We start from the raw sequence: 56,169 nt of genomic DNA on the forward strand, positions 1-56,169 counted from the left end.
GCCAGCACAGCCGCGTCGTCCCCGTCTCCACCCGCCAGGTGCTCGAGGCGCTCGCGGACGCCGTCGTCGTGCTCGACCCGGCCGGGCGGCTGCTCGACGTCAACGCCGCGGCGCGCGTGCTGCTGCGCGGCCCCGACGGTGCGCCGCTCGACGACCGCGTGATCGGTGCGCCGTGGGACGAGCACCTCGGGTCGGAGCTCGGCGACGTGCTCGCCGACGGCGGGAGCCGCGTGCTCACGACCTCCTCGGGCGCCGTGCTCGACGTGCGCGTGACGCGGATGACGGACCACGGTGGCCACCCGGTCGGCACGGTCGTCGTGCTGCGCGACGTGACCGAGCTCGAGCGGCTGCGCGCCGAGCTCGCGCACCAGGCGACGCGCGACGGGCTCACCGGGCTGCACAACCGGCGGGCGTTCGAGCAGCGACTCCGCGACGCCGTCGAGCACGCGCGGTCGACGGGCACCCCGCTGAGCGTCGTGCTGCTCGACCTCGACCACTTCAAGACCGTCAACGACACGCACGGCCACGCCGTCGGTGACCGCGTGCTGGTCGCCGTCGCGGACGCGCTCGCCGAGGCGGCGGCCGAGGGCGAGACGGTCGCGCGCCTCGGGGGCGAGGAGTTCGTCCTGCTGCTGCCCGGCCGGACCGCTCCGGAGGCCGCCCAGCGGGCCGACGAGGCGCGGGCCCGCTGTGCCGGCGCGGCCGTGGCGGTGCCGGGGGGCGACGTGCGCGTCACGATCAGCGCCGGGGCGGCGGAGCTGTCGCCGGACGGCACGTCGGAGGGGATCCTGCGGGCCGCCGACGTCGCGATGTACGCCGCCAAGGCCGCCGGGCGGGACCGGGTCGTCACCGCGCCCGAGCGCGGGGTGCGGCGTCGCGCCGTCCGGCGGTAGCGCACCCCGAGGCCCGTGCGGCGGCTGCGGACCTCACGCACCGTGCGCCGGTCGGGCCCGTGACGGGGCGCGGGACCCGGACGTCAGGAGGGCGACGAGCAGCGCTCGTCGGAGCTCCGCCGCGTCCCCGCGTCGTGCAGGGCGCGCGCGCCCGGGCCCGCCGGGGCGTCGGTGGTGGCGTCCGCGTGGCCGTCCCGGTCGCCGTCCGTCGCGACCGCGTCGATCACGTCCCCGCCCGACGCGAGCTCGCCCAGCACGACCGGGTCGCGCCGGCCCTGGGCCCGCGCGGCGACCCGCTCCGCGAGCGTCCGGTGCGCGTGCACGTACGCCGGGACGAGGAGCGCGAGGGCCGCGAGCCACGCGAGCGGGTTGCCCCACACGACGCCCTCGTAGCCCCACGACGCGCCCAGCACGACGGCCGCACCGACCCGGCAGACCAGCTCGAGCACGCCGGTGAGGGTCGGGACCCAGGTGTGCCCGAGCCCCTGCAGCGCGCCGCGGAGCACGAACAGCGCGCCGAGGACCGCGTAGAGCGCGCCGTTGACGTGCAGGAAGTACGCGGCCATCGACACCACGGCCTCCTCGCCCGGGCCCACGAAGACCCGCACGAGCGTCGCCCCGCCCAGCGCGATCCCCGCGCCGAGGACCGCGGAGCCGCCGACCGTGAGCCACAGCGCCTGCACGACGCCGGTCCGGATCCGGTCCGCGCGCCCGGCGCCGAGGTTCTGCGCCGCGAACATCGACACCGCGAGCCCCGCGGAGCCGAGCAGCGCCATCGCGAACTGGTCGACGCGCGACGCCGTCGTGTACGCGGCGACGGCGTCGGCCCCGAGGTCGTTGAGCCGGACCTGCACCGCGAGGATGCCGATCGCGATGATCGACGCCTGGAACCCCATGGGCAGCCCGAGCCGCAGCTGGTGGCGCAGCTCGTCGCGCGTGACCCGCCAGTCCTCGCGGCGCACGTGCAGCGCGGGCACCCGGCGGCGCACGTGCGCGAGGCACAGCGCGACCGACGCGCCCTGCGACACCACGGTCGCGAGCGCCGCACCGCCGACGCCCAGCCCGAGGCCCGGCACGGCCCCGAGGACGAGCACGATGTTGAGCACGCAGCTCGCGACGAGGTAGAGCAGCGGGGTCCGGGAGTCGCCGATCGCGCGCAGGACCGCCGAGAGGTAGTTGAAGAACATGATCGCCGCGGCGCCGAGGAACGTGACGACGGCGAACGTCGTGGCCTGCGGCAGCAGCTCGGGCGGCGTGCGCAGCAGGCGCAGCGCGGGCTCGGCGAGGAACGGGGCACCGGCGGTGACGAGCAGGCTCACCGCCGCGCTGAGGATCGTGCCGGCGGCCACCGACCGGCGCACGGCCCGCGCGTCGCCCGCGCCGAAGGCCTGCGCCGTGGGGATCGCGAAGCCGGTCGTCATGCCCCACGCGAAGCCCAGCAGCAGGAACAGGAAGCTGCCCGTGGCACCGACGGCGGCGAGGGCCTCGACCCCGAGCACGCGCCCGACGACGATCGCGTCGGTCACCTGGTAGAGCTGCTGGACGACGTTGCCGAGGAACAGCGGCACGGTGAACAGGGAGATGACGCGCCAGGGGCTTCCGGACGTCAGGGATCGGGGCACGGCAGGTCCTCCGCGAGACGGGGTGGGTGTGTTCGCGGTGGTCGGTCGTGCCGGTCGCTCGCCTCTATCGGATCGTTTCGACCCGGGGTTCGTCAAGCCGGGTCGCGGGTGGTTCCTCGTGCGCGACGGAGCTCGCGGCGGGTGCCGGGCCCGGGTGCGGCCGCCTGCTCGACCCGCGCCGGAGGTGCGGCGTCCACCTCGGGACGCGCACGGCGTGCGGCGACGCGGGCCACCGCCGCCTCGACGGTGTCCGGCGGCCGGGCGTCGCGGGCCGTCCGCGCGTCGGTCCAGCGCGCCAGGAAGTAGCTGCCCGCACCGAGGCCGAGCACGAGCGCGAGGTCCCACCAGGGCGAGCGGTCCTGGGCCCGGTCGAGGACGACGACGCCGACCGCGAGCAGCCCGAAGGTGATCGCCGCCCCGGTGTCCCAGCGGTCCCAGCCGCGTGTGCGCTCCGCCACGGTGCCCTCCCGGCTCGTCGGACCCGACCCGAGCGTGCACCGCCCGGGGCTGCATCGTCCCACCGGCTCCCCGTCCGCGCACCGCCCTCAGGCCGAGGTGCTCCGCCTCCCGGCGCGGGCCAGCGCCAGGCCGCCGAGCGCGGTCGCGACCACCCCGAGCACCACGCCGACGATCGCGCCGCCCAGACCGTTGCCGGTGCCGAGCCCGCCCTCGGCGGTCGCCGCGTAGAACGCGCCGAGCCCCGCACCGACGACCCCGAGAGCCAGCGCCGCGAGGGCCGGCGTCCGGCCGGACCCCGGCCCGCCGGTCCGCCCTCCCGCGCCGCGGCGCAGCGCGAGCCCGCCGGCGACCACCCCGGCGAGCGCGACGACGGCGACCACCGTCGGTCCCAGGCGCCCCGGGGTCATGCCGGTGACGGGCGTCGAGGCGGCGACGGTCAGCGCGGCGGCGGGCGCGGCGGCCGCCCACCCGGCGAGGACCGCGGCGGACGTGGCGGCGGTCGTGGTGCGGACGCGTCGGACCGGCGTCCCCGGTGTGCGTGCGCTCATGTCGGTCTCCTTCGTCGGCGTCGGGCGCCCGGGGCGTCCGGCGGCTTCGGCTGGGGCCTCCGGTGGTCGGCCCTCGCGGCCAGCGTCCGCCCGGCGGGCGGGTGCCGTCGTCGTGCAGGCGCAGGCTCTCCGGCCTGCGCCCGGCGCCGTACCGGGCTGCTGCGCGCGCGGCAGCACCCGCCCGGCTACCGCGTGCGCAGCAGCCGGCGGTCCACCCGGGGAGGGTCCCGCCCACCAGGGGCGCGGGACTACGGTGCCCGCATGAGCGCAGGACGGTTCGGCGTCCCCCCGCGCGTCCGCGACGGGGTCGTCGCGGTCAGCGTGGCCGCGGCGCTCGTCGTCACAGGGCTGTCCGGGGAGCGCCCGTCCGGAGCCGCCGGAGCGCTCGGCGCCGTGCTGCTCGCCGCCGCCGGGCTGGCGCTCGCGGTCGGCCGCCGCGCCCCGGTCGTCGTGCTCCTCGTCACCGGTGCGTGCGCCGTCGGGTACCAGGCGGCGGGGTACGACGTGCCCGCGGTCGCCTTCCTGTTCGCGGTCTACGCCGCGGTGCGCGCCGGCCACCGCGCCGTCACGGTCGCCGCGAGCGTCGCGATGCTCGCCGCGCTGCCGCTCGTCGGGCTCCTGGCCGGACGCGACCTGGGTGCGGCGCTCGCGCAGGGGCGTGACGCGCTCGAGCTCGCCTGGCTCGTCGCAGCCGCCGCCGCGGGGGAGGCGCTGCGGCAGGCCGAGCACCGTGCGGACGAGGCCGAGCGCACCCGCGAGGAGGTCGCGCGGCGCCGGGCCGACGAGGAGCGCGTGCGCATCGCCCGCGAGCTGCACGACTCGCTCACGCACCAGATCGCGATCGTCACCGTGCAGGCGGACGTCGCGGTGCACGTCGCCCGGCGGCGCGGGGAGGAGGTGCCGGACGCGCTGCTCGCGATCCAGCAGGCCGGCCGGGAGGCGTCCCGCGAGCTGCGCGCGACGCTGTCCGCGCTGCGCGACGACGACACCGCCCCGCCGCGCGGGCTCGACCACGTCCCCGAGCTCGTCGACCGGGCTCGCGGCTTTGGGCTCGACGCGACCCTCACCATCGACGGCGACGGCCGCGGCGTCCCCGCAGCGGTCGGCCGGACCGCCTACCGGGTCGTGCAGGAGTCGCTCACGAACGTCGCCCGGCACTCCGGCTCCGCGACCGCGACGGTCCGGATCGAGTGCCGCCCCGACCGGCTCGCGATCACGGTGGACGACGACGGCCGCGCCCGGCCCGGTGCGGCCCCGGTGCTCGGAGTCGGGCTGCTCGGGATGCAGGAGCGGGTCGGCGCGCTCGGCGGCCGGCTGCGCGCGCTGCCCCGCAGCGAGGGTGGCTTCCGGGTGCGGGCCGAGCTGCCCGTGGACACCGCGCCGTGATCCGGGTCCTGCTCGTCGACGACCAGCCGCTCCTGCGCAGCGCCTTCCGCGCGCTGCTCGACCTGGAGGACGACCTCGAGGTCGTCGCCGAGGCGGGCGACGGCGCGCAGGCCGTCGCGCTCGCCCGCGAGCACCTGCCGGACGTCGCGCTCGTCGACATCCAGATGCCGGGGGTCGACGGGATCGAGGCGACCCGCCGCATCGCGGCCGACCCCGCGCTCGCCGGCGTGCACGTCGTGATCCTCACGAGCTACGGCTTCGACGAGTACGTGCTCGACGCGCTGCGCGCCGGTGCGGCCGGATTCCTGGTCAAGGACGTCGTCCCCGAGGACCTGCTGCACGCGGTGCGCGTCGCGGCCCGCGGCGACGCGCTGCTGGCACCGGCCATCACGCGCCGGCTCATCGACCGGTACGTTCGCGGGCCGGCACCCGGGCGGGCCTCCGCCGGGGCGGCGGCGCTGACCTCGCTCACCGAGCGGGAGCGGGAGGCCGTCGCGCTCGTCGCGCACGGGCTCTCGAACGACGAGGTCGCGGCGCACATGGTCATCAGCCCGCTGACCGCGAAGACGCACGTCAACCGCGCTATGACGAAGCTGCACGCGCGCGACCGGGGGCAGCTCGTGGTGCTCGCCTACGAGTCGGGGCTCGTGGTGCCGGGCGGCTCACCCTGACCGGAGCACGGACGAGCCTGCTGCTGCTTCTTCCGGTTCTTCCGGGTGATGCTCAGGACGAGCACCACCACGACCACAGCGCTGACGGCGGCCCAGAGCCAGCCCTCGGATCCGAGCGAACCTCTTGACGTCATGGCGGACTCCCTCGCGTCGTCGGTGAGAAGGCGCGGGACGGCCCGTCCCGACCATGGTCGGAACGATGACGGTCCGCTGGGCGGGCACAGCTCGACGCATCGCGCGGTCAGCCCCGCCGCGCGGGCAGCGTGAACGTCCACCCCCGGGCCAGCAGACGCGGGACCAGCCGGTCCACCGCCTCGACGGTCGCGCTGCGGTCCCCGCCGCCGTCGTGCAGCAGGACCACCCCGCCGGGTGTCAGGCCCTGCTCGAGCCGGCGCAGGAGCTCGTCGGCAGGTGGCGGCGGGTCCCAGTCGCCGACCGCGAGGCTCCACCCGAGCGGCTGCATCCCGAGCCCGGCAGCCACGCCCGGCGTCGCGCCCCACGCGCCGAACGGCGCCCGGAAGTACGGGACGGGCACCCCGGGCGCGGCTGCCTCGATCGCGGCGGCGGTCTCGCGCAGGTCGGCGCGCACACGCTCCGGGTCCCAGGTGCTCAGGTCGTCGTGGTGCGTCGAGTGGTTGCCGAGCACGTGCCCCTCGGCGACGACCCGGCGGACCAGCTCGGGGTGCTCGCGGACGTGGTCGCCCCACAGGCAGAACACCGCGCGGACGCCGTGCCGGGCGAGCGCGTCGAGCAGCGCCGGGGTGCTCACGGGGTGGGGGCCGTCGTCGAACGTCAGGGCGACGGTCGGGCCGGGGACGCCGGTGCTCTCGACGAGGCGCCGCGTCGGGCCGTCCGGGGTGCTCGGGTCAGGACGCATGCGTCGATCGCACCACGTCCCGGGCCGCGACGTGCCCGCTGGCGCGCCGCCGCGTCAGCCGACAACGCAGGCTCGCGATCGGGCCCTTGTCGATGTGGGCGGTCGGCGGTAGACCGGAGCTCCCCGAGCGAGGAGGCGCCGTGGAGGACGCGACCCGGTCCGGTGACCTGAGCGGCACGCGGTTCGTCGGCGCGGACCTGCGCGGCGCGCGGTTCGTCGAGTCCGACCTGACCGGTGTCGTCATGCGCGGCGTGGAGGTGCGAGGGCTCGAGATCGACGCCCCGTGGCTCGCCGACGGCGACGCCGGGCTGCTCGTCAACGGGGTCGACGTGACGCCGTTCGTCGAGGCGGAGCTCGACCGCCGGTTCCCGGGGCGCAGCCAGCGGTACGCGCGGGACCCCGACGGGCTCCGGGCGGCCTGGGCGGCGCTCGAGCGCACGTGGGCCGCGACGCTCGCCCGCGTCGACGCGATGCCGGACGGCACCACGGACGTGCAGGTCGACGGCGAGTGGTCGTTCGCGCAGACGCTGCGGCACCTGGTCCTGGCGACCGACGTGTGGCTGCGCCGGGCGGTCCTCGGCATCGAGCAGCCGTTCCACCCGCTGGGCCAGGCGGACTCGGGCGCCGCCTCGTCGGGCATCGACGTGACGGTGCTCACGACCGCCACGCCGACGTACGCGGAGGTGCTCGAGGCCCGCGCGGACCGCGTCGCGATGGTGCGTGACCACCTCGCGACCGTCACCGTCGACGACCTCACGGTCCCGCGCGCGAACCCGTGGTCGCCCGAGCACCCCGAGACGACCCTCTCGTGCCTGCACACGATCCTCGAGGAGGAGTGGGAGCACCACCGCTTCGCCGTGCGGGACCTCGACAGCATCGAGGTCGCGTCGCGCGGGTGACGGCACTCAGCCGGCAGCCGCTGCCGCAACCGCGCCCACGGCCGCACCCTCCGGCGCCCGGTCGAGCGTCGACCGCGGCGCGACGACGATCTCGACCGCCGCGTCCGGCCCGAGCAGCTCGCGTGAGCCCTCGGGCACCGGCACCCGCACGCGCCAGCTCCCCGGCCGCTCGTCGAGGTCGGTGAGAGGGTCCGACGCCGTGGGGTCCCAGTCGCGCAGCGCGCCCGGGATCTGCGAGCTCCACGTCGCCCACGTCCCGTACCGCCCGCCGGCGTCCGGGCCGATGTCGACCACGAGCGTGTCCGACCAGTCGGCGGTCTGCTCGAGGTGGTCGAGGAACGACAGCAGCCCGTCGCGCTCGCGCAGCGACACCAGCCGGAGGCGCAGCACGTGCCGCATCGACGCCACCGTGTCCCCGGTGCGCTCGTCGGTCGGCCGGGTCGCTGTGCTCGACAGGAACGTGGTGACGAGCGGGACGGGGGTGTCGACGCCGTCACGCGCCGTGCGCCGCTCGATCTGGACCGGGCACAGGTGCGCGGCGCTCTGCTGGTGCAGCACCACCGGCAGCCCGCGGATCGACAGCGCCGTCTCGAGCTGCCAGGACGTGTCGTCGGTGTCGTTGCCGGGCAGGCGGAGCCCGACGAGGCGCGCGGTCACGGCCAGGTCGCCGAACAGGAAGCGGCGCAGGTTCTGGTAGCCCTCCTCGGAGTTCACGATCCCGTACCGGCCGCTGTGGCTGCGGTGCACGAGCGAGCGCGGAGCTCCCTCGACGTAGGCGTTGTCGACCTGCACGAGCCCGTCGCTGCGCGGCCCGACGGCGCGCGTCGAGAGCCCCAGCGCCGTGGTGTAGTCCGCCGAGTTCGTGCCGACCAGGCAGAACATCCGGTCGACGGGGAACCCGCCCTGCGGCACCGCGGCGGGCCGGAACGCCTCGCGGTCGGCGGTGCCGGGCACGCGCTCCGGCGTCAGGTACTCGAACATCCGGTCGGGCCCGAAGATGTCGGCGCCGAGCACGCCCGTGAGGTCGCGGACCTTCTCGAGCAGCCCGAAGCCGACGAACTCGATGCCGCCGTGCGGGCTCGCGTAGGTGAACACGCGGTCGACGAGCGCCGTGGCCGCGTCGAGCGTGCCGCCGAACCGCTCGTCGTCGGGCACCACACGCTGCAGGAGCGAGCGCACGATCAGCCCGCCCATGGAGTGCGCGACGAGGAACACCCGCGGCGCACCCGTGGTGCGGCGCACGAGCAGCACGAGGTCGAGCAGGCTCTGCGCGGCGCGCTCGAGCGAGAACCCCGCAGGGTCGTGTGTCAGCGTCGAGGCGAACTCGTCGTAGAAGCGGTGCACCCACACCGTCGCGGACGGCACCGCGCCGGGCGGCTGCTGCCGCAGGTACGCCTCCTGGTTGCCGTGCACGAGCAGCCGGTACCCGTGGTCGGTCATGAGCCGCAGCAGCGGGCTCTCGAACTGGTGGAACGCGGGGCGGTCGGCGCCGTCGACCCGGACCTGCACCGACCCCTCGTTGAAGCCGTAGAACGGGTCGTCGACCGCGGTGTCGATGCCGGCACCGCCCCCGGCGAAACCTCGGACGTAGATGATCGGCAGACGGCCGTCGCCCTCGTACGGCATGGGCTCTCCTCCTCGCTCGGGACGCGACGACCGGCAGCGCTGCCGGTCCGTCGGGCTCTCGTCCGCTCGGAGGACAGCGCCGGACGCGCCCTGATACGTCCGTCGCGCGCTCCGTCGCGGTGGCAGGGTGGGCGGGTGCTGATCGCCATGGCAGGACTCCCGGGCACGGGCAAGAGCGTCGTCGTCGAGGCGGTCGCGCGGCACCAGCTCGCGCTGGGCCGCACCGTGGTCGTGGACGCCGTCAACGCCGTCGACGAGGCGCGCGGGCAGTGGCGGGACCTCGCCCGGGCCGCGGGCGTGCCGCTGCACTTCGTCGAGGTGGTCTGCTCGGACGCCGCGCTGCACCGGCAGCGGCTCGAGGGGCGCCGCCGCGACATCGAGGGCTTCGCCGAACCGACCTGGGGGTCGGTGCAGCGGGTCCGCGCCGAGTTCGCGCCGTGGGCCGACGCGGCGCTGCAGGTCGACTCGGTGCGGCCGCTCGACGAGGTCGTGGCGACCGTCCTCGCGCACGTGCGGCCGGGGGAGCGGAGCCCCGTGAGGGCCTGAGCCCCGCGGTGCGTCGCGCGCTCACCGGCGCGTGGTCGGACCAGGAGCCCGCCGCCGTCCGGTCAGGCGGTGAACCCCGTCTCGCGGATCACGCGGGCCGGCACCCCGGCGACGACCGTGTCCGCCGGCACGTCCTTGGTCACGACCGCCCCGGCGCCGACGATCGCCTCGTCCCCGATCGTCACGCCCGGGACGACCGTCACGCCCGCGCCGAGCCACACCTTCCGGCCGAGGACGACGGGCGCCGGCTCCATGTCGGCGCGGCGGTCCGGGTCGGCCGCGTGGTTCAGCGTCACGATGGTGCTGCCGTGCCCGATGAGCGTGCCGTCCCCGATGGTGATGCCGCCGGCGTCCTGGAAGCGGCAGCCCATGTTGATGAAGACACCCGTGCCCAGCACGAGGTTCTTGCCGAACTCGCACGAGAACGGCGGGAAGAGCGCGACCGACTCGTCGACCGGCCTGCCGGTGAGCCGCGCGAGCAGCGCCCGCACCTCCTCGGGCGTCCGGTAGCCGCCGTTGAGCTCCGCGGTGACCCGCAGCGCGTCCTGCGCCGCGCTGTGCAGGAACCGGTGCGCCTCCGACCCGCCCTCGATGGTCGCCCTGCGCCCGACGTGGTCGAGAAACTCCGCCAGCTCCATGCGTCGATCGTGCCACCGCGCGCCCGCAGGGACCGGGTGGCGCCGGGTCACGCCGTGCCGGCGGCGGCCCGCGCCGCGGCCTCGACCTGCGCCCGGTAGCGCGCCCGGGCCTCCCGGGTGGCGTCGTCCACCGGGCTGCCCGCCGCAGACCCGGTGCCGACGACGCCGTCGAGCCCTTCGCGGAGGATGTCGGCGTGGCCCGTGTGGCGGCTCGTCTCGACCAGCACGTGCACGACCACGTCGACGAGCCGCACGTGGGGCCGCGGCCACCACGGCACGTGCCCGGGGGCGTCGAGCGGCAGCGCGTCGATCGTCGCGTCCGCGTGCCGGCAGGCCCGGGCGTAGCGGTCCAGGACCTCCGCGCGGGTCTCGTGCTCGGTGACCCAGAAGTGGGCGCGGTTCGCCGCGGAGTCGTCCCACCGGGGGAGCGGCTCGGGGAAGGGGCGGCCGACGACCTCCCCGAGGTACCGGGCCTCCGTGAGCGTCAGGTGCTTCACGAGGCCCAGCAGGTTGGTGCCGGTCTCGGTCAGAGGACGGCGCACGTCGTGCTCCGACAATCCCTCGAGCGTGCCGAGCAGGGACGCCCGGATCCAGCGGAGCTCGTCGTGCAGGGACGTGGTCACGCGGTCCAGGGTCATGGGACCACCCTCCCAGCCGCGGTCGTCGGCTCAGTGCCGCCCGCGGCGCGCCGCCAGCACCTGCGGGAGGCCGACGAGCGTGACGACCGCCCCGGCCAGGAGCAGCACCACACCGAGCAGGACGTTGCCCGGCCTCGGCGGCGGCGGCGCGCTGCACGCGGAGAACCCGGTGTCCTCCGCGAGGAACTGCTCGTAGGGCACCGCCTCGCCGTACGCGAGGACCTGCCCCGCGCCGGCCGTCCCGGCGGGGAGGGTCGCGGGGCTCCGGGCGCACGCGCTCTCCACGACGACCTCGGCGGCTGCCGGCAGCGGCCCGGTCAGCGGCGTGGTCTCGCGGAACCCGGCCGGGGTGCGGCCGAGCTGCACGGACCCGTCCCAGTCCTCGGGGACGGCACCGGCCCGGTCGACGCGCCACAGCACGGTGCCGTCGTCCGTCCCGTCGTCCGAGCCCGCGCGCACCTCGACGGTCTCGATCTGCTGCGCCGACCGGGGGCCGGTGTGCACCACGGGTGCACCGCCGTCCGCCACCGTGAAGCCGACCGACGGGACCTCGGGGCGGCACGGGGCCATCGCGCACACGCCGGCCTCGCCGACGACCGCCGCGACCCGCGGGCCGGCGAGCGCGGCGCCGAGGAGCACGAGCGCGAGGCCGACGACCAGCGTCGTGACCGCACCGCGCAGGCCGGGCGCCGGTCCCGGGCGCACGGGCGGTGCCACCGGAGGTCCGCTCATGGGACGGATCGTCCCAGGGGTGGGGGGCCTCGGCGGGGCCCGGCCGGTCACGATCCGGCGACGATCGCCGGCTCAGCGCAGCGCGAACAGCCTCGGGTCGTCGAGGTCGAGGACCAGGTTCTCGTCGTCCCCGACCCACAGGCCGCCGAGGCGGTGGATCTCCAGGTACCAGGGGGACGGCGCCCGCCGGCCCACGCCGTTCGGGTCCATGAACGTGCCGCCGAGGTGGTTGTGCGAGAACCGCTCGTCGACCTCCGGCTCGTCGTCCTCGGGGTCCCACAAGGAGTCGTCGGGTGCCGTGCCCGCGTGCGGGTCGCCCACTCGCTCGACCGCCCAGAGCTCGCCCATGAGCCCGAGCCGCGTCCGCTCGTCGGCCTGCATGCCCGGCTCGTCCTCGTCGAGCTGGGCGCCCTGGCGCGGACGGGGGGTGCGCGGGCCGGTGAGCTCGTCCTGCGTGAGCCAGACGGCGGCGTAGAAGGCGCCGGTGTCCCGGTCGCACGCGAGGACCGCCTGGGGGTGCGGCCGGGCGGCGTCGACGTCGGCCCAGAAGGGGTCGTCGGGGTGCTCGACCCCGGACCGGTCACCGCGCAGCGCCGCCGCGAGGTGCGCCGGCGCGGGCAGGAAGCCGCCCTCGTCGGCCCAGTCGAAGATCGCGACGGCGACGAGGTCGGGACGCGCGCGACGGTAGCTCTCCGGCAGGGCGACGGTGGCGTCGTGCACGAGCGGCTGCCCGGTGCGCGGCGACCGCGGCCACGTCGCCGGGTCGATCGCCGGCCCCGCCGGACCGGCCCAGCCCGCCCAGAGGGCTGCCGGGGTGGGCGGGCGCACGTCGTCCGCGGTCCCGAGGACCAGGTCGTAGGCCGGCAGGTTCGGCATCGGTCCACTCCTCGTACGCGTCGACGGTCTCGGTCGGCGACGGTAGCGGACGCCCGGAGCGGCCCCCTGGACCGGGGCGACGCGCCGACGGACGGCTGGTGCACGATGGGCAGGCGCGGGCACGGGCCGACGCGCCGACGCCAGCCGCGCACAGCGGTCGTGATCCGGGAGGACCTCCATGAGCGAGCAGCCCGTCACCCGCACGCCGGTCACCTACCACTCCTGCGACCACGTCACAGGACCGTTCTTCCACGGCACCCGGTCCGTGCTCGCGCCCGGTGCCGAGCTCGTCCCGGGCCACGGCTCGAACTACCAGCAGGGGCGGGTGTCCCGGCACCTCTACTTCAGCGCGCTCGTCGAGACCGCGGTGTGGGGTGCGGAGCTCGCGACGGCGCTCGCTGCGGACGCCGGTCCAGGCACGGACGGTCGGGAGGATGGTCGGGGCGGCGCCGAGCCCGGCGGCGGCTCTCGCGCGAGCGGCGAGCGGGCGGGCGGCGGACGCGGCCACGTCTACGTCGTCGAGCCCCTCGGCCCGTTCGAGGACGACCCGAACGTCACGGACAAGCGGTTCCCCGGCAACCCCACGCAGTCCTACCGGACCCGCGACCCGCTCCGTGTCGTCGCCGAGCTCGAGGAGTGGGAGGGGCACGCGCCCGAGGTCCTGCAGTCCATGCTCGACGGCCTCGCGCGGCTGCGCCAGGAAGGGCTCGACGTCATCGAGGACTGAGTCCCGGGTCGGACGGCGCCGGTGGCCCCACGCGGCCGCGGGTCACCCGCCGATCCCCGTGAGCGCACCCCCGTGCGGGTCGGCGAGCGCGCGCGGCTCCCCGTCGACCGCGACGACGAAGTGCCGGCCGCCCGCTGCGGGGCTGAGCCCCGCGGTCGCCGGGAGGACCTGCGCGCCCTCGTTGCTGATCCAGTGCCCGGGCAGCGAGGCGACCGCCGCGACGAACGCGGACCGTGCCGCGGCGTCGAGGTAGGCCAGCACGGCGCTGTGCAGGACGACGAGCGTCGCCCCGCCGGGCGCCTCGGCCGCGAGCGCCGGCAGCACGTCGAGCAGGTCGCCCGGCACGACGCGCGGCGGGTCGCGGCGGGCGATCCCCAGCGCCGCGCGCAGCCGGGTGCGCCGCTCGGCGTGCTCGGGCCAGACGAGCGTCTCGAGCCAGGCGCACGCGTCGTCGTCGGACACGTCCACCGGGGCGAGGTCGATGCCGGCGCGCCACGCGACGTCGGGCAGGCGGCCGGGTGCGCGGACCCCGGGGCGGAGGGAGCAGGGCAGGACCACGTCGGCCGGGCCGTCGGCGGGGTCGAGCCGTGTCCCGTCGTCGTAGCGGTAGGAGTAGCGGTCCGGCAGCAGGCACAGGCCCGTGGACGCCCCGACCTCGAGCAGGGCCAGCGGCTGCGGCAGCGCGGCGAGGAACGGCAGCAGGACGGCGCACCGTCCGGCCTCGTTGGTCTGCGTCGCCCGCGCGAGGACCGTCGAGCGGACCTGCGGCCACCGGCCCAGCAGGGTCGAGCGCAGCTCGTCGTACGAGCCGTCGGCGCCGTGCCACCGCGCCGCGGCGAAGACGAGGTTCGGCTGCCGCTTGCCGGGCGGGAGCGTCGCGAGGAGGTCGGCGACGACGGCGTCCTCACTGACGCCCGCCGCCCAGGTCGCGTAGGTCCGGGAGACGCCTCGTGCCTCCCGTTCGCCGAACGCCCGGTAGGCCTCGCTGACGGCGGCGGTCCCCCGGTGGATGCTCGGGTCCATCGGCACAGGATGCCCGCCCCGGCGTGCGGGCGCCCAGTCGCCTGCGGCCGGGCGGGCCGTCCAGCGGGTGATGTGGTGCGAGGTGCTTGCGGCGGGTCGTCCCCGACCTCCACCATCATGGGCGCGGCCGGCACGATGCCGGCAGCCCGACCTCCGGAGCGCCCCATGTCGCAGCACCCCGTCCCCGCCCGACCGACCGCCGCGTTCGTGGGGGCGTCCTGGGTGGCGCTGGCCATCGCCCTCACCGCGTTCGGGGTCGGCCTGTGGAACGCGACGATGGAGCTCTCGGAGAAGGGGTTCTACGGGACGCTGCTCCTGCTCGGCCTGTTCTCGGCGATCGCGCTCCAGAAGTCCGTCCGTGACCGCGCCGAGGGTGTGCCGGTCACGTCGATCTTCCTCGGGCTGTCGTGGAGCATGGTCGTCGTCTCCCTCGTGCTCATGGCGACGGGGCTGAGCAACGCCGCGCTGGAGCTGTCCGAGAAGGGCTTCTACGGCCTCGCCTACACGATGGCCATGTTCTCCGTGGTCGCCGTGCAGAAGAACGTGCGCGACCTCGCCGCCGCCGGGCCCGCCGTCCCGCAGCAGCCCGCCGACCCGGAGGTCCAGCCGACCGCCTGGCAGTGAGCGCGCCGACGGACCCGCCCGCAGGAGGCGTGACGCACGCGACCACCGGTGGTGGGCCCGGGGCAGCAGGTCTCAGCGACGCAGCCGGATCGGCATGACCAGGCCGAGGTCGTGCGGCCGGTCGGCCGGGGAGACGCGGAGCGCGGACCGCTCGTCGATCGCCAGGGCGACGTGCTCGGCGCGCGCCGCCCGGACGGCGTCGAGCAGGAAGTTCCGGGAGAAGCCGAGCATGTCCCGCGCGCCGGGCGGCGCGAGCGCGACCCGGCCGCCGTCGAGCCGCACGACGACGACGTCGTCCGCCCGCGCGGCCGTCTCGACGAGCTCGCCGGACGCGACCGTCACGCCGGGTGACCCGCTCGGCAGCACGAGCCGCTCCTCGTCGGGGTACGGCGCGTCGAGCGGCTCGCCCGCGACCCCGAGGACCTCGAGAGCGCCGGCCCCGAGGACCACCGGACCCGCGTCGGGAGCGGTGGTCGGCGGGATCGCGTCGAGCAGGGCGAGCGGCGCGACGACGCGCACGGGCGGGCCCGAGGGCTGCCGCACGGGCACCGTCGCGACAGCCAGGCGGGAGCCGTCGCAGCCGACGAGGCGGAGCCTGGCACCCGCGAGGTGGAGCAGGACGCCGGCGAGCCCCGGCCACGCGGGGTGCGCCCCGACCGCGTGGCGGACGGCGCCGACCGCGGCGAGGAGGTCCGCGGTGACGACCGTGCTGCGCGCAGGCTCGGGGAGCAGGCTCCCGGCCGCGTCGAGGTGGGCCCGGGCCGCGACCAGGTCCTCCTCGAGCCGGCGGCGGTGCCGCGCCAGCACGGCGTGGGCCCGGCCGGGCGCGGCGAGGACCTCCGCCAGGTCCGCCACCGGCATCCCGGCCTGGCGCAGGCTCGCCACCAGCCGGGCCGTGCGGACCTGCGCCGGCGTGTACCAGCGGTAGCCGGTCACGGGGTCCACGTGGGCCGGGCGGAGCACGCCGGCCGTGTCGTAGAAGCGCAGCGCGGTCACGGGCAGGCCGGCGGCCCGCGCGAGGGCGCCGATGCTGAGCAGGTCGTCGGGCACGCGCTCACTGTGGGCCCTCGACCCACGCGAGGGTCAAGCCCGGCCGGGAGCCCGCGGCGTGCGCGGCCTGACGCCGGGCTCCCGCAGCGCACGCCGCGAGACCGGCGGCCGTGGACGTCAGGGCCCAGCCGGTCGAGGTGTGCTCGGCGAGCGCACCGAGCGCCGTCGTCGTCACCAGCACGGGCGCGAGCTGGACGAGGCCCGCGAGCGCCTGCACCCGGGCGAGGTGCGTCCGCGGGGCGCTGCCGAGCACGACGGGCGCCAGCAGCGCGACGAACGTGCCGTTGCCGCACCCGAGCACCAGCGCGCCGACGGCGGCGACCACGACCGCCGCGGGGCCGCCGAGCACCGGGCCGACGGCGAGGACCAGCGCCCCGCCGGCGCTCACGACGAGTGCGGACGCGGGGGACCCGACGCGTCGGGGTGCGCGACGGCGGGCCGGGAGCAGCGCCGCACCGATCACCCCGAGCCCCAGTGCGCCCGTGACGGCGCCGGTGGCGCCCGGCCCCCAGCCGGACGCCCGGCCCAGCAGCGGCACGAGCACCGAAGGGACGGGCAGCAGCAGCGCCGCCCCGGCGCCGAGGAGCAGGAGCGCGCCGCGCAGACCGGGTGTCCGGCCGACCACCCGCAGGCCGCCGGCGACGTCGAGCCCCCGGGCGCGCGGCCGGCCCGCGCACGGTCCGCCGGCCGCAGGTCCGGGCCGCTCCCGGACGGCGACGAGGACGCCCACCGAGACGCCGAGCGTCACCGCCGCACCCCAGGCGACGGCGGGGAGGCCGACCGTGCCGACGAGGACGCCGCCGAGCGGCGCAGCGGTCATCAGCACGACCTGGCCGACGCCCTGCCGCACCGCGAGCGCTCGGGCGAGCTGGTCGTCCGGCACGAGGCGCCGCGGCATCGAGCCGGACGCGGGGAGGCAGAGCGCGGTGACCGTGCCGAGCCCGAGCGACGCGGCCACCAGCAGCCACGTGGGCGTCCCGAACCGTGCGAGGGCCGGTGCCAGCGCGACGGTCAGCGCGAGCAGCGTCGCCTCGCCGGCGACGAGGAGTCGTCGCGCCCCGGACCGGTCCGCGACCGCTCCGCCGACCACGAGCAGGACGAGGCGGGGTGCGGCGCCGAGGGTCACGACGAGGGCGGCCGTCGTCCCGCCGAGCTCGGCCGCTGCCCAGCCGAGCGCGAACGCGAGCACCGCGTCGCCGAGCCGCGCGAGCGCGAACCCGGAGAGCCACACGACGTAGGAGCGGGGGAGCGCCCGCACGGGCGCGTCGACGGTCATGGCGGCACGCTCGCGCCTCGTCCTGGTCGAGGGTCAACCGCGGCCCCGAGAAAACCGCCGCGGCCCCGCCCCGCTCGCCGCTACGGTTCCCGCCATGTCCTCGAACCTGGCGTGCATCGGCCTCGACCTGACCGACGAGAGCGAGTTCCACCGGGTCGTCGGCCTCGCCGCCGGGCGCGCGACGGTGCTCGGCGAGCGTGACGGGAACCGAATCCTGCGCTGGCAGGACGACGACGGCGCACGCCTCGTGCTCGTCCTCGACGGTTCCCGGAGCCTCGTTGCTGTGACGCCGTCGTTCGCGTCGGAGCCGGGCGCGGTGCTCGGGTCCCTGACGCACGCGAACGAGGAGTGCTGGACGGCGGCCGTGACGGAGGACGGCGAGCAGGTCACCGCGCTCGCGGCGGACCTCGAGCAGTCGGCGCTCGTGGGCCCCGGCCCGGCCGCGGGCGGGCGCGCCGGTGTCGTCGCGCTCGGCACCGACGTCCACGTGCTCCCGGACGTCGCGGCGTTCGAGGCGTCGCCGGCGTCCCTGCTCGACCCCGACCGGGCCGAGCACGGCGAGCCGCCGGCGCACTACGCCGAGAACGGGTGGCCCTGGCCGCCGCGGATGTCCGCCGAGTCCTTCGTCTCCTACGGCGTGTTCGGGGACGCGGCGCAGGCGGAGCCGTTCGCGCGGCTGAACGGCACGGTGCTGCGCTCGCGGACGTGCCGCAACTCGCTGACGGGTGGGGTGTTCCACGTGGCGCGCGTGCGGACCGTGGGCTTCGAGGCCGACGTGTGCCTCGCCGCGGCCGAGCACCCGGACGCCCCGCCGCCCGGCTCGGTCGTGGCCGGGCGCGTGTACCTCGTCGCGGCGCTGGAGACGCTGCCGGCGACGCAGCCGTCGTCGCGGCGCGGCTCCCGCCTGCCCTGGCGGCGTTGAGCGCGCGGCGCCGCGTCGCCTCCTCGCGTCGGGGATCTCTCACGTGTGCGTCGAACGGCGGCCGCCGGATCGACACGTCGCCGGAGCGGGATCCGCCACGCGTCACGCCAGGGCAGGGCCTCTCGGGTCAGTCGACGCCACGACCGGGAGCACTCATGTCCCCGGTCCCGGGGACGCCCTCCCCACGCCCGTAGCGCAGGAGGACGGTGCCCCGCGGGCCGGCGGCGGGCGGCTCGAGCAGGTCCAGGTTCGTGGGCACGGCGCCGCCCGCGAACACCGTCTTCCCGGTCCCGAGGAGGATCGGGTGCACCCAGAGGTCGAGGCGGTCGAACAGCTGCTCGCGCAGGAGCGACTGCACCAGGTTGAGGCTCCCGACGACCTTGACGTGCTCGTGCCGGTCGCGGACCTCCCGCACCGCCCGGGCCAGGTCGGGGCCGAGCTGGCTGGACCCGGCCCACGACAGGTCCGGCCTGCCGCGCGACGCCACGTACTTGGGGACGCGGTTGAACAGCGTCGCGATGGAGTCGTCGGACCCGCCGGCCTGGTGCGGCCAGTAGGCGGCGAAGATCTCGTACGTCCGCCGGCCGAGGAGGAGCGCGTCCGTGCCCTCGTAGGCCTCGGCGACCTGCGCGCCGGACACGTCGTCCAGCAGGGGAGCCTGCCAGCCACCGAACGGGAACCCGATCGGGTCCTCGTCGGGAGTTCCCGGCGCCTGCGCGACGAGGTCCAGCGTGGCGAACAGCTCGACGTGGATCAGTCCCATGGTGCGCTCCTCGGTCAGTGCGTCGGGCCGTCGGGCACCGTGAGCGTGGTGCCGCGCTCGCGGTCCGGTGCGGGGATGTCGTCGGGGCCCTCCTCCGGCGACGGCGCCGCCTCGAGGTACGTCCGGGAGATCGCGCGGTACACCGGCGTGCGGAACGCGAGGAGCGCCGCCCCGACGATGAGCAGGCCGCTGACCAGGAAGATCAGCGCGATGCCGCGTGCGTCGCCCGTGCCGAGCAGGGGCTCCAGGGCCTCGGCTCCCTCGTCGGACCGCGACCACGGGATGATCCAGAACTGCGCGAGCGGCGAGATCACGAAGGCCGTGATCGGCGCCGCCGCGCTCTCGAACGCCATCGCGAAGCCGAACACCCGCCCCTGCCGCTCGAGCGGGACGACGCGCTGGATGACCGTCTGCTCGGCCGCCTCGACCGCGGGGATGAGGCACAGGTACAGGAAGATCCCGACGATGTAGAGCCACGCCCACTCGCGGATCGTGAACATCGCCCCGAGCACGCCCATGGCGACGACGAGGAGCAGCATCGTGCGCATCGGGTTGCGGCCGAGCCCGAACCTGGCGACCGCGAGCCCGCCGACGATGAAGCCGGTCGAGCCGATGCCGAAGAAGATGCCCCACATCTGCACCGAGAACAGCTCGAGCCCGTAGGGGTCCATGAGCGACATGTAGACGCCGCCGACGAGGTTGTTGAACGTCGAGAAGATGATGAGCGCGAACAGGCCCTGGGCGGCGCGGATCACCGCGATCGACCCGCGCAGGTCGATCGCGGCGGCGGCGCTCTCCGCCGGGGCGGCCGCGACCCGGTCCTCCGGGAAGCTGATCGTCAGGAGGTGCACGAGCGTCACGGCGGTCAGCCCGAGCGCGACGACGATCGTCCAGCCCATGCCGAGAAACCCGACGGACAGACCGGAGACGACGGCGGTGACGATGAACGCGGCGCCCTGCACGGTGCCGACGAGGCCGTTGGCGTTCGCGCGGCGCTCGTCGGGCACGAGGATCGTCACGACCGTGGACAAGGCGATGCTGCGCATGTGCTCGACGACGGCGCCCGCGAGGATGATCACCGCGAACACCCAGAACCACGGGGCGCTCAGGTCCGCGACGGTCTCCTCGCCGAGCGCCAGGAACAGCCCCCCGGCGAGGCCGAACGCGACGAGGGTCGCCAGGGTGGACATGCGCATGACGGTGAGCTTGCGGCGGTGGTCGACGACGGCGCCGAAGAAGATGCTGCTGAACGAGATGAACAGCATGTACGCGCCGCCGATGAGGCCCGTGGCGAGGACGGAGCGCGTCGCGAGGTAGGACCAGAACGTCAGTGCCCACCACAGGTAGCTCGTCGTGATGTTCGCGACCGCGGTGTTGACGAGCACGTGGCCGAAGGTGCGCATCGCGGCCGACGGGTCGGCGGCGGCGGCGGTCGGTGTGGCGGGGTGGTCGGAGCTCACGGGCGGTCCTTCCGGCGCGTACGGGGTCTCAGCAGTAGACCGCTGCGCCGCCGTGAAGTCATCGGAAAACCGGCGGCGGCGGCGAGGCGGTCGTCCGGAGAGGGTGCCCACGACCGCCGAGGTGCACCTGCAGCAGCGGCTCACCCGACCGCCGAGGTGCACCTGCAGCAGCGCCTGACCGGACCGCCTGCCGCGCGCCGCGCGGCAGGGATGAACGACCGCCGGGACGCCGTTGACCTCGACGTGAGCCACCCCCGCACCGAGGAGACGCCATGACCACCGACACGTCCCTGACCGCCGCCGACCTCGAGCTGCTGCGCCGCCCGCTGCACGGGTTCCTCACCGTGGCCGACGGCCCCGTGCCGCCCCAGCCGCGACCCGTCTGGTACGAGGTGACGGACGACGGCGACGTCCAGCTCTTCACCGGGCCGGACACCGTGAAGGTGCGCCGGCTGCGTCGCGACCCGCGCGCGTCGATCGTCGTCGCCGCCCCGGTGGGGGAGCGCGAGCACTGGGTCTCGGTGACGGGACGGGTCACCGTCGAGGCGGACGGTGCGCACGACCTGGCGTCCCGCCTCGCCGCGCGCTACTGGGACATGACGGACCCGGTGCGTGCGCGGGACCTCGCCGCGATCCTCGCGGAGGACCAGGTGCGGCTCGTCCTCCACCCCGAGGCCGTCGGTCGCTACGTGTACTGACGCCCCGTCGCCCGGGCGTCAGGCGGCCCGACGGGCGACCGCGGGGTGCGCAGCCGCCCGTCACGAGCCGCAGGTCAGGAGCTCGTGCAGGTCAGCGCCGGCGTCGGCGCCGCACCGCTCCCGAGGAGGCCGAACGCGGTGCTGCCCCCCGCGGGCAGCCGCCCGTTCCAGTCGGCGCTGCGCACGACGACCTGGCCGCCCTGCGTCGTCAGCGTGCCGTTCCACACCTGGTCCACGCGCTCGCCGGACGGGCGCCACGTCACGCTCCACGAGGTCGACGGCGAGCCGGCCCTCACGGTCACCTCGCCCTGGAAGCCGCCGGACCAGGTGGTGACGGTGCGGTACGTCGCGGTGCAGGTGCCGGCCGGGACCGGGGTCGTCGGCTCGGGCGTCGGCGTGGGGGACGTCGTCGGTGTCGGGGGCGTCGTGGCGGTGGGCGTGGCCGACGGGGTGGGCGTCGGGGTCGTCGTCGTCGACGGCAGGGACGTGAAGAACCGCCAGATCTCCCCGGGGACCCACGACTGCTGCTGCCCGCGGTCGCGCGCGTCCCACTGGTGGCCGCTGTCGGACGCGAGCCAGACCACGGGATAGCCGTCGCGGCACGTGTAGGCGGTGCGCATGTGCGTCCCGCTGCCGGCGGCGGGCTCGGGTGCCTGCTGCGCCCGGCAGCCGTTGTTCCGCAGCGCGCGGTCCCGCAGCGCGCGGCCCTGCGCGATCGCGAGGACGTCGTCGACCACGCCGTGGGACCCGAGGTACGCGACGGGCTGCGTGCCGCCGGCGCACCCGGAGAGCTGTGCGCCGTTGAGGACGGCGACCGCGCGGAACACGTCGGCGCGCGCGCACGCCAGGGCGTTGCTCATGCCGCCGCCGTAGCTGAAGCCGGTCGCGAACCGCTGGGTCGTGTCGATGCACAGCGCGCCCTCGACGCGGCGCAGCACCTCGTCGACGAACGCGACGTCCTGCCCGCCCGTGTTGGGCCAGGCGTTGTCGATGCCCTGCGGCGCGACGAACACCGTGCTGCTGCCCGCGAGCGCCTCGAGCCCGTAGAAGCCCTGGTTCACGACGTCGGCGGCCGTCCCGTGCCACCAGTGCAGCGCGAGGACGAGGCGGTGCGGACGGTCCGGGTCGTACCCGGGGGGCACGTCGAGCCGGAAGGTGCGGGACTGCCCGCCGCTCGTGACGGTGTGGGTGCCGGTCGCCAGGGCGGCGGGCCGGCCGCACCCGCCGGTGACGGCCGCGGGCACGGTGCCGCCGGGCAGGCCTGCGGCGGGCGCGGTCAGCCCGGCGACGGCGAGCGCGGCGGCCGCGGCGGCGAGGAGGACTCTCAGGCCCCGGGACGAGGTGGTGTTCCGCACGTGTCGCTCCCTCCGGCAGGGGTCCGGGCGGCGTCGCGCCGGACCGTCTCCGCGGGATCGGGGCCCGCAGGCTCCGGCGAACCTACACCGGTGGAGAAGCGTCTGAGCAGGGGGTTGAAACGGTTCGGTCGGCAGGTCGTCCGCCGCTCGCCGACGTGCCGGGCCCCGTGGACGAGGCCTCCCGGGCCGCGGGCCAGGAGCTCCCGCAGGTGCGGTCACCGCGCTCGACGACCCGTCCCGAGCACTACCGTTCGGGCATGAGCAACCTCACCGCCGTCGGCGACCGTGACTCCTGGCGCTGCTGGCTGTGCGACGAGCCCGTCGACCCCGACGCCTCGGTGAACTCGGACCTCGGCCCCAGCGTCGACCTCGGCGTCGCGAAGTCGAAGAAGGCCGCGGCCGGCACCGAGCGGCTCGCGCACCGGGCGTGCAACACCCGTAAGGGCGCGGTCACGCCGGTCGTGCCGTGGTCGCCCGAGCTCTTCGTGGTCGACCCCGCGCCGATCGTCGCGACGGTCGAGCGCCTCGGTCGCAAGGGCGGCCGCGAGGTCGTGGCGCGCTGCCCGAGCCGTGCGGACGCCGACGAGGCCGCCGCCTGGCTCGTCGACCGGCTGTCGAGGTTCGCCCCCGACCTGGCGGTCACGACGCAGGTCGAGCCCGGCGGCGGGCAGTTCCTGCTGGTGCTGCGCGCCGCCTGAGCGTTATCCCGTTCCCCGCGCCGCGGCCGGCTGGCTAGGGTCCGCGGGTGCCTTCCGGACGTGCGCTGCTGCCCCGATCGACACCTGCCGCCGCGCGGGTCTCGTCCCGGGCGCTGACCGCCCTGCTCGATCGGCTGGAGGCGGCGCCCGTCGAGTGCCACTCGCTCGTGGTCGTGCGCCGCGGCCACGTCGTCGCCGAGGGCTGGTGGGCGCCGTACTCCGCGGAGCGCCCGCACCTCCTGTACTCGCTGACCAAGACGTTCACCGCGGTCGCCGTCGGGCTCGCGGTCGCGGACGGTCTGCTGACGCTCGACGACCGGGTCGTGGACGTGCTGCCCGACCACGTCCCGGCCGACGTCTCGGACCAGGCGCGTCGCCTCACGGTGCACCACCTGCTCACGATGACGACGGGGCGCCGTGCCGACAGCCTCGACGAGGCGTGGCAGCTCGAGCCCCGCGACCTGGTGAAGGGCTTCCTCCGGGTCCCGTTCGTCGACGCCGAGGGCACGCGGCACACCTACGACAACGCGACGACGTTCGTCCTCGCCCGGATGGTCGAGCGGGTGACCGGGCGGGGTCTGCCCGAGCTGCTCGACGAGCGCCTGTTCGTGCCCATGGGCGTCGAGCACGCCGAGTGGGACCGCGTCGCGGACGGCGCCGTGTACGGGTTCCACGGGCTGCACCTCACGACGGAGGCGGTCGCCGCGTTCGGTGACCTGCTGCGGCGCGGCGGGCGCTGGGGCGACCGGCAGCTCGTGCCGCGCGACTGGGTCGAGCTCGCGACCCGCCACCACGTCGACACCGTGCCGTACAAGGACGACGCGTCGCACGACACCGACTTCGCCCGCGGGTACGGCTACCAGGTGTGGAGGTCACGGCACGGGTTCCACGGCCACGGCGCCTACGGCCAGCAGTGCGTCGTGGTGCCGTCGCACGACCTCGTCGTCGCGGTGACCGCCGAGGGCGAGGCGCAGGAGGTGCTCGACGCCCTCTGGGAGTGCCTGCTGCCCGGCCTGGACGCCGCGACGAGCCCGGAGGACGACGAGGCCCTCGCGGAGCGGATGCGCCGCCTGTCGCTCGCGCCGGTCGACGGCTCGGCCGACCCGGGACGCCGGGCCGAAGGGACGCTCGACGGCGGTGCGGCGGACTCGGCGGTGCCTGACGGGACGTCCGTGGGCGTGGACCCCGTGGCCGGTGGCTGGGTCCTGCGGCTCGCGCCGTCGCTCCCGGTCGACGTCGGCCACGGCGAGTGGCGCGAGAGCGCACCGCTCGGCAGGCCCGTCGTCGCGTCCGGCGCCTGGCACGGCGACACCTTCGTCGCCGACCTGCGCGTCGTCACGACCCCGCACCGGGTGCGCGTCGTGGTGGACCCCGGCGCCGGGACGGCCACCGCGACGTGGAGCACCGTCCCCCTGCCCAGCCCGCTCCTGGAGCGGCACCTGCGGGCGCCGCTGAGCACCCGGCCGGAGCACGGGTAGCCGAGCGGGGCGGGCGCCATACTGCTCCGGGTGGCGTCCCCCCGTGCCGTGCAGCAGGCCTACTCGCTCCTCGCCCAGCGGTACATCGACGCCGTGGGCTCGCTCGAGCACGTGCACGCGGACGACCTCGCGCTCATCGACCGGCACCTGCGCCCGGTCTCCGGGCCGGTGCTCGACCTCGGGTGCGGCCCCGGCCACCTCACGGGCTTCCTCCGGACGATGCACCCCGACGTCACCGGGCTGGACCTGGTGCCGGAGTTCCTCGAGCACGCACGCGCCCACCAGCCCGAGGCACGGTTCGAGTCCGGCTCGATCCTGGAGCTGGGGCTCGTGCGCGCGCCGGGCTCCGTCGCGGGCGCGCTCGCCTGGTACTCGCTCATCCACCTCGAGCCGGAGCAGCTGGACGACGCGCTCACGGCCGTCCGCCGGGTCATGGCACCGGGCGGCGCGCTCGTCGTGGGGTTCTTCGACGGTCCCGAGGTCGAGCCGTTCGCGCACAAGGTGACCACGGCGTACCGGTGGCCGGTCGAGGAGATGTCGCGCCGGCTCGCGCGCGCCGGGCTGGTCGAGCGCGAACGGGTGCAGCGGGCCCCCGCGGGGGAGGGACGGCCGCACGCGGCGATCGCCGCTCAGGCCGGCTGACCGCCGCCGGACGCGCTCACAACGGGCCGGCAGCGACGGCGAGCTGCCCGTCGCCGAGCGGGATCGGCGGCGTCCCGGCGACGACCAGGCAGGCGCGCTGCCACGGTCGCTGCTGCTCCAGGAAGGGCAGCTCCTCGGCCATCCACTCGTGCCAGAACGCCACGGCCTCCTGGGCGTCGCCGTTGACGCCGAGCGCGACGTCGCGGGCGATGCCGCGCTCCTGGGCCGCGGCGAGGTCGGACTGCACCCACACCGTCGCGTCGACGAGGTCGGCCCACTCCCGACGGCTGGCGCCGACCCCCTCGACCACGACGAGCGCGAGGCCGGCGGGGACGTCGATCGCCCCCTCCCGCCCGTGGCGCTCCCACGCCGGGGGACGGAACGACACCGCGTCGCCGCGGCGCAGCGGCCGCAGGACGTGCTCGGCGAGCAGGTCACCCCAGCCGAAGAACGACTCGTGCCAGGCGACGTCGTCGGTGCGGACGACCGCGGAGCGACCCACCCGTCGCGACAGGCGCTCGGCCAGCGTGGACTTGCCCGACGCGCTGCGACCGTCGACGGCCACGACCCGTGGTCGGCCCGCCGGCTCCCCGGCCGCGCGCAGCAGCAGGTCGACGACCTCGTCCTCGGGCACCGCCCGCCACGCGCCGGCGGCGGGCTCTCCCGGGGGCAGCGTCAGGTGCACAGGACCCATCCTGCCGTCCCGCCCGGGTCTCGTGCTGCGCGCCCGCGCCGGCTCCGCCGGCGGTCAGGCCGGGCCTGTCGCCGGCCCGTCAGCTCCAGCCCGTGCCCGCCGCCGCCCCGTCAGCTCCAGCCCGTGCCCGCCGCCGAGCGCAGGACGCCGTCGAGCACGTCCGCGTCGTCCGGGCCGAGGTCCGGGGTGTACCGCCACTGCGTGCCCGTCCAGCCGTCGGCGAGGTGGTCGTCGGGCTCGAGCGGGAGCCGCATCGACTCACGGAACAGCGTCGTGACGAGCGGGCTGCCGGCGTGGACGGGGCTGTGCTCGCCGGTGAGGAGCACCTGGACGCCGGCCGACGGGCCCTCGTCGACGAGGTAGCGCAGCCGGCCCACGGCCGCGTCGTCGAGCGCGGTCGGGAAGTCGTGCAGGACGAGCAGGCGGTCGGCGACGTCGCCGCCGAGCGCGTCCATCGCGCCGGCCGAGCGGGCCATCTGCACGAGGTCGACGCGGCGGACGAGGGCGTCGAGCACCGTCCCCGCGGCCGCGACGGAGGTCGCCGCCGGGGTCATCATGACGCGGCTGCCCGGCTGGGCGAGCGCGGCGAGCGAGGGCGCGAGGCCCCCGGTGAGGTCGACGACGAGCACCTCGAGGCCGCCCGCCGGGTAGGCCGCGAGCAGCCGGGTGACGAGCGCGCGCACCTTGCGGACGGCGGCGCCGCCCGGGTCGGTCCGGGTGTCAACCCACAGGGGTCGCGTCAGCGGGAGGGCGAGCAGCATCGGGAGCTGGAGCCACGGCGCCTCCTCGACGTGGAGCTCCCCGACGCGCACCGCCGGTGCGGGCTGCGACGGGGGTCGCCAGCCACGCCACGCGGGCGACGTCCACGGGGCCATCGCGGCCGGGAGCCGGGTGTCGTACTCCGCGAGCTCGGCGGCGAGCTGCCGCAGGTCCGCGTCGTGCCGCGCGCGCGCCTGACCCACGAGGTCGGCGTGCTCGCGCTCCGCCGCCGCGGACGCCTGCTGGTGCGCCGCGCCGCCGCGCAGCCGGGGGTCGGCGACGATCTCGCCGAGCGCCGCGTCGCGCCGGCCGTCGGCGTACCCGACGCTCGACCGCAGGGCGGCCGTCGAGCGGGCGGCGTCCTCGAAGATCGCCGCGGCCTGCCGCAGGAGACGCTCGCCGTCGCTGGTGCCGGGCGGCAGCGGCGCCGCCGGACCGGGCGGAGGCGGCAGGGCCGTGCCCGGACCGCGAGACGCGGAGGGCGCCGGGGGAGCGGGGGCCGGCGTGGCGTCCTCGTCGTCCACCTCGACGCCGTGCGCGGTGACCGCCTGGGCCAGCCCGCCGTCGTACCCCTGCCCGACGGCCCGGACCTTCCACGCCGGACCGCGGCGGTAGACCTCGACGGCGACGACCGCGCGCTCGCTCGTGAGCCCGACGAGCGGGAACCGCGCCCGCTCGGTGCCGTCGCCGCCGCGCAGCACCGCGGTGAGGAGCGGCAGGGCACCGAGCGCCGGGCGGTGCGGGTCGACGCTCACCACGCACAGGACGGCGTGGACGCGCGCCGGGACGGACGCGAGGTCGAGCCGCACCCGCGCGGGCGTGCCCGGCTCGAGCACCGCGCCCGGCGCCGTCGGCTGGTTGTAGAACACGAGGTCGTCCGAGGAGGCGACCCGCTGCTGCGCGTCGACGAGCAGCACCGAGACGTCGCAGTCGGCGACGGCCGCCCCCACGACCTCGACCAGCACGCCGGCGTCCGGCCAGGGGGCGTTCTGCCCCTTGGCGAGGTCGAGCGGTGGGCTCACCCGAGGTACCGGGCGAGCGACGGGATGCTGTCGGCGGGGGTCCGGGCCTGCAGGCCCTCGCCGACGGCCTGCAGCTTCCACGCCGCCCCCTGCCGGTACACGCGCGCCATGAGCATGCCGGTGAACGGCATCCCACCGGCCAGGGTGTAGCGGGCGAGCTCGACCCCCGTGGTGTGGTCGACGAGCCGGCAGAACGCGTTCTGCACCTGCTCGAACGTCTGGCCCTGGTACGACGTCACCACGAGCATCACGCTCGTCACGTGGACGGGGACGCGGGTGAGGTCGATCAGCATCGTCTCGTCGTCGCCCTCGCCCTCCCCGGTCCGGTTGTCACCCATGTGCTGGACGGAGCCGTCGCGCGTGCGGAGCTGGTTGTAGAAGGCGACGTCCACCGGGTCGGAGCCCGCGAACAGGATCGCGGAGGCGTCGAGGTCGATCTCGACCTCGCGGCTGCCGAACATCCCGCGCTTCTTGACCGGGTCCCAGCCCAGGCCCATGCGGACCATCGTGAGCGCGACGCCGCCGTCCTTGGTCAGCGTGACCTTCTGGCCCTTGGTCAGGCTCACCGGGCGCGCCTTGGTCAGCTGCACCTCGCCGCTGCTCGCGGCGTCGGGCTGGGCGTACGCCGGCGCGGGGGGTGCGGGCGGCGTCTCGACCGGCGGCGTCGTCTGCGCCGGGGGCGGGCCCCACGACCGGGCAGGGCGCGCGGCCGGCGCGGGCGGCGCCGGCGGGGCGGGCGGCGGGACGGCGGCGGCGGGGGCCGGGGGTGCGACGGCCGGCGCGGCCGCGGGGGCGGGCTCGTCGTCGACGGACACGCCGTGGTCGGTGATGAGGTCGGCGAGCCCGCCCGCGTACCCCTGCCCGACGGCGCGCACCTTCCACGCCCCGGCGCGCCGGTACAGCTCGACCGCGACGACGATGCTCTCCGTCGTCAGGTCCGTCATCGAGAACTCGACCAGCGGGGTCCCGGCGTCGTCGGCCACGCGCGCGACGGGCTGGCCCACCCGGCCGAACGCCGCGGTCGTGTCGTCGAGGCTCGTGACGACGCGGACCGCGTGGACGTCGGCGGGCACGGCTGCGAGGTCCACCTCGACGCGCCACGGCTGCCCGGCGGACGGCTGCAGGCACCGCACGCCCGGCCCGGTCGGCTGGTTGTAGAAGACGAAGTCGGCGTCGGAGCGGACCTTGCCGTTCTCCGTGACGAGCAGGGCGGAGATGTCCGCGGGTGCCGGGACGTCGACGGTCAGCGTGACGCGGGGCGCGGTCAGCGGGGCGTTGGCCCCCTTGGTGAGCTGGTCCACCAGGATCCTTCCGTGGGTCGCCGACCGGGCGAGGCACCGGCCACGGGGAATGTACCGGCCGGGCGGGGCTGCGGGGCAGTGCCGCCCGGAACGGGTGCGGGTGATCGGGGCTCAGCGGCCCCGCAGGAAGCTCCGCAGGGCGGTCGGGGGCGTGCCGGTGACCCGCTCGACCGCGTCGGACGGCTCGGCCACGACGTCGCCCGCGATCGCCGTGCACGTGCTGACCCGATCCGGGCCACGCCGCTCAGGGACAGCGACTCCGGGCCCGTGACGTCGTAGGTCGCGCCCACGTGCGCGTCCGGGTCCAGGAGCACCGTGGCCGCGACCCGGGCGACGTCGGCCCGTCGACCGCCGGGCGTGCGCGCCCTAGGGTCCAGAGCGTGTCCGCCCCGGTGCCGTACCGCCCGCTCCCGCTCGACCTCGCCGACGTCCGGTACGCGCACGGCCCCGACTCCCGGCCCCGCCCCGGCGTGCCGGCGGGCGAGACGGTCGAGCTCGAGTGGTCCGGCAGCACGGTCTACCCGGGCACGTCGCGCAGGGTCTGGGTGCACGTCCCCGCGCACGACGGCACCGCCCCGCCGGCGGCCCTCATGGTGTTCAACGACGGCTGGTGGTACCTCGACCCGGACGGTGAGGTCCGCGGCGCGGTCGTCCTGGACAACCTCGTCCACAGAGGAGACATCCCGTTCACGGTGGGCGTCTTCGTCGAGCCCGGCGTCGTCGTGGGGAGCGCGCACCCGAAGAACCGCAACGCCGAGTACGACGCGTTCGACGACCGCTACGTCACGTTCCTGCTCGAGGAGATCCTGCCGCTGGTCACCGCGCGGTACCGGATCACGGACGACCCCGAGCGGTGGGGGATCTGCGGCGGCAGCAGCGGGGGCAACGCGGCCTTCACCGCCGCCTGGCTGCGCCCGGACCGGTTCCGGCGCGTCGTGTGCTTCCTGTCGAGCTTCGCCCAGATGCCCGGTGGCAACCCGTACCCGGAGCTCCTCGCCCGCACGGAGGCGAAGCCGCTGCGCGTCTTCCTGCAGGCCGGGCACCGCGACCTGAACTGGAACGCGCCGACGAGGAACTGGCTCGCCGAGAACCTGCGGGTCGGCGCCGCGCTGGCGGAGGCCGGCTACGACCTCCGCCTCGTGCTCGGGGACGGCGGCCACAGCCCCAACCACGGCGGCGTCCTGCTGCCCGACGCCCTCCGGTGGGCGCTGGATCCGGCCCGCTAGGCGCCCCGCACCATCGCGGCGGTCCGTCCGCGGCTCGGTCAGGGACACTGGTGACAGCAACCGCCCGCTCGACAAGGAGTCCACCGTGCCCGAAGGAACCGTCCGCTGGTTCGACGCCGAGCGGGGGTTCGGCTTCCTGTACCTCGGCGACGACGCCGAGGACCTGTTCGTGCACGCGTCCGAGATCCTCGACGACGACGGCCCGCGGGTGCTCCGCGAGGGTCAGGTCGTCGAGTTCGACCTCGGCGAGGGCGAGCGCGGCCCGCAGGCCCGCCGCGTCCGGGTCGTCGGTGACCACGCCCCCGACGCGGTGCTGGGCGTGCTCGGCACCGTCTCCTGGTACGAGCCCGGCAAGGGGTACGGCTTCGTCACCCCCGACTCCCGGGGCACCGAGATCTTCGTCCACAGCTCGGCCATCGTCGGCGGCGGCGTGATCTCGGAGGGACAGCGGGTCGCGTTCCTGATCGTCGACGGGGAGCGGGGGCCGCAGGCGGACCACCTGCTGCCGCTCGGTGCCGACGCCGCGCCGCGGGCCGTGGCGTCCGACGGCGCGGACGGCACCGTGTCCTGGTACGACGTCGACAAGGGCTTCGGTTTCGCCACCCCCGACGCCGGTGGCGACGACGTGTTCGTGCACGTCCGGGCGCTGCCGGCGGGGCTGACCGGGCTTACCGAGGGGGACCGCATCTCCTACGACATCGCCGCGAACGAGAAGGGCCCGCAGGCCCGCAACGTGCAGCTCGTGCGCGGCACGACGCAGCGGGGCGCGACCCCGGCACCGGCGCGCGGACGGCCCGAGCGGGCACGGTCGGAGCGCCCACCGGCCTCCGCCGGCCCGGTGCGCGGCGGCGAGGGCGTGGTCGCGCGCTACGACGCCGACCGCGGGTTCGGGTTCATCACCCCGGACGCGGGCGGTGCCGACCTGTTCGTGCACGTGTCGGTCGTGCGCGGCGCCGACGTGCTGATGGAGGGCGACCGCGTCCGGTTCACGGTGCGGCAGAGCGACCGGGGACCGCAGGCCGACCGCGTCGAGCTGGTCTGACCGCGCGGGCGACCGCCCGCGTCTTGAGGCAGAGTGCTTGACCCGACTCCGGAGCGCGCGCTACCACCGGTGCGAGAGACGCACGACGGTCACCTCGACCCGCGCGACACGATCGAGGACACGGCCGAGCGACGAGCACGAGCCCTGCCCCCGAGTCGCCGAAGAGGATCCGACCATGGACATGCTGAGCGGTGACGAGATCGCCGAGGCCGGGCTGACCGACTGGCGGAAGCTGGCCCAGGGGCTGCACGCCCGCTACCTGGTCGACGACTTCGGCGCGGGCGCGCGGTTCGTCGCGGCGGTCGGGGAGGCGGGTGACGCCCTCGGGCACCACCCGACCGTGTCGCTGGGCCGGGGGCACGTCGACCTGAAGCTGGTCAGCGCCGACGCCGTGTACCGCGAGAAGGACGGCACCGAGCACGTCGTCGAGTGGGTGACCCAGAAGGACCTCGACCTCGCGCGGCGGATCACCGAGGTCGCCGCCGAGCACGGGCTCGCCGCCGACCCGGCCTCGGTCAGCGTCGTCGAGCTCGGCCTCGACACGGCGCAGCCCGGCACCATCGCCCCGGTGTGGGCCGCTCTGCTGACCGGCGACGCCGGGTCGCAGGGCCGCGGCTCCCCGAGCGACGAGGTCCGGGACGCCACGGGACGGGCGCCGAACCTGTGGTTCGGGGACGCGGACGAGCACGAGGCCCCGCGTCAGCGCTTCCACGTCGAGGTGTACGTGGCGCCCGAGGTGGCCGGGCAGCGCATCGCCGCCGCCGTCGCCGCGGGCGGGACCGTCGTCGACGACAGCGACGCGCCGGCGCTCACCGTGATCGCCGACCAGGACGGCAACACGGGCGTCGTCTGCGTCGCGTAGGCCGCAGTCGTGGCCGGCTCGTCGGTCCGGGGCCACCGCGGTCCGTCCGACGTGGAGGTGCGGGGCCGGGAGCCGATCGCCGCTGGTCGGGTCGCGCGACCGGCGCCCACGGCACGATGGAGCCGTGACCACCCCGTCCCGCACCCCGCAGCCCGCCGTGGCCCGCACGCAGCAGTTCCTCGACCGGCACGCGCCCGGTGTGAGCGTCCTCGTGCCGGACGCCGACACCTCGACCGTCGCCGCCGCGGCGGTCGCACTGGGCGTGCGCCCCGGCCAGATCGCCAAGACCCTCGCCGTGCGCGCGGGGGAGAGCGTCCTCCTGCTCGTCATGAGCGGCGACGCACGCCTGGACAACCGCAAGTTCCGCGACCGCTTCGGGGCCAAGCCCCGGATGCTCGGCGCCGAGGAGACCGAGGAGCTCACCGGGCAGCCGGTCGGCGGCGTCGGACCCCTCGGCCACCCGTCCGGGCTGCCGGTGTTCGCGGACGAGTCGCTCCGGGCGTACGACGCCGTGTACCCGGCCGCGGGCAGCCGCTCGAGCGCGGTCCGGCTGACGCTCGAGCAGCTCGAGACGCTGACGCACGCGACGTGGGTTGACGTCAGCACGCTCCCGGCTGCCGGCTGACGTCCGGCGGGCTCCCGGAGCTCACGGCTCCGCTGCAGACAGACCCGCCAGGAGTGCCAGCGCGTCGCCCGGTGACACGGAGGTGCGTTCGGGTCGGAGGTCCCGCAGCGGCCACGGCCGACCGTGGCTGATCCAGTGCGTGCGCAGTCCTGCGGCGTGTCCCCCGGCGACGTCCGCGGTGGCGTCGTCCCCCACCATCCAGCAGCCGGCGCCGTCCGCCGCCCCGAGCCGGGCCAGGGCCGAGGCGAAGATCGCCGCGTCGGGTTTCGCGACGCCCGCCTCCTCGGACACGCACCAGCCGTCGACGCGGTCCGCGATGCCGGTCCGGCGCAGTTTGCCGACCTGGTTGTCCGTGCGCCCGTTGGTGACGACCATGAGCCGCCACCCGGCGGACCGCAGGGTGTCCAGGCGCTCGAGGACGTCGGGGAAGGCGGGCGTCAGCAGCGGCATCTGCGCGCGGAAGTCCTGCCAGAGCGTCTCCGGTGGTCCCGCCTCCGGGAACCGCCGGGAGACGCCCTCGAAGAACTGCCGGCGTTGCGCGACCGTCCGGTCGAGCTCTCCGAGCCACGCGTGGTCGTCGTCGGGCAACGACCACCGGTCGGCGAACGACCTCGCCCACGCGGCGAAGCCCGCCGAGCGGTCGACGAGCGTGCCGTCGAGGTCGAGCAGCGCGATCACGACCCGCCTCGTCGTGGCCTCGGCCGCTGGGTCGGGGCCCGGAGGCGTCCCTCGGCGCCCGTGCGGTCAGGGTGACAGGTCGCCCACGCGCGGCGAGGTGCCGGACTGCACGTCGCTCGCTCCCCGGTCCGGTCCGGCGCACTCACCCCGGCGGCTCCTGGTACAGGCCCACGACGCTCCCGCCCGGGTCGCGGAACCGGGCGGTCAGCTCGCCGGGGTCCGCGCCGACCGGCTGGACGATCTCGCAGCCCTCGGCGACCACGCGCTCGACCGCCGCGGCGAGGTCGTCGACCCAGACGTAGACGAGCACGCCGGGCGGGGTCGGCTCCCGGTGCGGGACCCAGTGGCCGCTGACCTCGTCCGTCGAGTCCTCGAAGAACCAGGTGCCGTGCGCGGAGCGCACCGTCCAGCCGAAGACCCGGGCGTAGAACTCGGCCGACCTCTGCGGGTCGTCCGCCGGGAGCTCGACGTGGCAGATCTTCCCGTGGCGCAGCGTCGTCATGACGACCTCCTCCGGTCCATGGTCGCCGCCGTCCGGCCGCGCGGGTCGTCGTCCGCGCGATCGGGCGGAGGCGGCAGGGCCGTCGTGGTCCGGACTCGACGTCCGGACCACGACGGCGGCGCCGCACCGACGTCGGGGGCGCTCGTCGCTCAGCCCCCGTCAGAGCGCGGTCAGCGACCCATGATCGCGTCGATGATGCCCTGCTGGGTCACGGTCGCGGTGCGCCGGTCGAACAGCGCGAACCCGTACTGGCCGTTGTGCCCGTTGTCCCAGTAGGCGGTGACGGCGCCGTACTTCGCCGCGGTGGCGACGAGGGTGCGCGCGTAGTCGGCGCGGTACCGGTTGTTCGACGGGTCGAACGCGGTCTTGTCGATCGAGCCGTACTCGCCGACGAAGACCGGGTACCCCTTCGTGACGAACGTGTCGTGCATCTTCTTCAGCTGCGCGTCCATGAAGTCCTGCTGGCCCCACGTCGACTTCTTCGCCGGGTCCGTCGCGTTCGGGCCCCACTGCGTGACGGCGCCGTCCTCGGTGCCGGCGAAGTCCCACGGGTCGTAGTAGTGGACGGAGATCATGATGCGCCGCTCGGCGCTGGGGACGGCCGTCGACCGGTACTGGTCGGTCGGGACGACGAAGCCGTAGCTCCCCGCGGTGTAGTCGATGTTGGTGTTCCAGCCCGGCACGAGCAGCCACCGGGACGCGTTGTTGCCGCCGGTCCGGCGCACGGTGTCGACGAAGATCTGGTTGTACGCGTTGAGGTTGGAGTAGCACGGCTGCGTCGGGGTGCCGTACTGCCCGTCGAAGTTCTCGTTCATGGACTCGAAGACCAGGCGTCCGCCGTAGCCCCGGAGCTCGGACGCCACCTGCTGCCAGACCTTCTGGTACTTGTCCTTGATCGCCGTCTGCGAGGGCGCGTCGCAGATGAGCCAGGCGCCACCGACGCTCTTGTAGCCGTCACCGTGCATGTTGATGACCACGTACAGCCCGCGGTCGTAGGCCAGCTTCACGACCTCCTCGACCCGGTCGAGCCACGCGGGGTCGACGGTGTAGCCGGGTGCGGACCCGATCTTGCCCAGGTAGGAGACCGGGACGCGGACCGTGCTGAAGCCGGCGGCCTTGACCCGGTCGAGGAGAGCGCCCGTCACGACCGGGTTGCCCCATGCCGTCTCGTCGGGCATCCCGTTGACGTTGGCCTCGAGCTGGTTGCCCAGGTTCCAGCCCGTGCCCATGCCGGCGACGAGCTGCGCGGCGTTGACGGTGACCGGCCCCGGCCCCGGCGTGGGCGTGGGCGTGGGTGTCGGGGTCGGTGTCCGCGTCGGCGTGGTGGTCGGCCTCGGCGACTGGGTCGGCGTCGTGGTGGGCGACGTCGTCGGCGAGCTGGTCGGGGTCACCGGGCCGCCGGTGCACGCGACACCGTTGAGCGTGAACGCGCTCGGCACGGGGTTCGAGCCGGCGAAGGTACCGTTGAAGCCGAAGGACGCGGTGCCGTTCGTCGCGAGCGACCCGTTCCACGCCGCGTTGCGCACCGTCACCGCCGCGCCGGACTGGCTGACGGAGCCGCCCCACAGCTGGGTCACGCTCTGGCCGGCCCCGAAGGCGAAGCGGAGCTCCCAGCCGGTGACGGGGTCGCCCAGGTTCGTCACGCGCAAGTCGGCGCCGAAGCCGCTCTGCCACTGGTTCGTGACCGCGTAGTCGACGCGGCAGCCGGCGGCGGCGCTCGCGGGGGCGGTGACCACGACGGAGCCGGCCACGGCGACCGCGGCCGCTGCGGCGACGGTGAGCGCCTTGCGTAGTGAGAACACGGGGATGCCTCTCGGGTGCGGGGACGCGCACGGGCGGCGGACGCCCGGCGGCGGACTGGCAAGTCCACCAGACGGGCGTCACCGCGGCACCGGTCTGAATCGATTCATTCGATGATGGTCTTCTCAGGAAACGCCGAAAGCGACGCCCCTTCAGGAGGCGTGCGCGCAGCCGCTCCCGCCGGTGCCCGGCGCCCGGCCCTCCCGGGCGCCCGAAGCCGCGCGGTGCGCCTGCCCGATCCGGATGACGTCGTCGAGCTTGTCGCGCGTGGCGGTCAGCTCGTCGAGCTGGGCCTGCACGCGCGCGCGCTCGGCCAGCAGCCGCTCGTGCATCTCGTCGGTGAGGACGCCGCGCTCCATGCACGGCAGGATCCCCAGGACGGCCTTGCTGCCGAGCCCGGCGGCGTAGAGGTGCTGGATGAACCTGACCCGGTCGACCGCCTCGGGCGCGTAGTGGCGCTGCCCGCCGGCGCTGCGCTCGGAGGCGAGCAGACCCTGCTCCTCGTAGTACCGCAGCGCCCGCACGCTGACGCCGGCTCGTGCGGCGACCTCCCCGATGCGCACCCGTTCCTCCGACCGCTCGACCCGCACTTGCCTCTGACGTCAACGTCAGGTTATAGCGTCCTGCCCATGACTACTGCACTCGTCACCGGGGCCAACCGCGGCCTCGGTCGCCACTTCGCCGCCGAGCTCCTCGCCCGAGGGGCGACGGTCTACGCCGGCGCCCGCGATCCCGAGACCCTCGACCTGCCCGGCGTCCGGCCCGTCGCCCTGGACATCACCGACCCCGCCGCCGTGACGGCGGCCGCCGCACTGGCCGGCGACGTCGACCTGCTGATCAACAACGCCGGGATCTCCACCGGCGCACCGCTGCTCGGCGACCTGGACGGCGTGCGCGCCGAGCTGGACGTCAACTTCTGGGGCACGCTCGCGATGGTCCGCGCCTTCGCTCCCGTCCTCGCGGCCAACGGCGGCGGCACGATCGTCAACGTCGCCTCCGCGCTGTCCTGGTTCGCCGCCCCGGGCGCCGGCGCGTACGCGGTGTCCAAGGCCGCGAACTGGAACATGAGCAACGCGCTGCGCCTCGAGCTCGCCGGGCAGGGGACGCAGGTCACCTCCGTCCACCTGGGCCTGGCGGACACGGACATGGCCAAGGCGATCCAGGGGCCGAAGACGGACCCGGCCGTGGTCGTCCGCAGGACGCTGGACGCGGTCGAGGCCGGCGACCTCGAGGTCGTCGTCGACGAGTGGAGCGCGATGGTCAAGGCCTCGCTGGCCGAGGACCCCCGCGCGTTCTACGACCGCTTCCGCACGGCCTGAACCGTCCGCCGGGGTCGCGGCGCACCTCTCGTGGGGGGTGCGCCGCGCGGAGCGCCCTACCGCACGTCGGCGCGCGCGGTCGGGCGGCGGCCGGCGCGGCTCGGAGCGGGCCGCTGCGCGAGGGCGAGGGGTGCGAGCAGCGCGAACGTCCCGGCGAGCACCGCGTCCCCGGCCATCGCCCCGCGCAGGCCGACGGCATCAGCGAGCACGCCGACGTCGACGGGGCCGAGCAGGAGGCCCAGGTACGCCGTCGTCGGTGTGCCGGGACGTCTCGGGTGGCCCGGCTGAGGAGGGTCGGGAAGAGCACGGACGTCCCGACCGCCGCGAGGCACAGCGCGGTGAGCGCGACCGGGATGCTCGGAGCGACGCCGAGCAGCAGCGTGCCGAGCAACGCCGTCGCGGACCTGGCGACGGGCCGCCGGATCTCCAGCGTGCGCCAGTCCCTGTTCGACCAGGGCGTCGCGTGCGCCCGCCGCAGGGCTGACCACGAGCGCTCCCGCCATGCCGTGGGAGCTCGTGGTGCGCTGAGTCGGATCCGGAGCCACCGCACCGCCCCGGCGTCTCCGGGGCTGACCGCTCCACGCCTGCGAGCGGCTCGGCCGGCCCCCGGCCGGGGTGGCTCGCACGCGATATTCGGTGCTGCCGCGCGCCCCCGCCGGGGCATGCTGGCCGCCGTGGACACGTACCTGCAGACCGACCGCGTGACGCTGCGCCGGTTCCGCGCCGACGACGCCGACCTGCTGATCGAGCTCGACAGCGATCCGGAGGTCATGCGCTACCTGTCCGGGGGCGAGCCGACCGCGCCGGGGCTGGTCCGCGACCGCATCCTGCCGGGCCTCCTCACCGCCTACGACCGGTGGGCCGGCGCCTTCGGGGTCTTCGCGGCGTACGAGAAGGCGGGCGGCGCCTTCGTCGGGTGGTTCTGCCTGCGCCCCGAGCGCGAGGGACCGTTGGGCGAGGTCGAGCTCGGGTACCGGCTGCGTCGGGCCGCGTGGGGGAGCGGCTACGCCACGGAGATGTCCGCCGCCCTGGTGGACAAGGCCTTCACCGACCTCGACGTGCGCGTCGTCTGGGGCGCGACGATGGCGCTCAACCGTCCGTCGCAGCGCGTCATGGAGAAGGTCGGGATGACGGTCACGCAGACGTTGCCGACGCCCGAGGGCATGCAGGCCGTGGAGGGCGCGGAGCTCGGCGGCTACCGGTACGAGATCACGAGGGACCAGTGGGAGCGGCAGCGGGCCGTTCGTCTCTGACGTCACGTCGGGGACCGCGCTCGCCGACACCGGTGCCGGCTCCGGGAGATCGCCCGACCGGTCGGCGCGCGCCCCTTCTCCGCGCACGTACGATCTCAGCCCTTGCCCGCGCTCGTCCCCGCGCGGCACCAGCCAGGAGTGTCCATGCCTCTCACGTCCCGGCGCCGTCCGGCCGCGCCCACGTCCTGGCGCGGGCGTCGTGCGCTGCTGGTGGCCGTGCTGGTCGCGCTCGTCGCACCCGTCGCAGCCGCGCCCGTATCGGCCGAGAGCGGAACGGTCTCCGGCCGGGTGATCCTGCCCGCGGGCGTCGACCCCGCGCGCGTGACCGACGTCATGCTCTGGGCCCACCCGGTGGACGGGGTCAGCAGCTTCTTCACCCGCCCGTCCGCCGACGGCACCTACGAGCTGAACGTGAACGTGCCGAGCGTCATCAGCGTCGTCCCGCCTGCCGACGTCGGGCTCGTCCACGAGTACTACGGGGGCGCGCACCAGCGGTCGAAGGCGCAGGTCGTCCAGCCAGGCCCGGACCGCACCGGCCTCGACGTGACGCTCGACGTCGGCGGGACGATCCACGGTCGGCTGACCGTCCCGCCCGGCTACTCCTCGAGCCAGTGGTACGTGCGCTCCCTGAACGTCGACGACCGGCAGAGTGGCAGCTACGAGTCGCCGGTGGGCGCCGACGGCTCGTACGTCCTGCGCGCCTTGCCGACGGGCAGGTACCGCCTCGAGTTCAACGGTCCCGGATTCGAGTACTGGAAGGACTCGGCGACCGAGGAGGGTGCGACGCTCGTGCCGGTGACCCTCGGGCGCGCGACGACAGGGGTGGACCCGGTCGTGAAGGTCACCACGTACCTGAGCGCGCGGGTCGAGGCGGCGATCGTGCCTCCGGGGACGCCTGTACGCGTCAGCGTCCAGGTGGGGGCCCGCGACAGCACGGTGCCGGGCGGGACCGTGGAGGTCGTCGACGGCTCCGGCCGGGTGGTCGGCCGGGCGTCGCCCGTCTCGGGGGCGGCGGACGTCTCCGTCACCGGGCTCCCGGCCGCACAGCACCACCTGCGGGTGCGGTTCCTCGGCGACGCGACCTACGAAGCGTCCGAGGGCGCCGTCGACGTGTGGGTCTCCGAGACCGAACCCCTCACCGTGACGCGGATCGCGCCGTCCACGGGTCCGGCGCGGGTCCGGGGAGCGGGCAACGTCTGGGTCGATGTCGTCGGCACGGGCTTCACCGCGGGCACGACCGCCCTCGTGGCCGGGCAGCCGGTGTCCACCACGGTGGTGTCGCCGACGGCGCTGCGCGCGTGGGTGCCACGCGGGGAGGTCGGCACGGTGGACGTCACGGTGCGGGACGGCGCCACGACCAGCGCGTCCGCGGCGCCGCTCAGGTGGGCGACCGCCGTCGGCACCCCCCCGACGCGCATCCTCGACGGCGGGGTGGTCGGCCCCAACTGCGCGTCGGTGGGCGTCGCCGACGTCCCGATCGCGGACGTCACCGGGGTGTGGCTCAATGTCACGGTCGTCAGCCCCGCAGGGCCCGGGTACGTCGTCGTCGGTCCCGCTTCCTCCTACGACGGCACGACCTGGCAGATCCCGGAGCTCAGCGGGTCGACGGTGAACTTCGAGCCGGGGCAGGACGTCGCGAACTCGGCGTACGTCCCGATCTCCCGCGACGGGAGGGTCTGCTATGGCTCCGCAGGTGCGCCGGTCCGCGTCCTGCTCGACCTCACCGGCTACACGCTCGCCGGCTCCGGCGTCACCGCAGCACCGTCGACCAGGATCCTCGACACGCGGCCCGGCGGGGTGGGAGCCGTACGCGGGCCGGTCGCGCCGCGCACGCTGCAGACCGTCGCGGTGGCCGGGCGGGCCGGCGTGCCGGCGAACGCCACGTCGGTGATGCTCAACGTCACGGTGACCGGGCCGACGGAGCCCGGGAACCTGCGGGTGTTCCCCGGCGGGCAGGCCGTCCCGTCCACGTCGGTCGTCAACTTCGCGCCCGGCCAGGACAAGGCGAACGCCACGACGGTCCAGCTGGTCGACGGTGCGGTCTCGTTCTGGTCGGACACGTCGGGGCCCGGCTCGACCAACCCCGTGCACGTGATCCTCGACGTCGTCGGATGGACGACGCCGGGCAGTGCGCTGACCTCGGTGGCGCCGACACGAGTCATCGACACGCGGGGAGGGTCACGAGTGGGGCCGATCGCGCAGCCGCTGCACCCGCGCGCCGGAACCTCGTTCTCGGTCGTCGAGAGCGGTGCCGTTCCCGCCGGGGCGACGGCCGTCCTCCTCAACGTCACGGCCGTCGGACCGCGAGCGCCGGGAAACCTCCGGGTGTACCCCGACGATGACGGCACCGGCAGGGGGGCGCCGCCGAACGCCTCGGTGCTCAATTACATCGTCGGCCGGGACATCCCGAACCAGGTGCTGGTGGCGCTCCCGTCGAACGGCCGCGTCACGTTGTACTCCGACTCGCACGCCGGGACGACGGACGCGTTGGTCGACGTGGTGGGCTACGTCCGCTGAGCAGGCCAGCCGTCGGCGGGGGCTGACCGGTGCCCCGGCTGGTGACCCGGCGCGCGGGCGGGCCACGAGACCACGCTCCCGGCGAGCGCCTCGGTCTCCGTGCAGCCGGCGCGCCCGGTGGCACGTCGGTGACGACGCGTGACAGGACGGTGTCCGGAACCCCGTCGAGGCAGGATGGCGTGATGCCCACCACCCGACAGGTTCGTCACGGCCTCGTGTCGGCTTCCCTCGCCGCCCGAGACGACGACGAGCTGGCAGCGCTGCTCCGCGGTGCGTCCGACAGCGCCGTGGGAGTGGGCGGTGGCTCCTCGGTGGTCGACGTCGACGGTGTCCCGGTGTTCGTGAAGCGCGTCCCGCTCACCGACCGCGAGCTCGCGCACCCGCACAGCACGGCGAACCTGTTCGGCCTGCCGACCGCCTGCCAGTACGGCATGCACCCCCTCGCCGGCCCGGGCTTCGGCGCGTGGCGCGAGCTCGCCGCCAACCTGACCGTCACCGAGGGGGTGCTCGCCGGTGCGTCCGAGTGCTTCGCCCTGCTGCACCACTGGCGCGTGCTCCCGGGCCGCCCACCCGTCGCCGACGAGCACCGGGACGTCGAGGCGGTCGTCGCGCAGTTCGAGGGCGACCCCGCCGTGCGGGCCCGCTTCGAGGAGCTCGCGGCTGCCAGGTTCAGCCTCGCGCTGTTCCTCGAGCACCTGCCCGGACGCCTGCCCGACTGGCTGGGCGACCCGGTGGGCCGCGCCGAGGAGATCGAACGGCACCTTGTCGAGGCCGTCGCGTTCCTGCGGAGCCGAGAGCTGCTGCACCTGGACGGGCACTTCGGGAACATGCGGGCCGACGACGAGCGGATCTACCTCGTCGACTTCGGGCTGGCCACGTCGCCACGCTTCGACCTGTCCGAGCCCGAACGTGACTTCGTCGCGCGCAACGTCCACCACGACGCCGACTACGCGGCGATGCGACTGGTGAACTGGCTCGTCACCACGGTGTGCGGGGTGCCGATGCCGGCCAGCGGTGGTCCGGTCGCCCGCAACGCGTACGTGCGTCGGTGGGCGGACGGGCACGTCCCGCGGGACGTGCCGGCCGCGGTCGCGGGCGTCCTCGACCGGCACGCTCTCGCTGCGGCCCGGATGAACGACTTCTGCTGGCGCCTCGTCGACGGCGACGTCCACGCGCAGTACACGGGCGTCTAGCGCGTCGTGTCGCCGCGTGCGCCCGGCTCAGCCGAGAGGGTCGTGCCCCCAGTTCATGAGCGACCACCGCCACGGGGTGTCCGTCACGTCACCGTCGGGCCGCTGCGCGAGGTGCCGGTGCACGTACCCGACGACCTTCCGCATGTGCGCGGCGTCGTCGGCCGTGAGGTCCGTCTTGTTCGTGCGCAGGATCTCGACGATGCGGCGCCCGGACCGGTGACCCGTCGACTCGCCGTCGCCGCCCGTGTCGCCGACCGACCGGGACTCCTCGGTCTCCAGCCACCGCTCGAGCGCCGCGGGGGTCATCGTCACCGCGGCCTGCCAGTCGTCCCAGATCTCGGCGACCACGTCGTCCGTCTGTGCCATGCGTGCGCTCCTCACAGGTCGTCGGTCGAGAAGGTGTCGCAGGCTCGAGGCTGCTCCCGTCGTCTCCGATGGTGAACCACCGCTGCCGCCGCCGCTCGCTGGAGCCGGGGCTCCGCATGTGCGGATCCGCGCTGCCGACCGACCGCAGGTCGAGCCTCCATCGGGAGGCTCGACCTGGCGTCGGTCCACCGTGCAGGCCGGCTGGCACGGTCCAGCGGGACGGTTCAGGTGATCGACGACCGACCGGACTGCCCGGTCGTGACGATCCCTGGTGGACGGCGCCCGACCCTTCGAGGTAGTCGCACCCGGCTGGCGCGGCGTCGACCCCAGCGAGATGCTCGGTGACGAGTCGCCCTTGCTCCCCGTCCGCCGACCACCGTCAGCGCCACGGAGCCGGGCCTCCGCTGAACCGGGGCGGTTCGCTCCTGGGAGGATCGGTTCCATGGCCACATGGATCATGCTGCTCACGGCGTTGGTCTCAGCGCGCTTCACCTGGGACGGATAGGCACGTGGAGGTGGTCGTCGGGCTGTGTGGTTGGACGGTCTCCCAGGCGTCGTACGTACGTCGCTTCCCCGTCGTCGAGGTGCAGCACACGTTCTACGAACCGCCGTCCGACGCCGTGCTGATGCGCTGGCGAGCCCAGGTTCCGGCCGCTTTCGAGTTCACGATCAAGGCGTGGCAGATCGTCACCCACGAGTCCAACAGCCCCACCTACCGGCGACTGAAGCAGCCTCTGCCGGACAGCGCCCGTGGGCAGGTCGGAGCGTTCCGGACCACGCCTCCGGTCCTCGCGGGATGGCAGCGGACCCTCGAGTGCGCCCGGATCCTGCAGGCCACCGCCGTGCTGCTCCAGTGTCCGAAGAGCTTTCGCCCGACGGCCGACAACGTCGGACGGCTGCGCAGCTTCATGTCGCAGGTGGAGCGGCCAGCGGGGCGGCTGCTGTGGGAACCGCGTGGTGAGTGGCCCACGGAGCTGCTCACGGAGCTCTGCGCCGAGCTGGATCTCGTTCACGTCGTCGACCCGATGCAGACCGACACCGTGACGCCCGAGCGCACCTACTACCGCCTGCACGGCACCGACGGCTCGCGTCACGTCCACACGGACGACGAGCTGCGCCGGCTCCGCGACCTGGTCGACGGCCGACCGTCGCCCTACGTCATGTTCAACAACCTGCCCCGCGTCGGCGATGCAGAGCGGTTCGTCGCTCTGCTCTGATCAGAGTCAGGTGCCTACGGCATCGCGGTACTGGCTCCAGCTGGCGAAGCCGGCGGGGACGGCCAGGTCGACTGGACACCCGCCGCGGTCTGCAGGAGCGCGTCGACGTTCGTGCGGCCAGCGGGGCACGGCGAACCACGAGGATCGCCCGGACCTACTCGACGACCGCATCCGCGAGGTCGACGACGGCGTCGGCCAGGAAAGGGCCGAACCAGATGCGGTCGTTGTGCCCCGCGCCCGGCACCACGACCTCGCCCTGCAGGTTGCGCACCTGTGACGCGAGCTCGGCCGAGAGCCGGGACGGCACCACGTCGTCGGCGGTGCCGTGCAGCACGAGCACCGGGACCTCGCTGCCGGACAGGTGCTCCGCGCTCGGGAACCGGTCGCGCAGGACCAGCCCGACGGGCAGGAACGGCAGCTGCGCCCGCGCCACGTCGACGAGCGACGGGAACGGTGACCGCAGCAGCACACCGGCGGGCGGGTCCGTGGTGACCAGCCGCGACGCCACGCCGGTCCCGATCGACTCCCCGACGTACAAGGTCCGGCCCGGCTCGAAGCCCTCCGCGCGGAGCGCGGCGGCCGCCGCACGGGCGTCGAGCGCCAGGCCCTCCTCGCTCGGCCGACCCGGGTTGCCGCCGTACCCCCGGTACTCCAGCAGCAGCACCGTGAACCCTCGGCTCGCGATCTCCCGCGCGACGTCCAGCCGACCGAGCCGGTTGCCGCCGTTGCCCGGCAGGTACAGGACGGCGACGTCCCGGTCCGCACCGCTCGGCGGGACGAGCCACGCCGTCAGCTCGAGCGCGTCCTCGGTCCGCAGGGTGACGTCTCTCCCACCCGGCAGGCGGTCCGCGACCGAACCGACGTCGGTCCGGTCCGGGACGTAGATGAGCGCTCGCTGCAGCACGACCACCAGTGTGACCAGCACCAGGGCACAGGCGAGGACCACGGTGACGCCGCGCCCCAGTCGGCGCGCGAGGCTCCGCGGCATCCGCTCGGACTGGCCCGGCCGAGTCACGAGGACCTCCTGGGAACACGACGCGCGACGGGCTGGCCACCTGCCCGGGCTCTGGCGGCGCGCCCGGCGGGTCGAGGTGACCGGCTGCTGCCCGGCCGGGCGATCTGAGCGGCTGCCTCTCCGCCCGGACCCCCCGACGTCGTCACGGTAGTAGCGCCACGGACAGGTCGTCTTGCTTGCCGAGGGCATCATGCGTCTTCCCGGCCCGCGACACCGGGCGGCCATCACCAGGCGCGGGAGGTGGTGGAGGAACTCATCGGACGTGTCCGGAGCCCGACACACTGACCTGCGGTGGGACGACGAGGTGGACACGGCGCGCGTCTCACCTAGGTGTCCGAATCCTCAGGACGGCGAGGTACCGCACGCTGTCGGAGGCGGTGCGACGATGGCACGGCTCGGCACCGGGAGCGGCGGGAGGAACCGACGGAAGGTTGCCACGTGACGCAGCGGATGCGGCGAGAGCCCGAGGTTCGGTGGCGTGACGCCCAGCCGTACGTCGGGATCCGCCGTGCGGTGACGATGACGACGATCGACCAGCTCGCCGACCGCATCCCCGAGATCGTCGGGTGGCTCGCAGCGCGCGGGACGGACGTCGCTGCGCCGCCGTCCTGAGGTTTCACGTCATCGACATGGAGCGGGAACTCCTGGTCGAGGCGGGTGTCCCCGTCGACGAGCCGGTCGGCGGTGCCTGCGCGACGCCAATACTGTCCGATGCGTATGGCCGGCGTCCCGCCGCGGGGCCTGCACGAGGACAGGGAGGTCGGGACGCCCGGACATCTGCCGGACAGGTCGCTGGGATTCGGACAGGTAGAACGAGGTCCCACACCCACGACTGTAGGAACTCACCGGACTCGTCCGAGGCCGGGCGCTCTGACGCTCGCACCTACGGGAGCGTGAGACGTTCGCCGTCTCAACTTCGTGTCCGGATCCTCGGTGCGATGCGGCCCCGCCGCGTCCGCTCCACGCGGCGAACAACTGCCTGCTGCCTCCTTCACCCGCGGGTCAGTTCTCTCAGCACGAGGCGCGAGGCGTGCTCGGGGTCAGAGGTCCGAACCCGCTGAGGTGCTCCAGCCGATCGAAGCGTTCGCGCAGACGGCACCCAGCCCGACGCCGGCGGGAGGCGGGAGGCCCGGCACTGTGGCCGGGGAGGGCTCTCCCAGTGGTTGCAGTTGATGGGGACACGCGCGCCGTTCCGCACGCTGTACACCCAGTCGCAGACGATCACGTTCATGCGACGGTCCGGCATCCAGAGAGTGGTGCATCCGTTGTCGACCTCGTGCGTGACCTCGCGGTACGGGTCCCAGAGCTGAAGGTGGGCCCCGATGTCGTCGCTGCTCACCCTGTCCTCTTCCCTCTTGCCGGTCCTCTTCTCGAGGAGCCAGGATCAGACCTGTCACCCACGGGCGACAGGTCTGGGGGACTCGTGAGCAAGGGGGATCACGTGAAGGCATCTGTCCGCACCATCATGGTCGGCATCGTCACCGGCGCGCTCGTGACGATCGGCGCCCAGTCCGCGAGCGCGGATTCGAGCTCGAACGTGTACGGGTTCTTTCCCAACCGGCTGGGGCACGCCACGTTCACGAGCGATGGCGAGATCTTCAGGGTCTGGGACGACGAGAGCGACAGCCGGTCCGTGTCCGTGGCGTGGCAGGTCAACAACGGACCGACGCACTTCTGCGACAACTCCAACGGTGACAACAGCGTGAAGACCTGTGACCTCGCATACGCCGAAGGTCAGCGCATCACCTGGCAGGTCGTGGTGTGGAGTCTGGGCGGCCCGCAGCAGGCGCAGTACTCCGGGTCGATGCAGTACGACCGCACCTGATCTTCGGGGGGGCGCACTGCGACCAGCGCTGCTGGGCCAGGGCCTGGGGCCCGGGGGCGTTCACACCCCCGGGCCCTCCCCGGGCTCAGACCCGCGGCGGAGGGCGGTCGGCGGGCGTCCGCGGGCTCACCTTGCCCGGTCGGCCGTACGCCACCCGTCGCAGCAGCGACTCGAACGGGCCTGCCCGCCCGGCGCGGTGCAGCGCGACCGCGGATGGCGACCGTCACGAGCCTCGGAGGCCCTGCAACCCTCGTGGCGACCCACAGCACTCCGGCTCGCTCCGGGCCGACGACGCCGCCGTATGCGAGGGCCCTGATGAGACCAAGAGGGGCAAGAGGTCGCCGGCGGCCGCGGGGCCGACGGGCTCCCCACCTGTCGCCGAGCGTCATCTCACGTACTCGTCCGCATCTTCTCTTTGCCGTCACCGACGACGACTTATGACGGTGCGCACTGTCCCACGCGCGCGCCGCCGACCTGGACGGTCGCTGTCTGGACACCGCGCGGCCCGGTGTTGCCGCGGCAGACCAGGTCGCCCGCCACCGTCGTGCCCGCGACCGCGATCGAGTGCGGGTTGTCGGCGAACGTCAGCGCTCCGACGGTGCTGGGACTTCGAGCCGGGTCGCACAAGATGGGGTCGCCGTACGGGTGCGCACCCACGCTGACGATCCAGTGGCTCCGCGCAACCCGGAGCTCGCCGGCGACGTCGACGCCGCACAACGAGACGCCGAGCGTCTGGCGCGGGGGCAGCACGGCGTCGGCCACGAGCACGTCCCCGGCGACCGTCAGGTCGGAGGCGGTGACCTGGAGGCCGTCCGAGGTGATTGAGCCCCTGACCCGGACGTCGTCCAGCTGCAGGGCCAAGCCGGTCTCGAGCACCGTGTCGCCGGCCCGGACGTGGAGATCACCGCCGATCGTGACCCCGTCGAGCGCGAAGGTGCCGACAGCCGCGTGGATCGAGCCTCGCACTGTCGCGCGGTCGATCCTGACGAGTGCCGCGTGGTTCAGATCGATCGTGCCGAAGGTGGTGGCATCGGCGAACAGCTCACCGTTCACGGAGGTGCGCGAGTACACCTCGCTGCTCCGGAGGGTGGCGGAGGCGCCTGACCCGACGCTGAGCGTCGAGGCGAAGACGTGGTCGAGCGTGCACGCCTCTCCGCTGACCACGTACACGTACGCGAGATGCACGTCCCGGAGCGTTCCTGAGCACTTCGTCCACAAGTCGTCGGCGGTCGCGGGCGGCGCGACGGCTGCCACAGAGAGCAGCGCGGCGACGAGCACCCCGAGCACTCGAACGAAATTCGCGGCAGCGGACATCGTGGGCCCCCTTGGCAGCCGGTGCCCGATCGCAACCACGCATGGACGACCCCGGCACTCACCATGGTGCTCGGCCCGGGATGCTCGAACAAGCCTGGCGCCGCTCGCGCGCTTGCTGAGCGCGTCTGCGTCAAGGGCTCGGCACGAGCGACGTGCGACAGGGCACCCCAGAGCCGAGCACACCCGCAGTGGGCATCGTGGCTGGTGGCACCGAAGCGGGAACATCTCCGCCGGCGCCTAAGTTGAGTCAAGCAGGCTCAACCCCACCGCCGCGGACTTGCGCACCACCCCGCCGCGGCGCAGACTTGAGCGCAGCAGGCTCAAGACGGCCCGCCGCCTGGCTGTGCGCCCCCACCGGCGCCACCGGGCGAGCACACGCCGCCGCGAGCACGACACGAACCGCAGCAGCAGGACCACCGAAGGAAGAGGCACACGCACATGGCACGAGCAGTCGGGATCGACCTGGGTACCACCAACTCGGTGGTCGCCGTCCTCGAGGGTGGCGAGCCCACCGTCATCGCGAACGCCGAGGGCGCCCGCACGACGCCGTCGGTGGTCGCCTTCTCCAAGACGGGCGAGGTGCTGGTCGGCGAGGTCGCCAAGCGCCAGGCCGTCACCAACGTCGACCGCACCATCAGCTCCGTGAAGCGCCACGTCGGCACGGACTGGTCGGTCGCGATCGACGACAAGAAGTACTCCGCGCAGGAGATCTCCGCGCGCGTGCTCGGCAAGCTCAAGCGCGACGCCGAGGAGTACCTGGGCGAGCCGGTGACCGACGCGGTCATCACGGTCCCCGCCTACTTCAACGACGCCGAGCGCCAGGCGACCAAGGACGCCGGCCAGATCGCGGGCCTCAACGTCCTGCGCATCGTGAACGAGCCGACGGCCGCGGCCCTCGCGTACGGGCTCGACAAGGGCAAGGAGGACGAGCTCATCCTCGTCTTCGACCTCGGTGGCGGCACGTTCGACGTGTCCCTCCTCGAGGTGGGCAAGGACGATGACTTCTCGACGATCGAGGTCCGTGCGACGTCCGGCGACAACCGCCTCGGTGGCGACGACTGGGACAACCGCATCGTCGAGCACCTCATCAAGCAGGTGAAGAACTCCTCGGGCGTCGACCTGTCGAAGGACAAGATCGCGCTGCAGCGTCTGCGCGAGGCCGCGGAGCAGGCGAAGAAGGAGCTCTCCTCGGCGACGAGCACCAACATCTCGATGCAGTACCTGTCGATGAGCGAGAACGGCCCGATCCACCTCGACGAGAAGCTGACCCGCGCGCAGTTCCAGCAGATGACCGCGGACCTGCTCGAGCGGACCAAGGCGCCGTTCCAGGCCGTCATCCGCGACGCCGGGATCAAGCTCTCCGACATCGACCACGTGGTCCTCGTCGGCGGCTCGACCCGCATGCCCGCCGTGGCGGACGTCGTGCGCGAGCTCACGGGTGGCAAGGAGCCCAACAAGGGCGTCAACCCGGACGAGGTCGTCGCCGTCGGCGCCGCGCTGCAGGCCGGTGTCATCAAGGGTGAGCGCAAGGACGTCCTGCTCATCGACGTCACGCCCCTGAGCCTCGGCATCGAGACCAAGGGCGGCGTGATGACCAAGCTCATCGAGCGCAACACGGCCATCCCGACCAAGCGCAGCGAGATCTTCTCGACGGCCGACGACAACCAGCCGTCCGTGCTGATCCAGGTGTTCCAGGGCGAGCGCGAGTTCGCGCGGGACAACAAGCCGCTCGGCACGTTCGAGCTGACCGGCATCGCGCCGGCGCCGCGTGGCGTCCCGCAGATCGAGGTCACGTTCGACATCGACGCGAACGGCATCGTGCACGTGTCCGCGAAGGACCGCGGCACGAACAAGGAGCAGTCGATGACGATCACCGGTGGCTCGGCGCTGCCGAAGGACGAGATCGACCGCATGGTCAAGGAGGCCGAGGCGCACGCCGCCGAGGACAAGGCCCGCCGCGAGGAGGCCGAGACCCGCAACTCCGCCGAGCAGCTCGTCTACTCGACCGAGAAGGTCCTCGCCGACAACGCGGACAAGGTCTCCGAGGAGGTCTCGACCGAGGTGAAGGCCGCGATCACGGAGCTGCGGACCGCGCTCGAGGGCACCGACCTCGACGAGGTCAAGGCCAAGCAGGCCAACCTCGCGACCGTCAGCCAGAAGATCGGCGAGGCGATCTACGCCTCGAACGCCGCCGCGGACGCCCAGGGCGCGCCGGCCGAGGGTGCCCCCGCGGGTGACGCCCCGGCGGACGAGGACGTCGTCGACGCCGAGATCGTGGACGAGGACGAGCGCAAGTGACGAACGAGAACGCACGCCACGCGGGGTCGGGCGAGCCCGACCCCGCGGAGGGCGCCCCCCGGTTCACCGACAAGCGCCGCATCGACCCGGAGACGGGCCTGCTGCGGGAGCCGACCCCGGCCGAGGAGGCCGAGGCTGCGGCCGCCGGCGGAGGAGCCGACGACCCCGTCGCGCACCTCGACTTCGAGACGCCCGACACCGGTGCCGTCGCGGCGGCCGAGGCGCTCGCGGCGGAGCGGCTCGACGAGCTCCAGCGGCGCAACGCGGCCTACTACAACCTCGAGCAGCAGTACTCGGGCTACGTGAAGCGGTCGAAGGCCGAGGCCCTCGTCGCACGCGAGCAGGGTGTCGCGGACGTCGCGGAGGCCCTCATCGGGGTCCTCGACGACATCGCGCTCGCCCGGCAGCACGGCGACCTGCAGGGCCCGTTCCTGTCGATCGCCGAGAAGCTCGAGTCGACGCTCGCGCGGTTCAAGATCGAGCGGTTCGGCGCCGAGGGCGAGGTGTTCGACCCGACGGTGCACGAGGCGCTCATGCACTCGCACTCGGCGGACGTCACCGAGCCCACGGTCGGCACGGTGCTCCAGCCGGGGTACCGCATCGGCGAGCGCGTGCTCCGGCCCGTGCGCGTCGCCGTGATCGACCCGGACGCCTGAGCGTCCGCAGACGAGGAAGGGAGGCGCCGTGACCGGCCAGGACTGGCTCGAGAAGGACTTCTACGCCGTGCTCGGCGTCCCCAAGGACGCGGACGCCGCCACGATCAAGAAGGCGTATCGCAAGCTCGCGCGCAACATGCACCCGGACCACAACCCGGGTGACGCGCGCGCGGAGGCGAAGTTCAAGGAGGTCGGGGAGGCGTACGCCGTCCTCTCCGACACCGAGCAGCGCGCGCAGTACGACCAGCTGCGCGCGATGGCCGGCGGCGCCCGGTTCGCGCCGGGCGCCGGCGGCTCCGCCGGGTTCGAGGACCTGTTCGGTGGGATGTTCGGCGGTGCGACGCAGGGTCAGCGCGTCCGCTTCCAGCAGACCGGCGGCGCGCCCGGCGGCACCAACTTCGAGGACCTGCTCGGCGGCCTCTTCGGCGGCGGCGCAGGCGGCGGTGGCGGGTTCACACCGTCGCGCGGGCCCCGGCAGGGCGCCGACCTCTCCGCGGTCACGACGCTGCCGTTCCGCCAGGCGGCGACCGGCTCGACGGTCTCTCTCGACGTCGAGGGCCGTGTCGTCAACGCCCGCATCCCCGCCGGCGTGAAGGACGGGCAGAAGATCCGGCTGCGCGGCAAGGGCCGGCCCGGGGAGCAGGGCGGACCGGCGGGCGACCTCGTCGTCACCGTCCGCGTGACCCCGCACCCGGTGTTCGCGCTCGAGGGCAGCAACGTGCGCGTCACCGTCCCGGTCGCCTTCGACGAGGCCGCGCTCGGCGCGCAGGTCGACGTCCCGACGCTCGACGGCAGCACCGTGCGGGTCAAGGTCCCCGAGGGCACGCCGTCGGGGCGGACCCTGCGCGTCAAGGGCAAGGGCGTCACGACGCCGTCCGGCACGGGCGACCTGCTCGTGACCGTCCAGGTCGTCGTCCCGCAGCGCCTCACGGGCGCCGCGCGCGAGGCCGTCATGGCGTTCGGCGTCGCCACGTCGGGCGAGAACCCGCGCGCCGACCTGCTGGCGCGCGCCCGGGAGTGAGGCCGATGGTCTCCGAGGACGCGCAGGTCTACGTGATCTCGGTCGCGGCCGAGCTCGCGGGCATGCACCCGCAGACGCTCCGCCAGTACGACCGGCTCGGCCTCGTCTCGCCCGGGCGCACGCGCGGGCGGGGCCGGCGGTACTCGCTGCGCGACATCGCGACGCTCCGCGAGGTGCAACGGCTCTCGCAGGACGAGGGCGTCAACCTCGCGGGCATCAAGCGCATCCTCGAGCTCGAGCAGCAGGTGGACCGGCTCCAGCGGCAGGTCGAGTACCTGCGCGCGTTCACCGAGCCGGGCCGCCGCGTGTTCACCGCGGCACCGTCGGGCGACGTCGTCGCGGTCCGTCCGGGGCAGCGCCCGCCGGGCCCGCGCACCGTGCGGGGCGAGCTCACGGCGACGCCGGGGGCGCTCGTGCTCTGGCGGCCGAGCGGGCCCTGAGGGCGCGGGCTCCACGGCTGCCGAGCGGGTGCCGGGGGGACGGCGCGGCCGTCGGGTGAACGGCTGGAAAAGTCGGCACCCTGGGCAGGCGCTTCCCGCTAGGGTCTCGAGCGCGCCCGTCGTGCGGCGCCGGGCGCGGGCCGTTCCCCCGTGGCATCCAGGGGGAGCCTCATGCGCGTGCGTCGTGCCGTTCGCCGTTCGGTCGGTCTGGCGGGAGCTCTCCTGCTCCTGGGCGCGGGCCTGGGCGTCGCCCCGTCCGCCGCCTCCGCCGGCTGCTCCTCCGTCGAGGGCCGTGTGGTCGACCGGTACAACGGGAGGGTGACGGCGCTCCCCGGCATGACGGTCGAGGTCGTGCGCACGAACGGGACCTTGGTCGGCACCGACGTGACCGACGCGGGCGGCGCGTACTCGGTCACGATCCCGTGCGAGGTCACCCAGGCGCTCGCCGTCCGAGCCACCGACCCGACGGGACGCTACGCGTCGAGGTACGCGCCGTCGGCGACCTACCTGTGGGACTCAGAGCTCTTCTTCGCCACCCAGGAGACGGGCGTGCGCCGGCTGACGATCGGGCTGCAGCCCGCGGGCCGGTTCGTGCCCGTGCCGCCGAGCCGCGTGCTCGACACCCGCCTCGACGGTCGACCGATACCGCAGGGCGAGTCCCGGCCCTTCGAGATCGTGGGGCTCGGGGTCGGCGGCCGGGGCGAGGACGTCACCGCGGTCGTCCTCAACGTGACGGCGACGCAGGGCACGGCACCGTCGAGCTTCATCGCGCTCGACGACAACCCGTTCACGCCGCAGCCGCCGCGGTCGAGCGTGCTGAACTCCTCGGCCGGGCGTGACGTCGCGAACCTCGTGACCGTGCCGATCACCCCGGGCGGCCCGAGCACGAGCCCCGTCCGCTTCATGTTCTACAACAACACGGGCTCGACGCACCTAGTCGCGGACATCGCCGGCTACTACTCGACCGCCGGCGGCGCGGGCCTCCAGCCGGTGAGCCCGACCCGCGTCCTCGACACCCGCGAGTCGGCGCCGCTGGGTCCTCGGGGGACGCGGCGGGTCGACCTCGCGGGGGCGCCGACGGGAGCGGTGGCAGCGGCCGTGACGCTCACGAGCACCCAGGTGACCGCGGCGACCACGTACGTCTCGGCGTACCCGACCGGCGCCGCCGCCGGGCCCACGACGAGCGTGCTCAACGGGTACCGCGGCTCCGACGTCCCCAACCTCGCGATCGTGCCGCTCGGCGAGGACGGGTCCATCACGCTGTACAACGACCAGGGCTCCGCGCACCTCGTCCTCGACGTCGTGGGGTGGTACGTCAGCGAGGGCGGGGCGGACTACCACGCGATCGACACACGTCGCGCGAACGGGACCAGGTACCTCGGGGCGCGCGACGCGCAGGCCTACACCGCCCAGGGAGCGGACTACGCCGTGCCCGACGACGCGTCGGCCATCGCGTTGAACCTCACGACCACCATGGCGACCGCGCCGTCCTTCCTGACGGTGCACCCGACGGACACGCCGCGCCCGTGGGCCAGCAACACCAACGCCCGCGTCGGAGCCGACACGGCGACCGCCGTCATCAGCCGGCTCGGGCAGGGCTTCACCGTCTACAACGACACCGGCAACGTGCTCCCGATCGTTGACGTCTCGGGGTACTTCGCCGAGCACGACTGAGCACGAGCGAGCACCACTCAGCACCGACGGGACGGGCGCCGGGAGGCGGCGGCCTCCGTTCCGGCCCGACAGCACCCGTCTGTTCGACCCCTTCCCTCTCCCGCGCTCACCCCTCGGTGCGCGCCCCACGTCGCCCTCGGGCGAACCTCCAGGAGCCGTCATGCGTCTTCCCGTCCGTGCTGCGAGCCTGCTCGCAGCGTCCCTCGTCCTCGTCGGCGGGCTCGCGGCCCCCTCGGTCGCCGCCCCCGGCGAGCTCCTCCCCGAGCTCGACCTGGGCGGGCTCCGCCAGCCGGTGCCGGCACCCGAGCACGGTGCGGCCGACGGCCGTCGCGCAGCAGCGGCCGGGATCACGCCCCCGGGACGCTTCGTCCCGATGGAGAGCACCCGCGTGATCGACACGCGCGATCCCGACGACAGCGTGCTCGGTCCCGGTGAGGGCCGCTGGTACGACTTCAGCGACGTCCCGGCAGGGATCGTCGCGCTCGTGATGAACGTGACGGCGACCCAGGGGACGGCGTCGACGAGCTTCGTGTCGGTCGTCGACGCGAACTTCGAGGAAGCGGTGCCCACGACGAGCGCGGTGAACTCCTCGGCCGGGCGTGACGTCGCGAACCTCGTCACCGTGCCGATCGTCGGTGACCGCACGATCGGGCTCTACAACAACTCCGGGTCGACGCACGTCATCGTGGACGTCCAGGGGTTCTACGCCGCCTTCACCGACCTCGCTGCCGGGTACGTGCCGGTCGCGCCCTCGCGGGTGCTCGACACCCGTGAGTCGGCGCCGCTCGGCCCGCAGGGCCTGCGTCACCTGACGCTCGACGACGCCCCCGACGGTGCGGTCGCCGCCGCCGTCACGCTCACCAGCACGCAGGCGACGGCCCGGACGTCGTACGTCAGCGCCGGGGCGTACGACCCCGCGGAGCCGGACAGCGTCCCCACGGGCAGCGTCCTCAACGCGTACCAGGGCTCGGACGTGCCGAACCTGGCGATCGTGCCGGTGTCCGACGACAACCGGGTCACGCTGTACAACGACCAGGGGTCGACGCACCTGATCGTCGACGTCGTGGGCTGGTACGTCGCAGGTGGCGGCGCGAGCTACGTCCCGATCTCGTCCCAGCGCGCGGTCGGCTCGGGCTGGATGGGTCCGCAGGACGAGCGGAACTTCACGCCGGCGAGCGCGCAGGTCCCCGTGCCGGACGACGCGGTCGCGATCGCCCTGAACCTGACGACGGCGGGCGCCACGGCACCCAGCTACCTGACGGTCTACCCGGGTGGTACCGCCCGGCCGCTCGCGAGCAACGCGAACGCGCGCGTCGGCGCCGACGTCGCGGCCGGCACGTTCACGCGCGTGGGCTCCGGCTTCACCGTGTACAACGACAGCGGTTCGCTCCTGGCCCTCGTCGACGTCCAGGGGTACTTCGCCGACGTCGAGTGACGTCCTGACGACGCCTCGCTGCCGATCGCCGTGGCAGCGAGGCGTCGTCGTCCGTCCCCTCCCGCCCCGCACCCCGTCGAACGAGGAGCTCCTCCCGTGCCCCGTCCCCTCGTCCGCGCGCTGTGCGCGGTCACCGTGCTCGCCACCGCCGTGGGCGCCCTCGCCGGGCCCGCGACCGCCGCCGAGCCGTGCGTCGCGACCGTCTCCGGGACGGTCTGGGACGCGTCGGCCCCGCAGTCCCGGCTGCCCGGGCTGACGATCGACCTGGTCGACGTCCGGACCGGCGGGGTCGTCACGAGCACCCGGACGACGGAGGACGGGACCTACGTCGTCTCGCTCGGGTGCCGGTGGGACGAGCCGGTGGCCGTCCGCGCCTCCGACCCGTCCGGCTTCTACGCCCCCAGGTTCGGGTTCAGCTCGGTGACTCTCGCGGGTGCCACGATGATCTGGCCACGGGAAGCGGCCTCCTACGTGACGAATCACGTGGCGATGACCCCGCCGTCCCGGTTCGTCCCGGTGCAGCCGACGCGGGTCATCGACACGCGCTCGGCGCGCACCGGCCGGGTGGGGCCCGCGACGGCGGAGATGTTCGCGATCGACGGCCTGCCGGACGACGCGTCGGCGGTCGTGCTCAACGTCACCGCGACCGAGGGCACGTCGCCGTCGAGCTACGTCACCGCCTCGGGGGACCCCGCGTACCGCGCGCCGTGGGTCGGCGGGCGGCCCTCGACGAGCTCGCTGAACACGTCCCGTGGGCGTGACGTGGCCAACCTCGTCACGGTGCCGGTGCGCTCCGACGGGGTCGTGATGCTCTACAACGACTCGGGTCACACGCACCTCGTGGCCGACCTCCAGGGGTACTACTCGACGGTCGAGGGCGCCGGGTTCGTGCCGGTCGCTCCGGTGCGGGCTCTCGACACGCGCCGGACGTCGCCCGTCGGTCCGGCCGAGCACCGGACGCTCACCCTCGACTCGAGCAGCGCCGCAC

Annotated in this window: 56 protein-coding genes (2 of these 56 cut by a window edge); 30 read left to right on the forward strand and 26 right to left on the reverse strand. The window is 74.8% G+C overall.

The features are described 5' to 3' along the window. Positions 1-893 carry the 3' portion of a histidine kinase N-terminal 7TM domain-containing diguanylate cyclase gene (locus NXY84_RS02595; RefSeq protein ID WP_258725618.1) on the forward strand. 679 nt of this gene lie to the left of the window's left edge, so the window shows 893 of its 1,572 coding nt (coding positions 680-1,572); the start codon falls outside the window, past its left edge; its stop codon occupies positions 891-893. Positions 894-976: 83 nt separating this feature from the next. Here NXY84_RS02595 and NXY84_RS02600 read toward each other — a convergent pair whose 3' ends face one another. The 3 genes from NXY84_RS02600 to NXY84_RS02610 all read right to left on the reverse strand — a co-directional run bounded on the left by NXY84_RS02600 (position 977) and on the right by NXY84_RS02610 (position 3,522). Beyond that, on the reverse strand, positions 977-2,515 hold the full coding sequence (locus tag NXY84_RS02600) for an MATE family efflux transporter (protein WP_258725619.1): 1,539 nt from the start codon (positions 2,513-2,515) through the stop codon (positions 977-979). Between the two features lie 92 nt (positions 2,516-2,607). Then, a complete protein-coding gene (locus tag NXY84_RS02605) occupies positions 2,608-2,973 on the reverse strand; it encodes a hypothetical protein (protein ID WP_258725620.1) in 366 nt (121 codons plus the stop codon). An 87-nt stretch (positions 2,974-3,060) separates the two neighbouring features. After that, positions 3,061-3,522 carry a DUF6223 family protein gene (locus NXY84_RS02610; RefSeq protein ID WP_258725621.1) on the reverse strand — a complete coding sequence of 154 codons (462 nt, stop codon included), beginning with the start codon at positions 3,520-3,522 and terminating at the stop codon, positions 3,061-3,063. Positions 3,523-3,783: 261 nt separating this feature from the next. On the opposite strand from NXY84_RS02610, the gene NXY84_RS02615 reads away from it, so the two are divergent. Further along, positions 3,784-4,908, forward strand: coding sequence for a sensor histidine kinase (locus NXY84_RS02615; protein WP_258725622.1), 1,125 nt, complete (start codon positions 3,784-3,786; stop codon positions 4,906-4,908). Beyond that, complete coding sequence (locus NXY84_RS02620; RefSeq protein ID WP_258725623.1) at positions 4,905-5,579, forward strand: response regulator; 675 nt, start codon at positions 4,905-4,907, stop codon at positions 5,577-5,579. Before NXY84_RS02615 ends, NXY84_RS02620 begins: the two co-directional genes overlap by 4 nt. A 241-nt stretch (positions 5,580-5,820) precedes the next feature. Here the strand turns inward: NXY84_RS02620 and NXY84_RS02625 are convergent, their stop codons facing one another. Beyond that, entirely contained in the window at positions 5,821-6,456 is a 636-nt protein-coding gene (locus NXY84_RS02625) for a polysaccharide deacetylase family protein (protein ID WP_258725624.1), read from the reverse strand. Positions 6,457-6,596: 140 nt separating this feature from the next. Here NXY84_RS02625 and NXY84_RS02630 point away from each other — a divergent pair, with 140 nt between their 5' ends. Further along, positions 6,597-7,355, forward strand: coding sequence for a DinB family protein (locus tag NXY84_RS02630; RefSeq protein WP_258725625.1), 759 nt, complete (start codon positions 6,597-6,599; stop codon positions 7,353-7,355). Positions 7,356-7,361: 6 nt separating this feature from the next. Here the strand turns inward: NXY84_RS02630 and NXY84_RS02635 are convergent, their stop codons facing one another. Continuing rightward, on the reverse strand, positions 7,362-8,981 hold the full coding sequence (locus NXY84_RS02635; protein ID WP_258725626.1) for an esterase/lipase family protein: 1,620 nt from the start codon (positions 8,979-8,981) through the stop codon (positions 7,362-7,364). Positions 8,982-9,116: 135 nt separating this feature from the next. Here NXY84_RS02635 and NXY84_RS02640 point away from each other — a divergent pair, with 135 nt between their 5' ends. Continuing rightward, positions 9,117-9,527, forward strand: coding sequence for an AAA family ATPase (locus NXY84_RS02640; protein WP_258725627.1), 411 nt, complete (start codon positions 9,117-9,119; stop codon positions 9,525-9,527). A gap of 62 nt (positions 9,528-9,589) precedes the next feature. Here NXY84_RS02640 and NXY84_RS02645 read toward each other — a convergent pair whose 3' ends face one another. The 4 genes from NXY84_RS02645 to NXY84_RS02660 form a co-directional block, all read right to left on the reverse strand. After that, entirely contained in the window at positions 9,590-10,165 is a 576-nt protein-coding gene (locus NXY84_RS02645; RefSeq protein WP_258725628.1) for a DapH/DapD/GlmU-related protein, read from the reverse strand. Positions 10,166-10,212: 47 nt separating this feature from the next. Beyond that, entirely contained in the window at positions 10,213-10,803 is a 591-nt protein-coding gene (locus tag NXY84_RS02650) for a DinB family protein (RefSeq protein ID WP_258725629.1), read from the reverse strand. Positions 10,804-10,833: 30 nt separating this feature from the next. Then, entirely contained in the window at positions 10,834-11,535 is a 702-nt protein-coding gene (locus NXY84_RS02655; protein WP_258725630.1) for a hypothetical protein, read from the reverse strand. Between the two features lie 72 nt (positions 11,536-11,607). Further along, a complete protein-coding gene (locus NXY84_RS02660; protein ID WP_258725631.1) occupies positions 11,608-12,411 on the reverse strand; it encodes a hypothetical protein in 804 nt (267 codons plus the stop codon). A 178-nt stretch (positions 12,412-12,589) separates the two neighbouring features. Between NXY84_RS02660 and NXY84_RS02665 the strand changes: the two genes are divergently transcribed. Beyond that, the gene (locus NXY84_RS02665; protein ID WP_258725632.1) at positions 12,590-13,138 is read left to right on the forward strand and encodes an NAD(+)--rifampin ADP-ribosyltransferase; all 549 of its coding nucleotides are present in this window, start codon (positions 12,590-12,592) and stop codon (positions 13,136-13,138) included. Between the two features lie 42 nt (positions 13,139-13,180). Here the strand turns inward: NXY84_RS02665 and NXY84_RS02670 are convergent, their stop codons facing one another. Next, positions 13,181-14,161: a DUF2332 domain-containing protein gene (locus NXY84_RS02670; protein WP_258725633.1), complete on the reverse strand. Its 981-nt coding sequence runs from the start codon at positions 14,159-14,161 to the stop codon at positions 13,181-13,183. Between the two features lie 165 nt (positions 14,162-14,326). On the opposite strand from NXY84_RS02670, the gene yiaA reads away from it, so the two are divergent. Continuing rightward, positions 14,327-14,785, forward strand: coding sequence for an inner membrane protein YiaA (gene yiaA / locus NXY84_RS02675; protein ID WP_258725634.1), 459 nt, complete (start codon positions 14,327-14,329; stop codon positions 14,783-14,785). A 72-nt stretch (positions 14,786-14,857) separates the two neighbouring features. Here the strand turns inward: yiaA and NXY84_RS02680 are convergent, their stop codons facing one another. Both NXY84_RS02680 and NXY84_RS02685 read right to left on the reverse strand, forming a co-directional pair. Next, positions 14,858-15,835 carry a MerR family transcriptional regulator gene (locus NXY84_RS02680; RefSeq protein ID WP_258725635.1) on the reverse strand — a complete coding sequence of 326 codons (978 nt, stop codon included), beginning with the start codon at positions 15,833-15,835 and terminating at the stop codon, positions 14,858-14,860. A 4-nt stretch (positions 15,836-15,839) separates the two neighbouring features. After that, complete coding sequence (locus NXY84_RS02685) at positions 15,840-17,111, reverse strand: MFS transporter (RefSeq protein ID WP_258725636.1); 1,272 nt, start codon at positions 17,109-17,111, stop codon at positions 15,840-15,842. A 94-nt stretch (positions 17,112-17,205) separates the two neighbouring features. Here NXY84_RS02685 and NXY84_RS02690 point away from each other — a divergent pair, with 94 nt between their 5' ends. After that, on the forward strand, positions 17,206-18,033 hold the full coding sequence (locus tag NXY84_RS02690; RefSeq protein WP_258725637.1) for a hypothetical protein: 828 nt from the start codon (positions 17,206-17,208) through the stop codon (positions 18,031-18,033). Between the two features lie 127 nt (positions 18,034-18,160). Here NXY84_RS02690 and NXY84_RS02695 read toward each other — a convergent pair whose 3' ends face one another. Together NXY84_RS02695 and NXY84_RS02700 are read right to left on the reverse strand one after the other, a co-directional pair. Next, positions 18,161-18,796: a dihydrofolate reductase family protein gene (locus NXY84_RS02695; RefSeq protein ID WP_258725638.1), complete on the reverse strand. Its 636-nt coding sequence runs from the start codon at positions 18,794-18,796 to the stop codon at positions 18,161-18,163. Positions 18,797-18,810: 14 nt separating this feature from the next. Further along, on the reverse strand, positions 18,811-20,256 hold the full coding sequence (locus NXY84_RS02700) for an MFS transporter (protein ID WP_396126363.1): 1,446 nt from the start codon (positions 20,254-20,256) through the stop codon (positions 18,811-18,813). Between the two features lie 272 nt (positions 20,257-20,528). Between NXY84_RS02700 and NXY84_RS02705 the strand changes: the two genes are divergently transcribed. Continuing rightward, on the forward strand, positions 20,529-20,954 hold the full coding sequence (locus NXY84_RS02705) for a pyridoxamine 5'-phosphate oxidase family protein (RefSeq protein ID WP_258725639.1): 426 nt from the start codon (positions 20,529-20,531) through the stop codon (positions 20,952-20,954). Between the two features lie 74 nt (positions 20,955-21,028). On the opposite strand, the gene NXY84_RS02710 is transcribed toward NXY84_RS02705, so the two are convergent. After that, positions 21,029-22,309, reverse strand: coding sequence for a cellulose binding domain-containing protein (locus tag NXY84_RS02710; RefSeq protein ID WP_258725640.1), 1,281 nt, complete (start codon positions 22,307-22,309; stop codon positions 21,029-21,031). A gap of 257 nt (positions 22,310-22,566) precedes the next feature. Between NXY84_RS02710 and NXY84_RS02715 the strand changes: the two genes are divergently transcribed. The 3 genes from NXY84_RS02715 to NXY84_RS02725 are packed head-to-tail and all read left to right on the forward strand — an operon-like array spanning position 22,567 to position 25,127. Next, positions 22,567-23,007: a hypothetical protein gene (locus NXY84_RS02715; protein ID WP_258725641.1), complete on the forward strand. Its 441-nt coding sequence runs from the start codon at positions 22,567-22,569 to the stop codon at positions 23,005-23,007. A gap of 47 nt (positions 23,008-23,054) precedes the next feature. Continuing rightward, positions 23,055-24,485, forward strand: a complete 1,431-nt coding sequence (locus tag NXY84_RS02720; RefSeq protein WP_258725642.1) for a serine hydrolase domain-containing protein — start codon at positions 23,055-23,057, stop codon at positions 24,483-24,485. A 30-nt stretch (positions 24,486-24,515) separates the two neighbouring features. Further along, positions 24,516-25,127, forward strand: a complete 612-nt coding sequence (locus NXY84_RS02725; protein ID WP_258725643.1) for a class I SAM-dependent DNA methyltransferase — start codon at positions 24,516-24,518, stop codon at positions 25,125-25,127. A gap of 16 nt (positions 25,128-25,143) precedes the next feature. Here NXY84_RS02725 and NXY84_RS02730 read toward each other — a convergent pair whose 3' ends face one another. From NXY84_RS02730 to NXY84_RS21720, 3 genes are all read right to left on the reverse strand, one after another. Beyond that, positions 25,144-25,821, reverse strand: coding sequence for a uridine kinase family protein (locus NXY84_RS02730; RefSeq protein WP_258725644.1), 678 nt, complete (start codon positions 25,819-25,821; stop codon positions 25,144-25,146). A gap of 110 nt (positions 25,822-25,931) precedes the next feature. Continuing rightward, a complete protein-coding gene (locus NXY84_RS02735) occupies positions 25,932-27,602 on the reverse strand; it encodes a TerD family protein (protein WP_258725645.1) in 1,671 nt (556 codons plus the stop codon). Next, a complete protein-coding gene (locus NXY84_RS21720) occupies positions 27,599-28,903 on the reverse strand; it encodes a TerD family protein (protein ID WP_309485050.1) in 1,305 nt (434 codons plus the stop codon). Before NXY84_RS21720 ends, NXY84_RS02735 begins: the two co-directional genes overlap by 4 nt. A gap of 380 nt (positions 28,904-29,283) precedes the next feature. On the opposite strand from NXY84_RS21720, the gene NXY84_RS02750 reads away from it, so the two are divergent. The 4 genes from NXY84_RS02750 to NXY84_RS02765 all read left to right on the forward strand — a co-directional run bounded on the left by NXY84_RS02750 (position 29,284) and on the right by NXY84_RS02765 (position 32,658). Continuing rightward, positions 29,284-30,129, forward strand: a complete 846-nt coding sequence (locus tag NXY84_RS02750) for an alpha/beta hydrolase (RefSeq protein WP_258725646.1) — start codon at positions 29,284-29,286, stop codon at positions 30,127-30,129. Between the two features lie 85 nt (positions 30,130-30,214). Next, on the forward strand, positions 30,215-31,171 hold the full coding sequence (locus NXY84_RS02755; protein WP_258725647.1) for a cold-shock protein: 957 nt from the start codon (positions 30,215-30,217) through the stop codon (positions 31,169-31,171). 175 nt (positions 31,172-31,346) lie between these two features. Beyond that, complete coding sequence (locus NXY84_RS02760) at positions 31,347-32,033, forward strand: 4a-hydroxytetrahydrobiopterin dehydratase (RefSeq protein ID WP_258725648.1); 687 nt, start codon at positions 31,347-31,349, stop codon at positions 32,031-32,033. 124 nt (positions 32,034-32,157) lie between these two features. Then, positions 32,158-32,658 (forward strand): YbaK/EbsC family protein, encoded by a 501-nt coding sequence (locus tag NXY84_RS02765; RefSeq protein ID WP_258725649.1) that lies wholly within the window; start codon positions 32,158-32,160, stop codon positions 32,656-32,658. 21 nt (positions 32,659-32,679) lie between these two features. On the opposite strand, the gene NXY84_RS02770 is transcribed toward NXY84_RS02765, so the two are convergent. The 4 genes from NXY84_RS02770 to NXY84_RS02785 form a co-directional block, all read right to left on the reverse strand. Then, a complete protein-coding gene (locus tag NXY84_RS02770; RefSeq protein WP_258725650.1) occupies positions 32,680-33,336 on the reverse strand; it encodes an HAD family hydrolase in 657 nt (218 codons plus the stop codon). A 142-nt stretch (positions 33,337-33,478) separates the two neighbouring features. Next, positions 33,479-33,838: a VOC family protein gene (locus tag NXY84_RS02775; protein ID WP_258725651.1), complete on the reverse strand. Its 360-nt coding sequence runs from the start codon at positions 33,836-33,838 to the stop codon at positions 33,479-33,481. A 170-nt stretch (positions 33,839-34,008) separates the two neighbouring features. Further along, a complete protein-coding gene (locus NXY84_RS02780) occupies positions 34,009-35,640 on the reverse strand; it encodes a cellulase family glycosylhydrolase (RefSeq protein ID WP_258725652.1) in 1,632 nt (543 codons plus the stop codon). 150 nt (positions 35,641-35,790) lie between these two features. Further along, the gene (locus NXY84_RS02785) at positions 35,791-36,201 is read right to left on the reverse strand and encodes a MerR family transcriptional regulator (RefSeq protein ID WP_258725653.1); all 411 of its coding nucleotides are present in this window, start codon (positions 36,199-36,201) and stop codon (positions 35,791-35,793) included. 66 nt (positions 36,202-36,267) lie between these two features. On the opposite strand from NXY84_RS02785, the gene NXY84_RS02790 reads away from it, so the two are divergent. Further along, positions 36,268-36,957, forward strand: coding sequence for an SDR family oxidoreductase (locus tag NXY84_RS02790; RefSeq protein ID WP_258725654.1), 690 nt, complete (start codon positions 36,268-36,270; stop codon positions 36,955-36,957). Positions 36,958-37,013: 56 nt separating this feature from the next. On the opposite strand, the gene NXY84_RS02795 is transcribed toward NXY84_RS02790, so the two are convergent. Then, the gene (locus NXY84_RS02795) at positions 37,014-37,166 is read right to left on the reverse strand and encodes a hypothetical protein (RefSeq protein WP_258725655.1); all 153 of its coding nucleotides are present in this window, start codon (positions 37,164-37,166) and stop codon (positions 37,014-37,016) included. A 465-nt stretch (positions 37,167-37,631) separates the two neighbouring features. Between NXY84_RS02795 and NXY84_RS02800 the strand changes: the two genes are divergently transcribed. The 3 genes from NXY84_RS02800 (at position 37,632) to NXY84_RS02810 (ending at position 41,920) form a co-directional block, all read left to right on the forward strand. Further along, positions 37,632-38,210, forward strand: a complete 579-nt coding sequence (locus NXY84_RS02800; protein ID WP_258725656.1) for a GNAT family N-acetyltransferase — start codon at positions 37,632-37,634, stop codon at positions 38,208-38,210. A 144-nt stretch (positions 38,211-38,354) separates the two neighbouring features. Further along, positions 38,355-40,727 carry an Ig-like domain-containing protein gene (locus tag NXY84_RS02805; RefSeq protein ID WP_258725657.1) on the forward strand — a complete coding sequence of 791 codons (2,373 nt, stop codon included), beginning with the start codon at positions 38,355-38,357 and terminating at the stop codon, positions 40,725-40,727. 182 nt (positions 40,728-40,909) lie between these two features. After that, the gene (locus tag NXY84_RS02810) at positions 40,910-41,920 is read left to right on the forward strand and encodes a serine/threonine protein phosphatase (protein WP_258725658.1); all 1,011 of its coding nucleotides are present in this window, start codon (positions 40,910-40,912) and stop codon (positions 41,918-41,920) included. A gap of 27 nt (positions 41,921-41,947) precedes the next feature. On the opposite strand, the gene NXY84_RS02815 is transcribed toward NXY84_RS02810, so the two are convergent. Beyond that, positions 41,948-42,286 carry a DUF3140 domain-containing protein gene (locus NXY84_RS02815; RefSeq protein ID WP_258725659.1) on the reverse strand — a complete coding sequence of 113 codons (339 nt, stop codon included), beginning with the start codon at positions 42,284-42,286 and terminating at the stop codon, positions 41,948-41,950. A 509-nt stretch (positions 42,287-42,795) separates the two neighbouring features. Here NXY84_RS02815 and NXY84_RS02820 point away from each other — a divergent pair. Further along, positions 42,796-43,503, forward strand: coding sequence for a DUF72 domain-containing protein (locus NXY84_RS02820; RefSeq protein WP_258725660.1), 708 nt, complete (start codon positions 42,796-42,798; stop codon positions 43,501-43,503). A gap of 154 nt (positions 43,504-43,657) precedes the next feature. Here NXY84_RS02820 and NXY84_RS02825 read toward each other — a convergent pair whose 3' ends face one another. Further along, a complete protein-coding gene (locus NXY84_RS02825; protein WP_258725661.1) occupies positions 43,658-44,407 on the reverse strand; it encodes an alpha/beta hydrolase in 750 nt (249 codons plus the stop codon). Between the two features lie 549 nt (positions 44,408-44,956). Here NXY84_RS02825 and NXY84_RS02830 point away from each other — a divergent pair. Both NXY84_RS02830 and NXY84_RS02835 read left to right on the forward strand, forming a co-directional pair. Then, complete coding sequence (locus tag NXY84_RS02830) at positions 44,957-45,130, forward strand: hypothetical protein (RefSeq protein WP_258725662.1); 174 nt, start codon at positions 44,957-44,959, stop codon at positions 45,128-45,130. 829 nt (positions 45,131-45,959) lie between these two features. Next, positions 45,960-46,343 carry a hypothetical protein gene (locus NXY84_RS02835; RefSeq protein WP_258725663.1) on the forward strand — a complete coding sequence of 128 codons (384 nt, stop codon included), beginning with the start codon at positions 45,960-45,962 and terminating at the stop codon, positions 46,341-46,343. Between the two features lie 435 nt (positions 46,344-46,778). Here the strand turns inward: NXY84_RS02835 and NXY84_RS02840 are convergent, their stop codons facing one another. Continuing rightward, the gene (locus NXY84_RS02840) at positions 46,779-47,657 is read right to left on the reverse strand and encodes a hypothetical protein (RefSeq protein ID WP_258725664.1); all 879 of its coding nucleotides are present in this window, start codon (positions 47,655-47,657) and stop codon (positions 46,779-46,781) included. A 438-nt stretch (positions 47,658-48,095) separates the two neighbouring features. Between NXY84_RS02840 and dnaK the strand changes: the two genes are divergently transcribed. The 7 genes from dnaK to NXY84_RS02875 all read left to right on the forward strand — a co-directional run. Further along, entirely contained in the window at positions 48,096-49,955 is a 1,860-nt protein-coding gene (dnaK, locus tag NXY84_RS02845) for a molecular chaperone DnaK (protein WP_258725665.1), read from the forward strand. Continuing rightward, positions 49,952-50,611, forward strand: a complete 660-nt coding sequence (gene grpE / locus NXY84_RS02850) for a nucleotide exchange factor GrpE (RefSeq protein ID WP_258725666.1) — start codon at positions 49,952-49,954, stop codon at positions 50,609-50,611. Before dnaK ends, grpE begins: the two co-directional genes overlap by 4 nt. A 28-nt stretch (positions 50,612-50,639) precedes the next feature. After that, positions 50,640-51,632: a DnaJ C-terminal domain-containing protein gene (locus NXY84_RS02855; RefSeq protein WP_258725667.1), complete on the forward strand. Its 993-nt coding sequence runs from the start codon at positions 50,640-50,642 to the stop codon at positions 51,630-51,632. Positions 51,633-51,637: 5 nt separating this feature from the next. Beyond that, positions 51,638-52,072 carry a heat shock protein transcriptional repressor HspR gene (locus NXY84_RS02860; protein WP_258725668.1) on the forward strand — a complete coding sequence of 145 codons (435 nt, stop codon included), beginning with the start codon at positions 51,638-51,640 and terminating at the stop codon, positions 52,070-52,072. 318 nt (positions 52,073-52,390) lie between these two features. Then, on the forward strand, positions 52,391-53,746 hold the full coding sequence (locus NXY84_RS02865; protein WP_258725669.1) for a hypothetical protein: 1,356 nt from the start codon (positions 52,391-52,393) through the stop codon (positions 53,744-53,746). A gap of 160 nt (positions 53,747-53,906) precedes the next feature. Beyond that, the gene (locus NXY84_RS02870) at positions 53,907-55,181 is read left to right on the forward strand and encodes a hypothetical protein (protein WP_258725670.1); all 1,275 of its coding nucleotides are present in this window, start codon (positions 53,907-53,909) and stop codon (positions 55,179-55,181) included. Between the two features lie 96 nt (positions 55,182-55,277). After that, positions 55,278-56,169, forward strand: the 5' portion of a protein-coding gene (locus NXY84_RS02875) for a hypothetical protein (RefSeq protein WP_258725671.1). It continues 605 nt past the right edge of the window; only the first 892 of its 1,497 coding nucleotides appear in the window; its start codon is at positions 55,278-55,280; its stop codon lies beyond the right edge, outside the window.

The sequence above is a fragment of the Cellulomonas sp. NS3 genome, assembly GCF_024757985.1.
In the GTDB taxonomy this organism is placed as follows: Bacteria; Actinomycetota; Actinomycetes; order Actinomycetales; family Cellulomonadaceae; genus Cellulomonas_A.

Bases quoted from the DNA above. Each gene is read 5' to 3' on its own strand.
- NXY84_RS02610 (WP_258725621.1), bottom strand. From the start codon at position 3,522: ATGAGCGCACGCACACCGGGGACGCCGGTCCGACGCGTCCGCACCACG.
- NXY84_RS02615 (WP_258725622.1), top strand. From the start codon at position 3,784: ATGAGCGCAGGACGGTTCGGCGTCCCCCCGCGCGTCCGCGACGGGGTC.
- NXY84_RS02625 (WP_258725624.1), bottom strand. From the start codon at position 6,456: ATGCGTCCTGACCCGAGCACCCCGGACGGCCCGACGCGGCGCCTCGTC.
- NXY84_RS02635 (WP_258725626.1), bottom strand. From the start codon at position 8,981: ATGCCGTACGAGGGCGACGGCCGTCTGCCGATCATCTACGTCCGAGGT.
- NXY84_RS02645 (WP_258725628.1), bottom strand. From the start codon at position 10,165: ATGGAGCTGGCGGAGTTTCTCGACCACGTCGGGCGCAGGGCGACCATC.
- NXY84_RS02650 (WP_258725629.1), bottom strand. From the start codon at position 10,803: ATGACCCTGGACCGCGTGACCACGTCCCTGCACGACGAGCTCCGCTGG.
- NXY84_RS02655 (WP_258725630.1), bottom strand. From the start codon at position 11,535: ATGAGCGGACCTCCGGTGGCACCGCCCGTGCGCCCGGGACCGGCGCCC.
- NXY84_RS02660 (WP_258725631.1), bottom strand. From the start codon at position 12,411: ATGCCGAACCTGCCGGCCTACGACCTGGTCCTCGGGACCGCGGACGAC.
- NXY84_RS02665 (WP_258725632.1), top strand. From the start codon at position 12,590: ATGAGCGAGCAGCCCGTCACCCGCACGCCGGTCACCTACCACTCCTGC.
- NXY84_RS02670 (WP_258725633.1), bottom strand. From the start codon at position 14,161: ATGGACCCGAGCATCCACCGGGGGACCGCCGCCGTCAGCGAGGCCTAC.
- yiaA (WP_258725634.1), top strand. From the start codon at position 14,327: ATGTCGCAGCACCCCGTCCCCGCCCGACCGACCGCCGCGTTCGTGGGG.
- NXY84_RS02685 (WP_258725636.1), bottom strand. From the start codon at position 17,111: ATGACCGTCGACGCGCCCGTGCGGGCGCTCCCCCGCTCCTACGTCGTG.
- NXY84_RS02690 (WP_258725637.1), top strand. From the start codon at position 17,206: ATGTCCTCGAACCTGGCGTGCATCGGCCTCGACCTGACCGACGAGAGC.
- NXY84_RS02695 (WP_258725638.1), bottom strand. From the start codon at position 18,796: ATGGGACTGATCCACGTCGAGCTGTTCGCCACGCTGGACCTCGTCGCG.
- NXY84_RS02705 (WP_258725639.1), top strand. From the start codon at position 20,529: ATGACCACCGACACGTCCCTGACCGCCGCCGACCTCGAGCTGCTGCGC.
- NXY84_RS02715 (WP_258725641.1), top strand. From the start codon at position 22,567: ATGAGCAACCTCACCGCCGTCGGCGACCGTGACTCCTGGCGCTGCTGG.
- NXY84_RS02730 (WP_258725644.1), bottom strand. From the start codon at position 25,821: ATGGGTCCTGTGCACCTGACGCTGCCCCCGGGAGAGCCCGCCGCCGGC.
- NXY84_RS02760 (WP_258725648.1), top strand. From the start codon at position 31,347: ATGGACATGCTGAGCGGTGACGAGATCGCCGAGGCCGGGCTGACCGAC.
- NXY84_RS02775 (WP_258725651.1), bottom strand. From the start codon at position 33,838: ATGACGACGCTGCGCCACGGGAAGATCTGCCACGTCGAGCTCCCGGCG.
- NXY84_RS02790 (WP_258725654.1), top strand. From the start codon at position 36,268: ATGACTACTGCACTCGTCACCGGGGCCAACCGCGGCCTCGGTCGCCAC.
- NXY84_RS02805 (WP_258725657.1), top strand. From the start codon at position 38,355: ATGCCTCTCACGTCCCGGCGCCGTCCGGCCGCGCCCACGTCCTGGCGC.
- NXY84_RS02810 (WP_258725658.1), top strand. From the start codon at position 40,910: ATGCCCACCACCCGACAGGTTCGTCACGGCCTCGTGTCGGCTTCCCTC.
- NXY84_RS02815 (WP_258725659.1), bottom strand. From the start codon at position 42,286: ATGGCACAGACGGACGACGTGGTCGCCGAGATCTGGGACGACTGGCAG.
- NXY84_RS02840 (WP_258725664.1), bottom strand. From the start codon at position 47,657: ATGTCCGCTGCCGCGAATTTCGTTCGAGTGCTCGGGGTGCTCGTCGCC.
- dnaK (WP_258725665.1), top strand. From the start codon at position 48,096: ATGGCACGAGCAGTCGGGATCGACCTGGGTACCACCAACTCGGTGGTC.
- NXY84_RS02860 (WP_258725668.1), top strand. From the start codon at position 51,638: ATGGTCTCCGAGGACGCGCAGGTCTACGTGATCTCGGTCGCGGCCGAG.
- NXY84_RS02870 (WP_258725670.1), top strand. From the start codon at position 53,907: ATGCGTCTTCCCGTCCGTGCTGCGAGCCTGCTCGCAGCGTCCCTCGTC.